At 65.9% G+C, this 55,991-nt stretch carries 56 protein-coding genes (1 of these 56 running past the window's edge); 24 read left to right on the top strand and 32 right to left on the bottom strand.

The annotated features are described in order from the left end of the window. From ACWEQQ_RS41325 to ACWEQQ_RS41310, 4 genes are all read right to left on the bottom strand, one after another. On the bottom strand, positions 1–1,070 hold the 5' portion of the coding sequence (locus tag ACWEQQ_RS41325; protein ID WP_452352054.1) for a WS/DGAT/MGAT family O-acyltransferase. 382 nt of this gene lie to the left of the window's left edge; 1,070 of the gene's 1,452 nt are visible here — the first part of the coding sequence; its start codon is at positions 1,068–1,070; its stop codon lies beyond the left edge, outside the window. A gap of 261 nt (positions 1,071–1,331) precedes the next feature. Further along, entirely contained in the window at positions 1,332–2,216 is an 885-nt protein-coding gene (locus ACWEQQ_RS41320; RefSeq protein WP_452352053.1) for an SDR family oxidoreductase, read from the bottom strand. 96 nt (positions 2,217–2,312) lie between these two features. After that, complete coding sequence (locus ACWEQQ_RS41315) at positions 2,313–2,549, bottom strand: hypothetical protein (protein ID WP_452352052.1); 237 nt, start codon at positions 2,547–2,549, stop codon at positions 2,313–2,315. A gap of 62 nt (positions 2,550–2,611) precedes the next feature. Beyond that, a complete protein-coding gene (locus tag ACWEQQ_RS41310; RefSeq protein WP_452352051.1) occupies positions 2,612–3,850 on the bottom strand; it encodes an NAD(P)/FAD-dependent oxidoreductase in 1,239 nt (412 codons plus the stop codon). A 164-nt stretch (positions 3,851–4,014) separates the two neighbouring features. On the opposite strand from ACWEQQ_RS41310, the gene ACWEQQ_RS41305 reads away from it, so the two are divergent. From ACWEQQ_RS41305 to ACWEQQ_RS41285, 5 genes are all read left to right on the top strand, one after another. Next, positions 4,015–7,368 carry a protein kinase domain-containing protein gene (locus ACWEQQ_RS41305; protein ID WP_452352050.1) on the top strand — a complete coding sequence of 1,118 codons (3,354 nt, stop codon included), beginning with the start codon at positions 4,015–4,017 and terminating at the stop codon, positions 7,366–7,368. Positions 7,369–7,512: 144 nt separating this feature from the next. After that, positions 7,513–8,169, top strand: a complete 657-nt coding sequence (locus ACWEQQ_RS41300; protein ID WP_452352049.1) for a TetR/AcrR family transcriptional regulator — start codon at positions 7,513–7,515, stop codon at positions 8,167–8,169. A gap of 71 nt (positions 8,170–8,240) precedes the next feature. Next, positions 8,241–9,386, top strand: a complete 1,146-nt coding sequence (locus tag ACWEQQ_RS41295) for a phosphotransferase (protein ID WP_452345139.1) — start codon at positions 8,241–8,243, stop codon at positions 9,384–9,386. 190 nt (positions 9,387–9,576) lie between these two features. Then, positions 9,577–10,308, top strand: coding sequence for a hypothetical protein (locus ACWEQQ_RS41290; RefSeq protein WP_452345140.1), 732 nt, complete (start codon positions 9,577–9,579; stop codon positions 10,306–10,308). 238 nt (positions 10,309–10,546) lie between these two features. Continuing rightward, positions 10,547–10,903: a nuclear transport factor 2 family protein gene (locus tag ACWEQQ_RS41285; RefSeq protein WP_452352048.1), complete on the top strand. Its 357-nt coding sequence runs from the start codon at positions 10,547–10,549 to the stop codon at positions 10,901–10,903. A gap of 5 nt (positions 10,904–10,908) precedes the next feature. Here the strand turns inward: ACWEQQ_RS41285 and ACWEQQ_RS41280 are convergent, their stop codons facing one another. Continuing rightward, a complete protein-coding gene (locus ACWEQQ_RS41280) occupies positions 10,909–11,058 on the bottom strand; it encodes a hypothetical protein (RefSeq protein WP_452352047.1) in 150 nt (49 codons plus the stop codon). 340 nt (positions 11,059–11,398) lie between these two features. On the opposite strand from ACWEQQ_RS41280, the gene ACWEQQ_RS41275 reads away from it, so the two are divergent. Then, complete coding sequence (locus tag ACWEQQ_RS41275; RefSeq protein ID WP_452352046.1) at positions 11,399–11,839, top strand: Zn-ribbon domain-containing OB-fold protein; 441 nt, start codon at positions 11,399–11,401, stop codon at positions 11,837–11,839. Positions 11,840–11,958: 119 nt separating this feature from the next. Here the strand turns inward: ACWEQQ_RS41275 and ACWEQQ_RS41270 are convergent, their stop codons facing one another. After that, on the bottom strand, positions 11,959–12,255 hold the full coding sequence (locus tag ACWEQQ_RS41270; RefSeq protein ID WP_452352045.1) for a hypothetical protein: 297 nt from the start codon (positions 12,253–12,255) through the stop codon (positions 11,959–11,961). A 24-nt stretch (positions 12,256–12,279) separates the two neighbouring features. Between ACWEQQ_RS41270 and ACWEQQ_RS41265 the strand changes: the two genes are divergently transcribed. The 4 genes from ACWEQQ_RS41265 to ACWEQQ_RS41250 all read left to right on the top strand — a co-directional run bounded on the left by ACWEQQ_RS41265 (position 12,280) and on the right by ACWEQQ_RS41250 (position 16,762). Next, a complete protein-coding gene (locus ACWEQQ_RS41265; protein ID WP_452352044.1) occupies positions 12,280–12,594 on the top strand; it encodes a TetR-like C-terminal domain-containing protein in 315 nt (104 codons plus the stop codon). Positions 12,595–12,734: 140 nt separating this feature from the next. Next, on the top strand, positions 12,735–12,887 hold the full coding sequence (locus tag ACWEQQ_RS41260) for a hypothetical protein (RefSeq protein WP_452352043.1): 153 nt from the start codon (positions 12,735–12,737) through the stop codon (positions 12,885–12,887). A gap of 31 nt (positions 12,888–12,918) precedes the next feature. Next, complete coding sequence (locus tag ACWEQQ_RS41255; RefSeq protein ID WP_452352042.1) at positions 12,919–13,722, top strand: alpha/beta fold hydrolase; 804 nt, start codon at positions 12,919–12,921, stop codon at positions 13,720–13,722. A gap of 829 nt (positions 13,723–14,551) precedes the next feature. After that, entirely contained in the window at positions 14,552–16,762 is a 2,211-nt protein-coding gene (locus ACWEQQ_RS41250) for a serine/threonine-protein kinase (RefSeq protein WP_452352041.1), read from the top strand. 528 nt (positions 16,763–17,290) lie between these two features. Here ACWEQQ_RS41250 and ACWEQQ_RS41245 read toward each other — a convergent pair. After that, entirely contained in the window at positions 17,291–17,566 is a 276-nt protein-coding gene (locus ACWEQQ_RS41245) for a hypothetical protein (protein WP_452352040.1), read from the bottom strand. Positions 17,567–17,762: 196 nt separating this feature from the next. Between ACWEQQ_RS41245 and ACWEQQ_RS41240 the strand changes: the two genes are divergently transcribed. From ACWEQQ_RS41240 to ACWEQQ_RS41230, 3 genes are all read left to right on the top strand, one after another. After that, the gene (locus ACWEQQ_RS41240) at positions 17,763–18,836 is read left to right on the top strand and encodes an alkene reductase (RefSeq protein ID WP_452352039.1); all 1,074 of its coding nucleotides are present in this window, start codon (positions 17,763–17,765) and stop codon (positions 18,834–18,836) included. A 108-nt stretch (positions 18,837–18,944) separates the two neighbouring features. Beyond that, entirely contained in the window at positions 18,945–19,379 is a 435-nt protein-coding gene (locus ACWEQQ_RS41235) for a TIGR03667 family PPOX class F420-dependent oxidoreductase (protein WP_452352038.1), read from the top strand. A gap of 85 nt (positions 19,380–19,464) precedes the next feature. Next, positions 19,465–19,737, top strand: coding sequence for a hypothetical protein (locus ACWEQQ_RS41230; protein WP_452352037.1), 273 nt, complete (start codon positions 19,465–19,467; stop codon positions 19,735–19,737). Positions 19,738–20,006: 269 nt separating this feature from the next. Here ACWEQQ_RS41230 and ACWEQQ_RS41225 read toward each other — a convergent pair whose 3' ends face one another. The 18 genes from ACWEQQ_RS41225 to ACWEQQ_RS41140 form a co-directional block, all read right to left on the bottom strand. Then, complete coding sequence (locus ACWEQQ_RS41225) at positions 20,007–21,311, bottom strand: phytoene desaturase family protein (RefSeq protein ID WP_452352036.1); 1,305 nt, start codon at positions 21,309–21,311, stop codon at positions 20,007–20,009. Between the two features lie 14 nt (positions 21,312–21,325). Continuing rightward, positions 21,326–22,189: an SDR family oxidoreductase gene (locus tag ACWEQQ_RS41220; protein ID WP_452352035.1), complete on the bottom strand. Its 864-nt coding sequence runs from the start codon at positions 22,187–22,189 to the stop codon at positions 21,326–21,328. A gap of 34 nt (positions 22,190–22,223) precedes the next feature. Continuing rightward, complete coding sequence (locus tag ACWEQQ_RS41215; protein ID WP_452352034.1) at positions 22,224–23,384, bottom strand: acyl-CoA dehydrogenase family protein; 1,161 nt, start codon at positions 23,382–23,384, stop codon at positions 22,224–22,226. Positions 23,385–23,393: 9 nt separating this feature from the next. After that, on the bottom strand, positions 23,394–24,170 hold the full coding sequence (locus ACWEQQ_RS41210; RefSeq protein ID WP_452352033.1) for an enoyl-CoA hydratase/isomerase family protein: 777 nt from the start codon (positions 24,168–24,170) through the stop codon (positions 23,394–23,396). Positions 24,171–24,260: 90 nt separating this feature from the next. Then, a complete protein-coding gene (locus ACWEQQ_RS41205) occupies positions 24,261–25,454 on the bottom strand; it encodes an acetyl-CoA acetyltransferase (protein WP_452352032.1) in 1,194 nt (397 codons plus the stop codon). Then, entirely contained in the window at positions 25,451–26,836 is a 1,386-nt protein-coding gene (locus ACWEQQ_RS41200) for an OB-fold domain-containing protein (RefSeq protein ID WP_452352031.1), read from the bottom strand. Before ACWEQQ_RS41200 ends, ACWEQQ_RS41205 begins: the two co-directional genes overlap by 4 nt. Beyond that, the gene (locus ACWEQQ_RS41195) at positions 26,836–28,032 is read right to left on the bottom strand and encodes an acetyl-CoA C-acetyltransferase (protein ID WP_452352030.1); all 1,197 of its coding nucleotides are present in this window, start codon (positions 28,030–28,032) and stop codon (positions 26,836–26,838) included. The genes ACWEQQ_RS41200 and ACWEQQ_RS41195 overlap by 1 nt, the downstream gene beginning before the upstream one ends. Before the next feature lie 69 nt (positions 28,033–28,101). Next, positions 28,102–29,358 (bottom strand): acetyl-CoA hydrolase/transferase family protein, encoded by a 1,257-nt coding sequence (locus ACWEQQ_RS41190; protein ID WP_452352029.1) that lies wholly within the window; start codon positions 29,356–29,358, stop codon positions 28,102–28,104. A 1-nt stretch (position 29,359) separates the two neighbouring features. Further along, complete coding sequence (locus ACWEQQ_RS41185) at positions 29,360–29,602, bottom strand: hypothetical protein (protein ID WP_452352028.1); 243 nt, start codon at positions 29,600–29,602, stop codon at positions 29,360–29,362. An 11-nt stretch (positions 29,603–29,613) separates the two neighbouring features. Next, positions 29,614–30,099 carry an aromatic-ring-hydroxylating dioxygenase subunit beta gene (locus ACWEQQ_RS41180; protein ID WP_452352027.1) on the bottom strand — a complete coding sequence of 162 codons (486 nt, stop codon included), beginning with the start codon at positions 30,097–30,099 and terminating at the stop codon, positions 29,614–29,616. Further along, positions 30,099–31,331, bottom strand: a complete 1,233-nt coding sequence (locus ACWEQQ_RS41175) for an aromatic ring-hydroxylating oxygenase subunit alpha (RefSeq protein WP_452352080.1) — start codon at positions 31,329–31,331, stop codon at positions 30,099–30,101. Before ACWEQQ_RS41175 ends, ACWEQQ_RS41180 begins: the two co-directional genes overlap by 1 nt. Before the next feature lie 104 nt (positions 31,332–31,435). Next, positions 31,436–33,142, bottom strand: coding sequence for a class I adenylate-forming enzyme family protein (locus tag ACWEQQ_RS41170; RefSeq protein ID WP_452352026.1), 1,707 nt, complete (start codon positions 33,140–33,142; stop codon positions 31,436–31,438). A 6-nt stretch (positions 33,143–33,148) separates the two neighbouring features. After that, on the bottom strand, positions 33,149–34,774 hold the full coding sequence (locus tag ACWEQQ_RS41165) for a class I adenylate-forming enzyme family protein (protein WP_452345463.1): 1,626 nt from the start codon (positions 34,772–34,774) through the stop codon (positions 33,149–33,151). Between the two features lie 15 nt (positions 34,775–34,789). After that, the gene (locus ACWEQQ_RS41160) at positions 34,790–35,578 is read right to left on the bottom strand and encodes an enoyl-CoA hydratase/isomerase family protein (RefSeq protein ID WP_452345480.1); all 789 of its coding nucleotides are present in this window, start codon (positions 35,576–35,578) and stop codon (positions 34,790–34,792) included. Continuing rightward, positions 35,575–36,366, bottom strand: coding sequence for an enoyl-CoA hydratase/isomerase family protein (locus tag ACWEQQ_RS41155; RefSeq protein WP_452352025.1), 792 nt, complete (start codon positions 36,364–36,366; stop codon positions 35,575–35,577). Before ACWEQQ_RS41155 ends, ACWEQQ_RS41160 begins: the two co-directional genes overlap by 4 nt. Beyond that, positions 36,363–37,133 carry an enoyl-CoA hydratase/isomerase family protein gene (locus ACWEQQ_RS41150; RefSeq protein ID WP_452352024.1) on the bottom strand — a complete coding sequence of 257 codons (771 nt, stop codon included), beginning with the start codon at positions 37,131–37,133 and terminating at the stop codon, positions 36,363–36,365. The genes ACWEQQ_RS41155 and ACWEQQ_RS41150 overlap by 4 nt, the downstream gene beginning before the upstream one ends. Beyond that, positions 37,130–37,870 (bottom strand): 3-oxoacyl-ACP reductase FabG, encoded by a 741-nt coding sequence (fabG, locus tag ACWEQQ_RS41145; protein ID WP_452352023.1) that lies wholly within the window; start codon positions 37,868–37,870, stop codon positions 37,130–37,132. The genes ACWEQQ_RS41150 and fabG overlap by 4 nt, the downstream gene beginning before the upstream one ends. Further along, on the bottom strand, positions 37,867–38,319 hold the full coding sequence (locus tag ACWEQQ_RS41140; protein WP_452345459.1) for a MaoC family dehydratase: 453 nt from the start codon (positions 38,317–38,319) through the stop codon (positions 37,867–37,869). The genes fabG and ACWEQQ_RS41140 overlap by 4 nt, the downstream gene beginning before the upstream one ends. Positions 38,320–38,441: 122 nt before the next feature. Between ACWEQQ_RS41140 and ACWEQQ_RS41135 the strand changes: the two genes are divergently transcribed. From ACWEQQ_RS41135 to ACWEQQ_RS41125, 3 genes are read left to right on the top strand one after another with little or no spacing between them, the layout of a single operon-like run. Continuing rightward, positions 38,442–39,083 carry a TetR/AcrR family transcriptional regulator gene (locus ACWEQQ_RS41135; RefSeq protein ID WP_452352022.1) on the top strand — a complete coding sequence of 214 codons (642 nt, stop codon included), beginning with the start codon at positions 38,442–38,444 and terminating at the stop codon, positions 39,081–39,083. 52 nt (positions 39,084–39,135) lie between these two features. Then, the gene (locus ACWEQQ_RS41130; protein ID WP_452345457.1) at positions 39,136–39,933 is read left to right on the top strand and encodes an SDR family NAD(P)-dependent oxidoreductase; all 798 of its coding nucleotides are present in this window, start codon (positions 39,136–39,138) and stop codon (positions 39,931–39,933) included. Positions 39,934–39,979: 46 nt separating this feature from the next. Further along, positions 39,980–41,158, top strand: a complete 1,179-nt coding sequence (locus ACWEQQ_RS41125) for an acyl-CoA dehydrogenase family protein (protein ID WP_452352021.1) — start codon at positions 39,980–39,982, stop codon at positions 41,156–41,158. Positions 41,159–41,200: 42 nt separating this feature from the next. Here the strand turns inward: ACWEQQ_RS41125 and ACWEQQ_RS41120 are convergent, their stop codons facing one another. From ACWEQQ_RS41120 to ACWEQQ_RS41110, 3 genes are all read right to left on the bottom strand, one after another. Next, on the bottom strand, positions 41,201–42,484 hold the full coding sequence (locus tag ACWEQQ_RS41120) for a diguanylate cyclase domain-containing protein (protein ID WP_452352020.1): 1,284 nt from the start codon (positions 42,482–42,484) through the stop codon (positions 41,201–41,203). Between the two features lie 260 nt (positions 42,485–42,744). Next, on the bottom strand, positions 42,745–43,293 hold the full coding sequence (locus tag ACWEQQ_RS41115; RefSeq protein ID WP_452352019.1) for a DUF302 domain-containing protein: 549 nt from the start codon (positions 43,291–43,293) through the stop codon (positions 42,745–42,747). Positions 43,294–43,320: 27 nt separating this feature from the next. Next, positions 43,321–44,058: a hypothetical protein gene (locus tag ACWEQQ_RS41110; protein ID WP_452352018.1), complete on the bottom strand. Its 738-nt coding sequence runs from the start codon at positions 44,056–44,058 to the stop codon at positions 43,321–43,323. Positions 44,059–44,187: 129 nt separating this feature from the next. Here ACWEQQ_RS41110 and ACWEQQ_RS41105 point away from each other — a divergent pair, with 129 nt between their 5' ends. The 4 genes from ACWEQQ_RS41105 to ACWEQQ_RS41090 all read left to right on the top strand — a co-directional run bounded on the left by ACWEQQ_RS41105 (position 44,188) and on the right by ACWEQQ_RS41090 (position 47,855). After that, the gene (locus ACWEQQ_RS41105) at positions 44,188–44,814 is read left to right on the top strand and encodes a TetR/AcrR family transcriptional regulator (protein ID WP_452352017.1); all 627 of its coding nucleotides are present in this window, start codon (positions 44,188–44,190) and stop codon (positions 44,812–44,814) included. 256 nt (positions 44,815–45,070) lie between these two features. Then, on the top strand, positions 45,071–45,562 hold the full coding sequence (locus ACWEQQ_RS41100; RefSeq protein WP_452352016.1) for a nuclear transport factor 2 family protein: 492 nt from the start codon (positions 45,071–45,073) through the stop codon (positions 45,560–45,562). 494 nt (positions 45,563–46,056) lie between these two features. Continuing rightward, the gene (locus tag ACWEQQ_RS41095) at positions 46,057–46,479 is read left to right on the top strand and encodes a ribonuclease domain-containing protein (protein ID WP_452352015.1); all 423 of its coding nucleotides are present in this window, start codon (positions 46,057–46,059) and stop codon (positions 46,477–46,479) included. A 188-nt stretch (positions 46,480–46,667) separates the two neighbouring features. Then, positions 46,668–47,855 carry an AI-2E family transporter gene (locus ACWEQQ_RS41090; protein ID WP_452352014.1) on the top strand — a complete coding sequence of 396 codons (1,188 nt, stop codon included), beginning with the start codon at positions 46,668–46,670 and terminating at the stop codon, positions 47,853–47,855. Positions 47,856–47,867: 12 nt separating this feature from the next. Here ACWEQQ_RS41090 and ACWEQQ_RS41085 read toward each other — a convergent pair whose 3' ends face one another. From ACWEQQ_RS41085 to ACWEQQ_RS41075, 3 genes are all read right to left on the bottom strand, one after another. Beyond that, positions 47,868–48,791: a universal stress protein gene (locus ACWEQQ_RS41085; RefSeq protein WP_452352013.1), complete on the bottom strand. Its 924-nt coding sequence runs from the start codon at positions 48,789–48,791 to the stop codon at positions 47,868–47,870. A 126-nt stretch (positions 48,792–48,917) separates the two neighbouring features. Beyond that, positions 48,918–50,222 carry a family 1 glycosylhydrolase gene (locus ACWEQQ_RS41080; protein ID WP_452352012.1) on the bottom strand — a complete coding sequence of 435 codons (1,305 nt, stop codon included), beginning with the start codon at positions 50,220–50,222 and terminating at the stop codon, positions 48,918–48,920. Between the two features lie 121 nt (positions 50,223–50,343). Further along, entirely contained in the window at positions 50,344–50,712 is a 369-nt protein-coding gene (locus tag ACWEQQ_RS41075) for a YrdB family protein (protein WP_452345446.1), read from the bottom strand. A 614-nt stretch (positions 50,713–51,326) separates the two neighbouring features. Here ACWEQQ_RS41075 and ACWEQQ_RS41070 point away from each other — a divergent pair. Then, a complete protein-coding gene (locus ACWEQQ_RS41070) occupies positions 51,327–51,554 on the top strand; it encodes a three-helix bundle dimerization domain-containing protein (RefSeq protein WP_452345445.1) in 228 nt (75 codons plus the stop codon). A gap of 63 nt (positions 51,555–51,617) precedes the next feature. On the opposite strand, the gene ACWEQQ_RS41065 is transcribed toward ACWEQQ_RS41070, so the two are convergent. Further along, positions 51,618–52,763 carry a methyltransferase gene (locus ACWEQQ_RS41065; RefSeq protein WP_452352011.1) on the bottom strand — a complete coding sequence of 382 codons (1,146 nt, stop codon included), beginning with the start codon at positions 52,761–52,763 and terminating at the stop codon, positions 51,618–51,620. Between the two features lie 284 nt (positions 52,764–53,047). Between ACWEQQ_RS41065 and ACWEQQ_RS41060 the strand changes: the two genes are divergently transcribed. The 3 genes from ACWEQQ_RS41060 to ACWEQQ_RS41050 all read left to right on the top strand — a co-directional run bounded on the left by ACWEQQ_RS41060 (position 53,048) and on the right by ACWEQQ_RS41050 (position 55,876). Continuing rightward, entirely contained in the window at positions 53,048–53,902 is an 855-nt protein-coding gene (locus ACWEQQ_RS41060; RefSeq protein WP_452352010.1) for a COG4705 family protein, read from the top strand. A gap of 100 nt (positions 53,903–54,002) precedes the next feature. After that, the gene (locus ACWEQQ_RS41055) at positions 54,003–54,593 is read left to right on the top strand and encodes a TetR/AcrR family transcriptional regulator (protein ID WP_452352009.1); all 591 of its coding nucleotides are present in this window, start codon (positions 54,003–54,005) and stop codon (positions 54,591–54,593) included. 83 nt (positions 54,594–54,676) lie between these two features. Beyond that, positions 54,677–55,876, top strand: coding sequence for a cytochrome P450 (locus tag ACWEQQ_RS41050; RefSeq protein ID WP_452342760.1), 1,200 nt, complete (start codon positions 54,677–54,679; stop codon positions 55,874–55,876). Positions 55,877–55,991: the final 115 nt, after the last annotated feature.

The following is a 55,991-nucleotide window of genomic DNA, read 5'->3' as shown; positions in this document are numbered from 1 at the left end:
GGCAGCGTCTGATGGAAACCCTTGGCGGCGATGGTGGATCGATGCACCGCCTGCAGGCGGACGACCGGATCGCTGATGTCGGTGCGCAACCGAGCGAAAATGAAGGCCAGTGCGTTCCCCGTTGTCGCCGCATTCAGCTCGCGCACGTTCACCGGAATCTGGCCGACGATCGGACCGTCTGGCACCGCATCCAATTCCCACAGGTATCGTTGCAACGCGCCGCCGAACGCCGTCAAGAAGACATCGTTCACGGTGACATTCGCGGTCTTCGCGACACGCTTGAAGCGCGCCAGATCGTAATGCTGCGTGGCGAATCTGCGCTGATCGCAGATTCGATGATTGAACAGTGCCGTTGCCGCTTGAAACGGTCGAGTCAGATCGCCGGTGCGATCCGCGCGGACGGCGAGCGCCATATCAACCAATGCCCGCCCCGCCACCGCAACGGAACCAATTGCGCGACAGAATCTTTCGAAAGCACCGAACCTGCCCCACGCCGAGACCGTGCTCGCAGCGGTTTGAGTGGCGATGGGCCGCCGTGAGGGACCATTACCTCGGATACCCGCACTCCACGGCGGCAACAAGTCATGAGCGTCAGGGTCGGTCGAGAAGATCCGGCCTATGAGCCGGGCGGTCGCGACACCGTCCAACTGCCCATGGTGGAACTTGAGGTAGATCGCGAAGCGGCCGTGTTCGAGCCCTTCGATGACATGGCATTCCCACAGCGGCCGACGGCGGTCCAACGGAAGCGAATGCAGATGGGAGACGAGTACTCCCAGTTCCCGTTGACCGCCCGGAGCGGGCAATGCGATGTGCCGCAGGTGGTAGTCCAGGTCGATATCCTGGTCAGGAACCGCTTCCCAGCACGGGATCGGCCTCCTGCGCAGCACGGTATTGAATGGTGGGGCGAAGGTCTCACTCGCGCGCCACTGCGCGACCAGGTCTCGCACATAGGTGGCCGGCGTCCCCGCCGGCGGCGAAAGGATGATCAGCGGACCGAAATGCGCAGGCGCATCACCCCTTTCCACGAAGAACCATGCGGCATCAAAAAGGTTCAGGAAGGTTTTCGTCATCTACCTGTTCTCACTCGACTGGAACGGATGGATGGCGTTCGTCATTGAATGCCCTTGCTGTGAAACCGTGGAACCGACCCCCGATCCCCAGCAGAATCTAATGTACTTTAAAATCTTGACTGCAATGCGGCGGTCGGGCGACATGTGGCGCTCTACACAGCAGACCTGCCGATCAGGAAGCACCCGCGTGCGGGTACGCACGAAAAAGGGGCGGCCCCAACGGGACCGCCCCTTTTCAACGCGGATCAATCGCAGCCGCGCTCAGCTCCGCGAACGGCGCGCCGGGGAAGATTTCGGAGACTCCGGAGCACCGCTGATCCGCGCGTCATAGCCACTTCGCGCGGACTTGTCAAAGGCCAGGAACGTGGTGTCCGCATCGAGCAGGTGGTTCATGAAGTCCCTGAGCTTGCGGCCGAAGACCGGCTGCAGGCGAGCGATCGGTCCGAGGATCCCCGGCAGGTAGACATCCGCCTTTCGCGCCGCGATCGCTCCGACGATGCCTTCGGCAACCTCCTCGGGCTCGAGGTTGCGAACGAACTTCGTCCCCCGGGTACCCGCGATCAGCTCCGTGTTGGTGAAAGACGGCAGCACACAGGTGAACGACACGCCGGACTTCGCGAATTCGACCCGCGCGGTCTCGGTCATCGAGATCACCGCCGCCTTGCTGGCGCCGTAACTCAGACCTCCCGGAATCGGAGCGGTGCCCGCCATAGACGACACATTGACGATATGGCCCGAGCCGCGAGAGATCATGCCCGGCAGCGCTGCCCGCATCCCGATCATGGGGCCAGCCACGTTGATGTCCAGCACTCGCTTGGACAGCGATGTCGACTCTTCGAGGAAGGGGCCGATCGGCATGATGCCGGCGTTGTTGATCAAGACATCGAGCGAGCCGAAGCGTTCCTCGGCTTTAGCGAGAAAGGCGACGAACGACTGCTCGTCGGTGATGTCGACCCGTATGGCTTCGACGTCCGACCCGATCTCGGCGGCGGCCTTCGCGACAGCGTCACCGTCGATGTCACCGATGACCACCTTGGCGCCACGACGGTGCAGCGCCTTCGCAGTCGCCAAGCCGATGCCGCGCGCCGCGCCCGTGATGGCGACGACGCGACCTTCGATTCGACGAGTCAGTTGCGATTCGTTCATTCCCTACCTACCTCATTGGAGGTCGTGATCGACCAGCTGTGACAGTCATTATATTGGAATATAAATTAAATTCTAGCCCCGATTGATCGGAACCGATCAGGCATACCGCCACAGGTCGCGGCAGGGCAACGGCCGCAGCCCTCGACGCACCCTTCGGTCCACCAGCACGCGATAGCCGCGCGCGATCACCGCCGCGGCAAAGTGGCTGGCCTCCGCGGCCGTGGCCGCATACTCGAGCCGCATCTCCCCCGATGCACAGTCGAATCGGACCTCGACCCGGAAGAGCTGCCGGCCCACGAGTGTCACCGTCGACACCCGGTTTCCGCTGCGCATCCCGCCGACCTCCAGCCCTGCCTGATATGCCCGCGCTCAGGCCGCGCGGCACCTGTCAAAGGTCATGAGCTGGGAACTGGAGCGGCGACACGGGCCGCGGCGAAGGCGAGGGCCTCCTCCCAGCTCGCCTTCTTCATGAGCAGGCCACGGTATTTCATAATGACGTTCTGACCGTTCAGGGTGAGCGCTCCTGCGAGCCTGTCACCTTCGCGGTACAGCGCGACCCAGCGCTCATCGGCGTCGGGGTCACCCGCCACGACCTTGATCTCGTCGGCGGTCGGCACGCCAACGAACTGGATCCGGCTGTCGTACCAGTCGGACCAGAAGTACGGCACGGTCTGATAGGGCTTGGCGGATTCGGGGGCCAAAGCATTGCGCGCTGCGAGGGCACCCTGCTCGGCGGCGCTCGTCCAGTGTTCGAGCCGCATCAGGCGATCGAAGAGCGGGTTGTGCCACCGCGCGATGTCGCCCGCGGCATACACCCCGTCGACACCGGTCCACAGCGTCTCGTCGCAGACCACGCCGTTGTCCAGGCGCAATCCGGAACCCTCCAGCCAGCCTGTCGCCGGAATAGCGCCGATGCCCACGACGACGAGATCCGCTTCGATCGCCGTGCCGTCACTGAGCCGCACGCGCTCGACGCGGCCCTCGCCTTCCAGACCCGTCACACCGATACCGCAGCGCAGCGGGGTGCCGTTCCGCTCGTGCAGGGCCGCACACGCCTCGCCCATGCGTTCGCCCACCGCCCGGACCAGCGGGGTCGGCAGCGCTTCGAGAATTGTGACGTCCAGACCGCGCTTGCGCGCACCGGCAGCCACCTCCGAACCGATGAATCCCGCACCGACGACGACCGTGCGCGCACCGGCATCAAGGGCCTGCCGGATCGCGATCGCGTCATCGAGGGTCCGCAGCGCATGGACGCCGCTCAAGCCCTCCGCGCCGGGCAGCATCCGCGCATCGGCACCGGTCGCGATCACGAGCGCATCGTAGGAGATGGCGCGATAGCCGATCAGGACCCGCTTACCTTCGGTATCCAAACCCGTTGCCGGCGTACCGAGTACGAGCTCGACGCCGAGTTCGCCGCGCAGGACAGCTTCGTCGCGGAAGATGGTCGACGCGGGCCCCTCACCATCGGGCAGTTGCTCCAAGTACGCCTTCGACAGCGGCGGACGGTCGTAAGGCAGATGCGCTTCGGCCCCGATGAGAGTGATGCCACCCTCGAAACCCGCTTTGCGGGCGGCTTCCACCGCCCGCAGCCCGGCGAGGGACGCTCCGACTACGACGAGGTTTTCCTGGGACACTCGGTCACCTTCCCGCTCGATACAACTTTAATCGAGATTAAATTAGATTATGAGTACCCGTCAACAGGTGGGTCACCGCCCGAGGCCCCGGGTCGGCGGCTGCCACCCGATTGCCCACGGTCGTATCCTTGATCCACGAACGAAGACCGTGTCAAGGACGATTCATGAGCACCGTCGACGATCCGGCGAGCACCCAGCGGCGCCCGGCACTCGGAATCGAAGCGGAACTGGACGCCGAAGGGTTCGAAGGCGCCGAGTTGATCGGTCGTGGCGGATTCGGCTCCGTGTATCGCTGTCTGGAGCGGGCACTGGACCGGCAGGTTGCCATCAAGGTGCTCCGAGTCGGCCCGCGCCCGGGCGATATCGACCGATTCCTGCGCGAACAGCGCACTCTCGGCAAGCTGTCCGGGCATCCCAATATCGTCACGGTCCTGCATGCCGACGTCACCGCGACCGGTCGGCCGTTTCTCGTGATGCCGTACCACTCACGCGGATCACTGGCCGAGATTCTCCGAACTCGCGGACCGCTCCCCCTCGCGGACGGACTCCGACTGGGCGTCAAGCTCTCGGGCGCACTGGAGACGGCACACCGCAATGGGATACTGCACCGCGACGTCAAGCCCGGAAACGTCCTCGTCACCGACTACGGGGAACCTCAGCTGTGCGACTTCGGCATCGCCCACGTCACCGGCGGATTCGAAACCGGCACCGGCGAAGTGACCGGCTCCCCGGCCTTCACCGCCCCGGAAGTGTTGTCGGGGCGAACATCGACGGCGCAATCCGACATCTACAGTCTGGGTGCCACCCTGTTCACCGCCCTCACCTGCCACGCGGCCTTCGAACGACTCGAGGGCGAAGACCTGGTGACGCAGTTCGTGCGGATCGGACGGGAAGGTCCGCCGAGGGCACCCGAGATTCCGGACGAGGCGGCCGCGCTCATCTCCACGGCGATGGCCCCGCGTCCCGAGGACAGGCCGAGCTCGGCGCGTGAGTTCGGTGAGTCCCTGCGAGAGCTTCAGCGCCGCTACGGATTACCGGTCGACGACATGGGCCTGCCCGAGAGCGGCAATGGCTCGGCGCTGCCGTCGATCGCCACCGCCACCCTGGATTCGGTGTCGCGCCGGTATCACCGCAGCATCTCGTTCCCGACGCCCGCGACCCGGTTCCGCCCACCACACCCCCCTGACATCCTGGTGCGCCGGCCACGCCTGGTCGAACTCGCCGAGCTGCACGCCCGTAAGCGGCTGACCCTCATCCACGCTGCGGCCGGCTTCGGAAAGAGTAGTGTCGCAACACAATTGGCGGAACAACTGCATCATGACGGAGTTCGGGTCGCGTGGTTGGCGGCCGACGTGGACGACGACAATCCCGTCATCTTCTGCGCACATCTGCTCGAGGCGCTGGGCCGGGCCGACCCAGGACTGGGGGCCGAACTGCGGCTTGTCCTCGAAGAAGCCGGTACGGGCGCGGAGCGGTTCGTGCTCGGCGCCCTGATCAATGAGATCCACGAGCGGAAGCGGCAGCTGGCCATCGTCGTCGAGGACTGGCATCTGGTGACCAGCGACACGACCCGCTCGGCATTGCGGTTCCTGCTCGACAAGGGCTGCCACCACCTGCAATGGATCATGACGAGCCGCACCAGGTCCGGACTTCCGCTCGGCACCCTGCGCGTGCGTGGTGAGCTGGTCGAAATCGACTCCGCCGCACTGCGTTTCAGGGACGAGGAGGCACACGCGCTCCTGCTGCACTACGACGACGTGGAGATCGGTTCCGAGGACGCGGCGCGCATCTCGGCCGCCACCGAAGGCTGGGTCGCCGGCCTACAGCTCGCCGGGCTGTCCCTGCGTCACGGCACCACTCCCGACACGCTGCTCACCGAACTCTCCGGCCGCCATCACGCCATCGGCGAGTTCCTCACCGAGAACGTTCTCGACGCGCTCGATCCGCGACTCGTGGAGTTCATGACGGCCACCTCGATCACCCGGCGCATATGCGCCGGTCTCGCGAATGCGCTGACCGGCGGCGACCGGGGCCAGGCGCTGCTCGAAGACGTCGAGGAACGCGACCTGTTCCTGCGGCGGCTGGACGAGGACGGCCGGTGGTTCAAGTACTACCGCCTGTACGCCGACTTTCTGCAGCGACGGCTGGAACGTGATCAGCCCCAGCGTATTCCGGTCCTGCACCGAGCGGCCGCCGGCTGGTTCGCCGAACATGAGATGGTCAGCGACGCCGTGACCCACGCCCTCGGCGCCGGAGATGATCAGTGGGCCGCCGAACTGGTCGAGAACGCCGGAATCGCACTGCTCGAGCAGGGGCAGATGGCACGTTTGCTCGCACTCGCCGACGAGGTCCCCACCGAAGCTGCCGCCACGCGCCCGCGCCTACAGCTCGTGATCGCCCTCGCCAACCTCACCCTGCGCAAAGCGGCGGCCGCGCGCGCTGCCCTGGATCGCCTCTACGCCATCGTGGATGCCCCGGGGTACGACCCGGCCGTGGCCACGAACCTGCGGGCGCACGGCGGGTTGATCGAAGCGATCGCGTCGGTGCTCGCCGATCACACCGAGGGGGTCGCCGAACTGATCGCTCCCGTCCTGACACATCCAGAAGCCTTCGAGCCATGGTATCCGGCCGGAGCCGCGGTCGCCGCGTCGTTCCTTGCGCTCACCCGCTCGGACTACGCGGCGGCCCGAGCCTGCCGAGAGCGCGCCTCCGGATACCTCGAGAACGCGAGCGGACCGTTCACCGAAACCTACGCATACTGTCTGAGCGGCATCGCGGCGCATGAACAGCTGGACCTCGACGCCGCCGACTACTACCTGCGCAAGGCATGCCAGGTCGCGATGCGCGGACGTTCGACCCCGGGCATGGCAGCGCGGCTGGCCGGAGCGCTGCTCGGCAACCTGCTGTACGAGCGCGATGAACTCGACGAGGCCGAAAGGCTCCTCGATGAGGCCTTCGAACCCGAGCCGACGGCAGGGGCGGTCGACTTCATGATCGCCATCCACGTCACCGGAGCGAAAGTCAAAGCGGCGCGGCACAACCGGGCCGCGGCCGAAGCGCGACTCGATACCGGGTCGCGGCTGGCCGACGAACAATCGTTCCCGCGGCTGGCGGCCGCCATCGCGAGTGAGCGAATCCGCTTGGGGCTGCAGGACACCGCCGCTACGACTGTCTCGGCACCGGTGGACGGGGAAAAGTCCGGAACAGCCGAGCTCACCCGTGACATCGTCCGCGCCAATACAATCCGGCGGGCCCTCATCGCGCCCGATACCGAAGCGCCGCCTGTCACCGAGGCCAGATCCCTGGTCGAATCGCTGGCCGAACGCGGCCGGCAGCACGCGCTGATCACCGCGGAAGTCCTGCTCGCCAAATGCCTATGGGCGGCCGGGCAGCACGACTCGGCCCAACAATTGCTGTCCCGCACCGCAACTCGTTGCACCGAGCTCGGAATCACGCGGTTGATTCGAGACGAGGACGTGTCGCCGATACTCTCGGCAATCCAGTCCGCGCCGCATTGATCCCCTGACGAACTCGCACGATGGGCGGTGGTCAGCCCGCCAAGCCGATAGTGGCGACAAAGTCGGGCCCATGGGCACTCGACCAGGTCTGCACCTCGCGTTCGAGGCCCGCAGAGCATGAGCGGCCTGCCCTAGACTCTCCTGGTGACGAAGGTATCGAATCGAAATTCGGAAGATGCGTCTGCAGCCGCGGTAGCCAGCGGCAAGGGACGTCGGCGCCGCACCGACGTGCTGAACGCTTTGACCGAATTGCTGCAGTCACATCGCCTGGCCGATATCGAGGTGCAGGACATCGCGCGCCAGACGGGTATCAGCCGTTCCAACTTCTACTTCTATTTCCCGACGAAGGGCGCGGCGGTGGCTGCGCTCATCGCGGATATCCAGCACAACCTGCGAGCGGTCGCGGTGGACTGGTACAGCCGCGACGACCTGCCCGACGACGAGCGGATTCACCGTGGCATGCACGCCACGGTCGAGTACTGGCGCGCTCACGCGCGACTGATCGCGGCGATGTTCGAGGCGGTGCGGGAGGACCTCGAGGTTCGCCGGGTCTGGCAGGAGACGATCGACGAGCTCACCGCCGGTGCGAGCGAACGGATCGCCCGCGACGACAACATGTATCAGGGCTTCCAGCCCGCAGCTCTCGCCGCCGTGCTGGTCGACATGACAGCACGGGCGATGGAACGCGACGTCGCCTCCATCGTCGAGTCCGGCCGGCCCCTTCCCGAGATCGAAGCAGCCCTGGTTCACGTATGGCTGTCCAGCACCACGCATCCTCGAGAAAATTCGACGCGCGTCTAATTTTTTCTATACAAGAGTAAAAACTGACGCTACGCTTCGTGTGACCCCCAACACGAACGCGAGGTTTCCCGATGCGCGCCACACTCTCTGCGACCAAAGACATACTCCTCGGCCTCTCCCCATGGGTACCCAGCCAGTCCGGCTACGGACTCGATTCGCTGACGCCCCTGGAGCTGACAGCCGCGCTGGCAAACGGCACACCCGGGGCGAAGATCGAATCCCTGCGGGTCGAGATCGACTCGCGCGGTACAACCGACCGGGCCCGATTGCACCTGACCTGGAACGAAGCCGGCCGCCACGCCGGGTTGCCTGCATCCGCATTCGCGAAGGGCACCTCGACCAAGCTGGTCTCGCGGATCATCGTCTCCGGATTCGGCTGCCACACTTACGAATCGCGCTTCTTCACCCAGATTCAGCCGAGCCTGTCGGACCTGACCATCGCGCCGTTCGTCAGCCGCGCCGGAGTCGGCGGGCGCTACGTGATCGCCTTCGAGGACCTCGCCCTGCGCGGCGATGTCACCTTCTACAACGCCGACGACGAGGCGACCAAGGAGCATGCCGAAGGCGTCATCGACCTGCTCGCCACCCTGCACGGCCGCTTCTGGCGATCCCCGCGGTTCCAGACCGACCTCGCCTGGCTCGAAACCTATTCCCGCAGGCCGGGTTACCCGTTCATGCAGCGTTTCTTCAGTTGGAGCGAGAACCGGTTCATGAAGCAGGACCGCGTTGTGCCCGATCCCGTCCGGCGCCTCACCAAGAACTACGTGCAGAACCAGCCGGCGCTCGTGAAGGTCTGGGAATCGATGCCGCAGACCCTCTGCCACGGCGATTGCCACCTCGGCAACACCTTCGCCAACCCCGATGGCACCGCCGGCATCTACGACTGGCAGGTCTTCCACAAGATGAACGGCCTGCGCGACTTCGCGTACTTCATGATGCACTCCATCCCGACCGAACTGCGCCGCGCGGAGGAGCACAACCTGCTCCGGCGCTATCTCCAGGGCCTGGCCGAGGCGGGCGCGGGCAGTGAGGCACCGAGTTTCGACGAGGCCTTCGACACCTACCGTCTCCTCACCGTCGACGGCTGGATCGCCATCGTCTTCACCCTGGCGGCCGGCGGCATGCAGCCTGACGACCGCATGGAGGTCACCGCGAAGCGCGCCATCAACACCCTCCTGGACCTCGATGTCGAGCGGGCCCTCGCGGCCGCCCTGTAACAGCTCACTTCACTGTCGGACTACCCGGGTTCAGGCGGGTAGACCACTCGCAGCCACCGTCCGGAGTACGGGTTGACGCCTTCCAATAACTTAATCTAACTTTGATTTAAGTCACATTGGTAGGGATGCAGACGAGAAGAATCCATCTGTGAGCTGCCCCAAGGCCAACCCCTCGCCTTCAGGAGGCCCCATGCTCACCGATACGAAGAAACGCATCCTCAACGCGTGTTCGATGACCGGACTGGTGACCCTGCTGGTCAGCCTGCTCGGTTGGCTGATCGCCGGCGTGCTCCCACTGCCACTCGGGCCGTCGCACAGCACCCAACGCGTAGTCGACTTCTACTCCGACGGTGGCACTGTGCGAATGACCGGTTTCGTGATCGCCCAGCTCGGAATCGCATTCACGATTCCGCTGGTCACCGTGATCACGATCCATCTGCTCCGGGTGGAGGGCCGAATTCCCATTCTGGCGTTCGTGCAGATGGTCGCGGGCACGGTGGCGGCGATGCTGCTCATTCTCCCGATGATGCTGTTCGCGATCATCGCGTTCCGCCCCGATGCCCTCGAACCGTCGACGATCCGCTTCCTGAACGATATGGCCTGGCTGCTGTTTCTCACACCGATCGTGCCGTTCATGATTCAGAACATCTCCATCGGTGTCTGCGTACTCACCAACCAGCAGACGGTCTTCCCCCGGTGGGTCGGCTACGCCAACTTCTGGATCGCGCTCTCGTTCGTCCCGGATGTTCTGGCCTACTTCTTCTTCTCGGGCCCACTCGCTTGGAACGGTGTCCTGATCTTCTGGCTGGCTCTGACGACATACGCCATCTTCCTTGTGATGATGTCGGTGATGACGATGCGCGCCAACCGCCAACTGGCTGCTCCTTCGGCGGCCCCAGTTCCCGATACGGCACAGGTATGACATTCCCCCAGACTCCCCGGACCGGCCATTGGTCCAGGCTTCCCGATCCCTGGCTGCGCGCGTTCGCAATCCGCTGCGCGCTACTGACGTCGTTGCTGTCGGTCGGCACCCGATCGGACCCGGTGCCGGAATTCGATCTGGCGCAATAGGAGTCCTTGGTCGTTCACAGTGCAACGTGTCGACTGGGACCGCGTCGGCTGATTCCGCGGCTGCCGCAACCGACACGAGGAGGACTTCCATGACGACACCTCACCCGACCGACACGGGATTCGCTGCATCGTACTCACACGCATGGACCGCGGATCCCGAAAGCCTGCTGCAGTTCTTCGCTCTGGACGGGACTTACACCGACGTCGCGATGGACGCGACGTATGAGGGGCGTGAGGGCATCGGCAAGTTCCACCGATACATGCTCGAGTTCGCACCCGACTCGGCAATAGTGTTCGGTGACACCTATGCTGCCGAGGGCCATCTCTACTCCGAATGGGTTTGGAGCGGAACGTTTTCCGGTCCCCTGCGTCTCCGCTCTGGCAAGCTGATCGATGCCGCCGGACCCCGTTTCAGCGTCCCCGGCATCGCCGCATGCACCTATTAACCCCGCTAGGTCACCGGGGGCGGCTGGATGAACACGACCGAGTCCGGAACCGCACCGACGCGCGGCGGTGTCCGCTGCTCGGGCTCCTGAGCATCGGTTTCGGAATCGGCGCCGGAGCCCGGCTCGTTCTCGTCGATGGCTGGATCGTCACCCATCAGAACCACCTTCGTTGATCAGGTCCCTTCCACCGCAACAAGTATCGCAATTCGGCTCAGACAGCGGAGGGTGCTTCGAACAACCTGTTATCGGCGATGACGTGTCGTCGGGTGTGACTCAATGCAAGCGCGGTCGACGCCAGATCTCCAGGGGTAGGTCAAATTGTGTTGGTGCGATGCTGGACCGGTGGGCGGCTTGGCGGCTCTACCGAGGTACGAGTGATACAGGTCCCGTTCGCCGGAAAATAGGTATGCACCGGGGTCATTCGACCGTCGCTGAAACAACCCCAACTGACGATGCTGAAACGAAGTCCATCAGCACCGTTCGGCGGAGGATCCCATGTCAGCACCCGATCCGCAGCAGGCAGACAGCATCGGAAACGACCGCGCCCAGCATGTGGAAGACACATTGATGATCCGGCGTTGTGCCGAGTGCGACAGAGTTTTTGCGCCGCTGGCTACGTGCTGCTCGTTGTGCGCGTCCGAGGACCTGGAGTGGGTGCCCTCGTCGGGTGCCGGTGCGATTCTGTCGTGGCGGGTGGTGGATCGTGCTGGTGCGCGAGGTGAGTTGACTTCGTTGACGATTGCCATTGTCGAACTCGACGAGGGTCCATGGGTCTACACGTCCATCGAGGGGAACGTTCCGCTGCTCCCGAGTGGGCCGGTACGCGTGCATTTTCAGCCGGGTCCCTGGCACGACAGCTTTCCGGTCTTCGCGGTGTGTGCCGATCCGCGGCACTTGGGGTGCCGGCGTGTGCCCCCGATCCCTGCCCGGGGCTGATCGGAGCACCAGATCGCTGGTCGTATTACTCGATGCCCCGGTCGAGCGGACGAGCGATTGGTCGCCCAGCGTCGGTGCGCAGTCGGAAGGACCACCTGATCCGCGACCGCTGTGAGAGGTCAGAAGACCGCGACCACACAGGCGCCGATGAATACGACCTGCACCAGGGTGCGTACCGGCAACGGCATGGTGTGGATGCCCTCGCCGGTACGTGCGGCACGGATATTGGCAGGGAACATCACGACCAGGAGCACCGCCAGGGAGATCGCGGCCGCCGGTGCGAAAAACGGAATCAAAAGACCAGTGGCGCTGGCGATTTCGAGTACGCCGCTCCCGCCCACCATTTCGGCAACCGCCAGGGCTTGTTCACCGAACTGGCCATCGAGGGCTACGGCTTGCTCGAGCAGGAACTGCACTCCGCCGCAAGCGATTTCGGGGAGATGGCCGTCGCCTACATCCGCTTCGCCCGCCGCTACCCCGGTCATTTCGATATCATGTTCCGCCGCGACCTTCTCGATACGGACGACGAGCGTCTGATCGCGGCCAATGAAGGGTCCGGTCGCGAATTGCGCACCGGCGTCGACGAATTGGATGGTCCGGTGGCCGACCAGAAGGCGGCGCAGCTGGCCGCATGGTCCCTGGTTCACGGCTTCGCCGCTCTATGGCGCGCTGGCACGCTCATCGATTCGGAACTCGGCGGTGAGGATCCCGAGGAACTGGCCCGCCGCATGGTCGCCGCTGTGGAACTCAAGTAGAGCCAGGCACCTCTGAAACCTGTGGCAGCTTATATGAGCTGAGTCACAATTCGCTGCCTGGCTCGGTCCCGATGTCGAAACCTCCGCAGCCCGTTCGAGGAGTACTCGAGTGGCATCCCGGAACACATCGAGGAGATGACATGCCCAACGTTCGTACCGATATGACAGTCTCACTGGATCGCTACATCTGTGGGCTCGCCGCGCAGCAACCGCCTTACTTGGACAACCGATTCCACGTCCTCGATGCACCCGCCGTCACCCGCCTCGGCTTCCGGTTCCCTACCGCCGCCTGACCGCGACCAACTATCGAAGGGCACGAGTTCCATGACCAGTCCCGTCCTGACCGCTGTCGATTCCCCCGACGGCAGCACGATCGCCGTCGAAACCATCGGCTCCGGCGCCCCGGTGATCCTCATCGGCGGCGCATTCAACGACCGCTCGACCGTTGCCGCGCTCGCCTCGACCCTGTCCCCGCACGTCACCGCGGTCAGCTACGACCGCCGCGGCCGTGGCGGCAGCACCGATGTCCGTGGCGACTTTGCCGTCCAATCCGAAATCGACGATCTGGCCGCCGTGATCGAGCATGTGGGCGGCGCTGCGCACGTGTTCGGTCATTCGTCCGGTGCCGCCCTTGCTTTGGAGGGCGTGCTACGCGGGCTGCCGATCGACAAGGTCGCCGTGTACGAGATGCCCGCGGTGGTCGACGGCAACCGCGCGGAACCGCCGGCCGACGTCTTCGATCGGCTCGTCGCCCGCCTTGCTTGCGGCGACTACGACGGCGCCGCCGAACTGTTCCTGACCGAGCAGGTCGAGGTGCCGGCGCCGGTAGTTGCCGATATGCGTAACGCACCGGTGTGGGAATTCCTGCGCGCCCAGGCCAACAGCCTGCCCTACGACGTCGCCGTATCCGGTCCCCAACTGCGTCTGCAAGCCGACCGCTACGCCACAATCACCATCCCGGCGCTGGTCGTCAACGGCGATCAGACCTGGCCCTGGATCCAGACCGCGAACCAGGCCTTGGCCGCCGCCATTCCGGGCGCACGCCGGGTAGTCCTGCCCAATGCCGATCACGAAATCCTCGCCCAGCCCGAACTGCTCGAGCCGTTGCTGCTCGACTTCTTCGGCTGAGCAGGCGCGGTGCTCATGTACCTGCGTGACGATTCAGGTCGAGGCGAGGAAGTTCCAGAGCTGTTGTGCCACAACGGCGTCGCCACGCCGAACGCCTCGAGAGCGGCTCGGGACAGTTGCCGATCGTTTGTCGAACGCGCCCGCCATGTTCGATCGTTGGGTGCAGACCCCGGGAATTGGCTCGGGCGTAGCCTGCCGTTGACCTTGAATGCCTACTATGGCGCAGGTCGGCCCCCTTTGCGGTGGCGTAGACCCCTCGGCATTGCCCCTGGGCCTACAAGCATTCCTCGCGCGCGGTCGACCTCGGCGTACACCGCCGTCGCGAGTTGCGAATCCAGCCCGCCCCGGTGAGACCGGCGTCGGGCAGAGATTCGGAGGTGCGCCATGACAGCAACCCCACGCGAACCACGCGGTGACGGGCCCGCTCGCCGGCCGGGAAAGTGGTACACAACGGCACCCAGCATCACCACCGGTTCCGATGAAGATGTGCCGGTGGTGCGCTGGCCGGAGCCGAGTCGGCTCGAATCGTGGTGGCACGCCGTCATGCACCCCGCCGCCGAGCCACCCACACCCACATGACCACCACCGGCTCGATCGGCACACAACGGTAGTTCCCAGCACGGACAGTGAAGTTCTAGCCGCTCCAACGCTCCCTCCTGAGTACGCCTGCCGTGGCCGCTCCCTACTTGTGCCGCTCATACGTTCGTTTCGGAGCGATACCCTTGAACAGGGGGTCTGGTGGAAAGGAGATGATGTGGGGCAACCCCGGTACGAGGTCGCATTGCGCGTAGCCGCCGTGTGATCGCCAGGGGCTGATCTCGAGCTACCGATGCGCGAGCCGATCGATCTAGTCGATTCAGCTGAACGAACCCGCACAGCGCTTGCCACTGTCGTGGCACTGTTTTCAGAGGCTTGGGCGTCCGGGTTCCCACCCGACCTGTCGGCATACCTACCCCGTGAACCGGCTGATCGGCGGACGATATTGATCGAACTGATCAAGATCGACCTCGAATACCGCTGGCTTCGTCATCACTTTCCCAAAACACTGACCGAATATCGTGCGGAATTCGCGGAGCTGCAGAATGGTCCGCTGCCAGCCGAACTGGTCTACGAGGAATTCCACGCCATGCGCCGCGGTTCGCCCGCTGCCTGTGCGGCTGACATTCTTGCTGAGGCCACTTCCATGGCCGGCCCCGAACCGGCACCGCTCACGAGTGACTACCGCAGCACGATGATTGCTCGTCCCCGTGCCCAAGCAGCTCTCGACGCCATCGATGTCGGCGACCATGTCGACGATTTCGACCTCCTGATGAGGATCGGATCCGGTGCCTTCGCCCAGGTGTATCTCGCTCGGCAGCAATCGATGCAGCGACTGGTCGCGGTCAAGATTTCCCACAATCACGGCATCGAGCCGCAGACCCTCGCCCAACTGGACCACGACTACATCGTGCGCATCTACGACCAGCGACTCATCGCCGATGGCGAGCTGAAGTTGCTCTACATGCAGTACCTACCCGGAGGAACACTGTTCGATGTGCTGCGCTTCCAGCGCGCGAGGCCCGCGGAACACCGTAGTGGGCAACTGCTGCTCGATGCCATCGACGAGGTACTCGCGGAAAAGGGCGAGGTTCGGCCCACCGAATCTGCAGTTCGGACCCGGACCGCCGCACTGACGTGGCCGGAGACCGTCGCCTGGCTGGGCCGCCGACTTGCGGACGCGCTTCAGCATGCGGCCGAACGGGGGGTGTTGCATCGAGACATCAAACCCGCGAACGTGCTGCTGAGCGCCGAGGGAATCCCCAAGTTGGCCGACTTCAACGTCAGCTCCAGCAACCGCATCAAGGGCACGAGCCCGCTGGCGTATTTCGGCGGTTCACTGGCATACATGTCGCCCGAACAGCTCGAGGCCTGCCATCCGGACTTGCCGACGACCGCCGCCGACCTCGACACCCGAAGCGACATCTTCGCGCTGGGTGTCATGCTGTGGGAGCTGCTCACGGGCCGCCGCCCATTCGCGGACGAACCGTCCGCCGGCGAGTCGGAGACGTCGCTGGCCCGCATGCTCGAGCTGCGGCGCAGGCCCGTCGATCCGAAGTTCCTGTCGGAGCTTCCGCCGGATTGCCCGATGGCGCTGCGCCGAGTGCTGTTGAAGTGTCTGTCGCCCAACCGCGAAGGCCGCTACTCGTGCGGTACAGAATTGGCTCAGCAGCTCGACTTGTGCCTCGAGGACAGGGCCCGTGACCTGGTCTACCCGCCGCCGAGCAGTTGGCGGGCACGACTTTCACGACGGCCCACCCTCATCCTGTGGTCATCTTCGCTGGTCGGCGTCGACCTGGCTCATATCTACGGGGGCGTGCACATGCATGACCTGCTCGCCGACTGCCTGACCGATGCCACCATCTTGCAGCTCGTCAGGGGCGTCATCATTTTCTATCTCTGTGCGTTTCCCTTGTCCGTCCTCGTCTACGTATACATGTCGCGTGATTTGCTCGCGGTTCCGCGCGGCTTGCGCCATGGCAGACGCTACGACGAGGTAATGCTCGCGCGGGTGCGGTCGCGAACACTATTTTGGGGCGACTTGTGTGCGATGAACACTCTTCTGTTCGCGATTCTCGGGACCGCGACGGGGATGATCCTGCTCGTCTGGCTTACCGACCTCCCGGCGCGGATGCTGGTCCATGCGGTGACGACCGTTCTGGTGATGGGTACCGTCTCGGTTGCCTACACGTTCTTCCTTTCGACGTTCTACGTCGTCCGGTGTGTCTATCCCATCTATTTGCGCCACGGCCGCACCACGGCGGATGACTCCGCCGATCTTCGCGCGCTGCGTCGCAGAACCACGGCCTATCTCGCGGTAACGGCCTCGGTGCCGCTGGTTGGGGTGCTGGCCGGATTCACCACCCTCGAACCCGAAGAGCTTCCGCTCGTGCGCGATTCGGTTCTGGGGTTGTGCGCGGCCTCCGGGCTCGCCTTCGTCGCCGTCTACTGGTTGTTCCGCAAGCTGCACGCAGACCTGCGCGCGCTCGAGCGGGTGGTCTAGCAAATCAGCCGCGGCCTGCCCGCTGCTACCTGCGCCGCCTCACAAGCACTCCCTCAACAGAAACGTCGCGCTATCCGGGACTCACCCCACAGGTCAAGTCGGTGACTGCGGCGCGGGCTCGTGCCCATCCGGTGACGCCGATGCCGATGCCGATCAGCACTGCGGACCACCACAAGCTGCCCAGGAGTAGGTAGGGCCAGCCCAGGTGCCGGTAGCTGTGGCGGCAGCGAAAGCCGCATTCGCGGTGGCGATTTCGGCGCGGGTCGTGTCCGGGAGCACCAGCCAGAGGCGGGACCAGGCGAACGTGACAGGTCGATCGAGCGGCCGATCCAGGTAGGTTCGGCCTGAACGGGGTGGCCTGGCCGGGCACGCCCGTGCCGAACAGCGGCAGCATCCGGAAGTTCGGATGGCGTTCCACCGAGAACCGGAACACCACTTGCACCGCGCATGACCGGATGCTGGTGCGCCGGGTCGGTGATTCCGGCCCTGAGTCGTTGTGCAGGAAGGGATTTGGTCCTGCCGAGATGATCAGCAGGTCGGTAAGGGCGGCGCAGGCTCGAATACGACCGGCAGTTCGACCAGGGCACGTTGCATAGGCCCCGGCCGCCAACGGAGTTCCTTGTCGGCGACCGCAAGCCGGAGTTCGGGGAGGGCCTCCAACAGCTGGCCTACGGCGCATTGCGCAATCAGATATGCGAGCGGCTGCGCGGGGCACGCGTGCGGGCCGGCGCTCCACGCCAGGTGGGCGCGGTTGCCGCTGCGTCGATCGCCGGTGATCTCGGGATCGTTGTTGCAGGCGGCCACGCTGACGACCACGGGGTGGTGAGCGGGTAGCCGAACTCCGTCGAGCAGAGTCGGCCGCACGGGATAGCGGACGCAGTTGTTGGGCAGGGCAGGAACGCCGGGTCGTAGACGAGGTCGGCGAGACCATCATGCTTGATCCAATCAAGTAATTGCGCGAACAGTCCGGCGCGCGAATCGATCCAGCAAGGAGTACAAGGTGAGCACTCTGTTCGAGCAGGTCTCGATCGGCCGGTTGCAGCTGCCGAGCCGTCTGGTGATGGCGCCGATGACCCGCAGCCGGGCCACCCTGGATGGGTTGGTCACCGAGCTCACCGCCGAGTACTACTCGCAGCGGGCGAGTGCCGGTCTGATCATCAGTGAGAGCATCCAGCCCAGCGTCATCGGCCAGGGCTACTTCCTGACCCCGGGCCTGCACAACCAGGCGCAGACCGCGGCCTGGCGCGTGGTCACCGACGCCGTGCACAAGGCCGGCGGCCGGATCGTCGCGCAGCTCACCCACTGCGGGCGCATCGGCCACCCCATGCTGTACCCGGACAACGCGCTGCCGCTGGCCCCGTCCGCGGTGGTCTCCGGCGAGCAGCTGTTCACCCCCAACGGGATGATCGACCACCCGGAGCCGCGAGCGATGACCGCCGAGGACATCGCCACCACCATCGCCGACTTCGCCACCGCCGCGCGCAACGCCATCGCGGCCGGCTTCGACGGTGTCGAGGTACACGGCGCGAACGGCTATCTGCTGCACCAGTTCCTGGCCGACAACACCAACCTGCGCACCGACAACTACGGCGGCTCGATCGCCAACCGCATCCGCTTCGTCACCGAGGTGGTGGCCGCGGTGGCCGAGGCCATCGGCGCCGACCGCACCGGCATCCGGCTCTCGCCCGGCAACCCGTTCAACCACATCGAGGAAGCCGACCCGGCCCCGCTGTACGTCGAGCTGCTGACCAAACTCGCCGACCTGGACATCGCCTACGTGCACATCATGGAGGGCGGCGACCGCGAACTGACCACCAAGCTGCGCGCGGCCTGGTCCAACGGCTTCATCCTCAACCCGCACCCCACCCCCGAGGCGTTCCCCGCGACCGTCGAAGCCGGCGTCGAGGCGCTGGAATCCGGTGTGGCGGACGCGATCGCGCTGGCCACCCTGTGGCTGGCCAACCCGGACCTGGATGCCCGGATCAAGGCGGGCGGACCCTACAACACCGCCGACCAGGCGACCTTCTACGGTGGCGACCACGTCGGCTACACCGACTACCCGACCCTGGGCTGAGTCACCCCGTACCGAAATCGCCACGGCCGCCCCGCACATGCTGCGCCTGGGTGACGCGCACGACCCGGTTCCGGGCCCGACTCGACCGACACCCCACAAGGAGATCGAATGTCAAGTTCCTCCCCCCTCATCGACTCGAACACCGACTTCGGAGTGAAGGTCACCGAGCATCTGGTGCAGGACACCATCATCTGGCTGACCACCGTAAGTCCCAGCGGCACACCGCAACCCAATCCCGTATGGTTCCAGTGGGACGACGGAGCGTTTCTGTTGTTCACGCAGCCCGGTACCCCCAAGTTGCGCAATATCGCTGCCAATTCCCGTGTTTCGCTGAATCTCAACTCCACCGCTACCGGCGGTGACGTCATCGTGTTCACCGGCACGGCCCGGGTCGACGCGGACGGTGCCTCCGCCGCTGAGCTCGATGCCTTCGTCGAGAAGTACACCGAGGGGTTGGTGGACATCGGGATGACCAGGGAGCAGTTCTTCGCCGACTACTCGGTTCCGGTGCGCGTAGTCCCCGACCGCCTGCGCGGATTCTGAGCAGAGGTCGCCGAACGAGCTCGGACGCATCGAATGTCGTTGCGATGCTGAGGCTTCGGTTGTCCGAAGCCACAGGATCGCGGGCATGATCGATATCGACGGACACCGCCAGTACAGCGCCAGCCGGCAGGCCCTGCGCTTCGCGGCGCACGCGGTGCTGGCCGGCGTCTGCGATCTGGTCGTCGCCACCGGCGTCGAACCGTCTTGGACCAGACCTCGGTCCCCATCGGTTGAGGTCGAAGCGAGGGGCGGCAACTGGTTTCGGCCGATCCTCGGTCGCGGCACCGCACACGTCGGCGCCACCAGGGTGAACCCCCCAGACACCGCCGCGCCGCAGAGCACGATATCGAGCGGGTAAGAGAGCCAATGAGTTTCGGCGGATTCGAGTTGGTTGCTCAATACTGCGAACATCCAGCCATGCACGCCGGCCGTTCGACCGGGGTCGGTTTCCGGGATCTGGCGATGAAAGTCAGAAATGCCGGATAGGCCGCAGGCGCTCGGATCACCCCGCCTACGGCCTATCCGGTTGTGGCGCAATCAGTTGCTGGTTGGATACAACCGACTGCGGCCGCTCGGTACGCGCTGCCGGCCGGGTTGCGGCACGGGCGAGCGCGTCGAGTCGAGTGGTTACGCCGTCACCGGGAACTGGTCGCGGATCTTGTCGACGACGATCTTGGCGGTTTCCGCGCACGCGGTGGTGCCGCCGTTTCCGTATTCCTTCACCGCGTCGCCCACGTTCCACAGGTTCGCGATCGGCGTGGTATTGGGCAGGTCGAAGCCGGCGACCGCGCGCTGCGGCGGCCAGCCGTCGCGGGTGACGTTGATCGACAGGATGCGCGCGTCGTCGAAGCCGGGGACCTGATCGCGCAGATCATCCAGCAGCAGTTGGGTTTCGGCGGCTTCGTCGAAATCGCCGACAGCGGGCTTGGGGACGGCGGTGCCCTGGTAGAGGTGCCAGCCTTCCGGTGCCATTTCCGGGCAGACATCGGTGAAGTTGGCGACGTAGCAGAGTCGGCGGGTCTGGGCGAAGCTGGTCATGCCAGGGGCCTTCACCAGCGGGCGCTGACTGGCGAAGTTCACCGAGATCATGGCGCAGGGCCGGTTGGCCTTGTCGACCTGCGCGACGTAGTCGGCGGGCAGGTTGTCCCGGCCCACCAGGTCCAGGGTGGCGAACGGACCGACGTCGCTGACGGTGAAACGCGCTGTCACGTCGATGTTCTCACCGCCACGCGCGATGGTCGCGCCGGTGATGCGGCCGTCGGTCAGGGTCAGCGCGGTCACCTCGCTGTCGAGCCAGACCGCACCGCCGTTGTTCTCCACCACCTCGGCGAGGGACTTCCACACCCCGATGGTGCCGTCGGGGCAGTACCCGAACTTCTTGAAGGCGCTCTTACGAGTGAAGTAGGTGAGGAACACGCGGGCCGGCAGTTCCTCGGAACCGACGGCGAACACCGATCCGCACATGTTGCGGAAGATGCCATGCACCGACTCGTTCTTCGTGTACTTGGCGACCCACTCGGCGGTCGACAGCTCGTCCTCGAGCATGCCGCTGTCGTTGCGCGCCGCGCCGAGACCCTGCACCAGCTTCGCGCCCTGGCGGGTGAGCTTGGACAGCAGGAAGCCCCAGCCACCACCGGTGACGTCCACGTCCTTGCCACCGATCCGGTACAGGATGGGCGGTTCCGGCTTGCGGACGTCGAACTTCGCGCCGACCTCGTCGAAGGTCTCCTCGGTGATGCCACCGAGTTCGATGACGATGGCACCGTTGTTGACCTTGAAGCCGTCGATGTCATCGGTGGAGGCGCGGCCGCCGACCTTGTCCAGTCGTTCGACGACCAGCGTCTTGTAGCCCAGGTGCGACAGGCGCGCCGCAGCGAACAGTCCGCCCGAACCTGCGCCGATAACCAGTGCGTCCCAATTGTTTTCGGTCATGTTCAATCCTCGATTCAGCCGAGCGGGTTCGCGCCGGGCTCGGCGTCCGACATGTCGGTGATCCGGCTCCACTGCGCCGCGACCTCGTCGATGCTCGGCGGGGCGGCGAAGACGGCTCCCTTGTTCTGGAACTGCTGCACGCGGTAGACCTGGCCACCACCGGCGACGACAACCGTTGCGGTGTCCTCACATTCGTCGCTCATCAGGTAGCCCACGACACCGGCCACATGGGCGGGCGGCAGCTTGTCGAGCATCTCCTTGGGCGCGATGTCCTCGGTCATGCGGGTGGCGGCGAGCGGAGCGATCGCGTTCGCGAGGATGTTGTTCCGGCCGCCCTCGATCGCGAGGGTGTTGATCAGGCCGACCAGACCGAGCTTCGCGGCACCGTAGTTCGCCTGGCCGAAGTTGCCGAACAGACCGCTGGTGGACGCCGCGACCACGATCCGGCCGTGGCTCTGCTCACGGAAGTACGGCCAAGCGGCCCGGGTGACGTAGTAACCGCCCCAGAGGTGCACCCGCTGCACCGATTCCCAGTTGTCGGCGGTCATCTTCGCGAACGAGCCGTCGCGCAGGATGCCCGCGTTGTGGATGACGCCGTGGACGGTCCCGAAGTTGTCGACGGCGGTCTTGATCAGGCTCGCCGCGCCTTCCTCGGTGGCGATGTTGTCGTAGTTGGCCACCGCGGTGCCCCCGGCATCGCGGATCTCCTGGACGACGGCATCGGCCATCGAGGTTCCGGAACCGGAACCGTCACGGGCACCGCCGAGGTCGTTCACCACGACCAGGGCGCCCTCCTTGGCAAGCAGCAGCGCGTATTCGCGGCCGAGACCGCCACCGGCGCCGGTGACGACGATGACGCGATCGGTTACTCCGGGCATTAGTGTTGTCTCCCTCGACTTTCCAGAGTTGATGTCAATACGACGCAGGCAGCTTCAGGCTGGTCTGCGCGACGAAGTTGAGAACCATCTCGCGGCTCACCGGCGCGGTCTTGAGCAGGCGCGCGGAGAACCAGAGCTCGGCCAAGCCGTATTCCAGCGATAGACCGTTGCCGCCATGGGTCTGGATGGCCTGATCGAGCGCCTTCAGCGACGCGTCGGCAGCGGCGAACTTGGCGATATTGGCTGCCTCCGCGGCGGGCAGCCCGGCGTCGAAGAGCTCCGCGGCACGGTAGGCCGCCATGCGGGCGAGTTCGACCGCGATGTGCGCCTCCGCGAGGGGGTGCGAAATCCCTTGGTGCGCACCGATCGGCACCGACCACACCTTGCGGTTCTGGGCGTAGGACACGGCCTTGGTGATCGCGTAGCGACCTATGCCGGTGCTGATACCCGAAGCGAGGATGCGCTCCGGGTTCAGCCCTGCGAACACCTGCCGCAGCCCGTTCCCCGCTTCGCCGATCAACGCCTCCGGACCGACCCGGACCTCATCGAAGAACACGGTGAACTGGTGGTCCGGCGAGACGACCGCGGTCGGCAGCGGCTGCAGCGTCACTCCAGGAGCGTCGGTGGGAACCACGAACATCGACAGCGGCGATCGCGAAGTGCCCACGAACTCCGGATCACGAGTGATGAGCAGGATCGCTTCGCACTCGTCGATCGCGGAGATGAAGTACTTGCCCCCGGAGATCACCCAGTCGTCGCCGTCGCGGCGCGCGGTCGTACTGACATTGTGGCTGTTGGAACCGGCGTCGGGCTCGGTCAGGCCGAAGGCCATCTTGCGGCTGCCGTCGGCGAGGCCGGGCAGCCATTCGGTCTTCATCCGCTCCGAGCCGTGCGCCGCCAGGATCGAGCCACAGATCGCGGGCGACACGACCGCGAGCAGCAGCGGAAAGCCGTGCGCGGCGAGCTCTTCGATCACGATGAGCATCTCGGACAGGCCGGCGCCACCGCCGCCGTACTCCTCGGGCAGATGCACCCCGAGCAGACCCGCCTGGCCGAGGTCACGCCACAGTTCGTCGACCTTGGCACCGGAGCGGGAGCGCTCCAGGAAGTATTCCTGACCGTACTTGGTGGCGAGTTTGCCGACGCTCTCGCGCAGCAGCGCCCGTTCGTCGGTATCGATAATGAAGGCGGACAACGGTTTATCTCACTTTCCGGTGAAGGTCGGCTGCTGTTTGGCGAGGAAACTCCCGATCGCATCGGCCGCGTCGGCTGTGCGGGCGACGCGGCGCAGCGCCTCCGTCTCTTCGGACAGCGCGTGATCGAGAGTGGCGGTCCAGGAGTTGTGCAGCAGCCTGCGCATCTCGCCGTAGCCACGAGTGGCGCCGGCCGCCAATCGGCGCACGGTTGCCTCGGCTTCGGACGCGAGCTTGTCGGCGGGCACGACACGGTTGATCAGGCCCCAGCCGGCGGCGGTGTGGGCGTCGATGACGCGGTCTTCGAACAGCATTTCCGTGGCCCGCCGGATACCGATGAATTTCGGCAGATACCAGGTGTTCCCGGAATCAGCGGTGATGCCGATGCGCCCGAAGCCGGTCGCGAATTTGGTTCCGGTCGCGGCGATGGTGATATCGGCCGGGTAAAGGAAGCCCAGCGCGCCGCCCGCGCACGCACCGTGCACGGCCGTCACGATCGGCACCCGCACACGGGCGAGCAGCCGAATCGCCTCGTGCATGGGTATCGCCATCCGGGTGAGGGTGTCCGGCAGGTCTTCCGCACCGTCCGCGAACGCCGAGATATCGCCTCCGACGCTGAACACCGGTCCGTTCCCGGTAATCAGCACCGCCCGCAGACCATCCTCATTGGAGATCCACGTGGCCAGCTCGAGCAGCGCCTCCCCCATCGCCTTGTCGAGGGCATTACGCGCTTCGGGCCGATCCAGCCTGATGTAGGCGATGTTGTCGACGACCTGGTAGGCGATCAACGCCTCACCTCCTTTTCGAATTTAATGTAAATTAGGAAACTGCGATCGGTCAAGTCCCGAGCGGCAGGGGCGATCACTGCCGCGACCGCTTCAGCCCAATTCGGACCCGACGACGGCGACGAACGAAACGCAGGCGCCCGGACGGCCGCCCAGGTTGTGCGTGAGGGCCACCTGCGGATCCTGAATCTGACGCTCCCCGGCCTCGCCACGGAATTGCAGCCAGCATTCGTAGAGCATGCGCAGGCCGCTCGCGCCGACCGGGTGACCGAACGACTTCAGCCCGCCGTCCGGATTCACCGGAAGACGACCACCCAGATCGAAATCGCCTGCGACGCTGTCCTTCCACGCCCGGCCGCGATCCGTGAAGCCGAGATCCTCCATCAGAACGAGCTCGGTGGGCGTGAAGCAGTCGTGGACCTCGGCGAAGGAGATCTGGGTCCGAGGCTCGGTGATTCCGGCCTGCGCGTAGGCGTCCTCGGCACTGGCGACCACTTCCGGGAAGGTTGTGAAGTCGTAGTCCGGATCGACCGCACCGCGGCCCGGCCCGGCCGTGAGCGAAAGCCCCTTCACGTAGAGAGGGGTGTCGGTGTATTTCAGCGCGTCCTCGGCACGGACGATCACCGCACACGCCGCACCGTCGGAGACCCCGGAGCAGTCGAAGACACCCAGCCGTCCCGCGACCAGCGGAGCTCCTTCGATCTTCTGCTTCGCCACCTCGGATCTGAACTGCGCCTTGGGATTCAGTGCGCCATTGTGGTGGTTCTTCCGGGCGACATGGGTCATGGCCTCCCGCATGTCCGCTGGGTCCACGCCGTATTTGGCGCAGTACGCGGGGTCGAGGAGGGAGAACGCCGCCGGCGCACCGAAGGACAGTTCGGAAGCCGTTCCGTCGCTGGGCGCGTCGCCACGCAGCAGGCCCGAGAAGCCGGAATCCTTGAGCTTCTCCACACCGATCGCGACGACCTGATCGTAGGCACCCGACGCAACGGCGTAGCAGGCGTTGCGGAACGCCTCCGAGCCGCTGGCACAGTAGTTCTCGACGCGTGTCACCGGCGTGTAGTCCAGGCCCAGCGGTTTGCTGACGGTCAATCCGCTCTGGCCGGTGCCCAGCGTGCCGAGCCAGTAGGCGTCGATGCTCGAACGATCGAGTTTGGGATTGCCGGTGAAGCACTCGGCCATCGCCTCGAGCAGCAGATCGTCCGCCGAGCTCTCCCAGCGTTCACCGAAGCGCGTGCAGCCCATGCCGACGATCGCTACCTTGTCGCGAATACCGTTGCTGCTCATAGCTGTTGCGCCTTCCAGAAGTAGTTGTGGACGCCACCGGCGCTGTTCAGGCGCCGGAAGGTGGTGCGCACCCGTGAGCCCACAGCCAATCGGTCCACGTCGGCGTCGGCGACCTCGAGGGTGTACCGGCCGCCGCCGTCGAAGTCCACCACCGCGCCCACCACCGGCGGGGCCGGCGAGAAGGACTGCCGATCAACGGTGAAACTGGTGACGGTGCCTTCGCTGTGTGCTACCGAGACGGGAGTCATCGCGTCGATAGCGCCGCAGCGCTTACAGACCCGGGCCGGCGGTAGATGAACCAGGCCGCATCCCGCGCAGACTGTGCCGGTGAAGGAGAACTTCCACTCCGCAGCCCGAGCCGATGGCGGCGCGGCTGCTCGATCCGGTTCGGGGCGGCGCGGCGGCTCACGGTCGAGCAGACCCCGCCAGTTCAAGTAGGTGGTGTAGGGCACCGTGCTTCCTGCCGCGAGCTGGTCGGCGACCGGAACTGGCTGCCGCGCTTCGGCTATGCGGTCGGTGACCCGCAGGACGAGAGCATCGCACCCGTCCGCGGCCGACAGGATCAGGATCGTCTCCCCCGGCTCGGCCTGATCGAGAACGGATGCCAGCGCCAGCCCGACATCGGCGGCGCCCGCGTGCCCGATGGGCGAAGTCCGGGTGGAGAGTTTGCCGGCCACCGAGGTCGCGGACCGCTTGGCGAAGGTGGTGTTGGGCGAAACCAGGACGACATGGTCAGCTTCGCTGAGTGCCGCCCGGTCCAGCGCCGCTGCCGCGGCACGCTCGAGCAGCGGCTGGTAGCGGGATATACCGAACCGCTCCTCCCACTGTTCTCCGGTCGCCGATCGCGGGTCACGCCAGCGATCGAGGAACTCGGCGGTGACGGACGACTGAGCGATGACTTCGGCGATCGGTTCGTCGCCGAACAGAAAGGCAGCGGCACCGTCGCCGCCGCCACGTTCGTCAGCCGATCCGGGACGTCCGACCCTCATATCCGCCAGCACCGCGAGGCCACTGCACCCAGATGCCGCGCGCAGAGCGGCGATGCCATTGCGTGCGGCCCCGGCCAGGTCAGCCGCGAAGAGCGCGGCGGGCAGTCCGAGTGCGGCGTGGATCGCGGTCGCGTTGGTCTTGTCGGCGTACGCCGGCGTGGTGGTCGCGAAATACAGTCCCGCCGACATCGACGCCGGGACCGCATCCCATTCGAGGTCCGCCAGCGCGGTCATCGCCGCGGCGACACCCATGGTGGTGCTGTCCTCGTCGAAGGCCGCCGCCACACGAACACCTTTGCCCGCGTTGGTGTTCAGCGTCGCGCCGATGTCCGCCAGCGACACGCGATGCGAGGGAAGGTAAGTGCCGTAGCGGGTAATTCCATACTGTGTCATCAGGGTGCCTCGAAGAGTGCCGCCATGCCCTGGCCGCCACCGATGCACATCGATTCCAGGGCGTATCGTCCACCGCGCCTGCGTAATTCGTGCAGCATGGTGGTGAGTATCCGAACGCCGGTCGCGCCGATGGGATGGCCGAGGGAGATGCCGGAGCCATTGACATTGAGCCGTTCGTGATCGTCGAAGCCCCAGCCCTTCAGCACCGCCAGGACCTGGACGGCGAAGGCTTCGTTGAGCTCGACGAGATCGATGTTGTCGAATGTGTGGCCGGTGCGCTGGAAGAGTTTCTCGACGGCGGGCACCGGACCGATACCCATCTCGGAGGGTTCGCAGCCCGCGGCGGACCAGCCGACCAGGTAACCGAGCGGCTCGAGCCCGAGCTCGGCGAGTTTGTCCTCGGCGACGACCAGGCAGGCCGCGGCCGCGTCGTTCTGCTGGCTCGAGTTGCCTGCGGTCACGGTGCCGTCGCGCATGATGGTGCGCAGTTTCGCCAGGGATTCCGGTGTGGAGTCGGCGCGGATGCCTTCGTCGCGGACGAATTCGATCTGGCCACCTTTTCGCTGCGGCACCGGTACCGGCACCACCTCGTCGGCGAACTTGCCCGATTCCCATGCCGCGGTTGCCTTCTGGTGGCTTCGTGCCGCGAATTCATCGGCGGAGTCGCGCGTGATCGAGTACCGCTGGGCGAGGTTCTCAGCGGTCTCGATCATGCCGCTGATGTGGCCGAAGCGCTCGACCGGTTGGGAGCGTTCCCGTCCGCGATCGAGTCGGTCGTAGAAGGCGATGTTGCCCGACCGCGATCCCCAGCGCATGTCCTGGGTGTAGTACTCGATGTTGCTCATGCTCTCGACGCCGCCGGCGAGAACCACGTCGGCGGCGCCGGTCTGCACCATCATCGCGGCGGTCACAACGGCCTGTAATCCACCACCGCAACGGCGGTCGGTCTGGAATCCGGGCACCTCGATGGGCAGGCCGGCAGCGAGCGCGGCCCAGCGGCCGATGCAGGGTGCTTCGGAGTTCGCGTACGACTGAGCGAATGCGACGTCGTCGATGCGCGCCGGGTCGATGCCGGAGCGCTCCACGACCGCCTTGATGATGTGGGCGGCCAGGTCCTCGGCGGGGACCGGTCGCAGTGTGCCGCCGAAGGTTCCGACGGGGGTACGCAGTGGGCTGACGATCGCCGCTCTCTTCATGATTTCACCTCTGTGCTCACTTTCACTGTGCCGCTGTGGTTTCGGGCCGCGACGGCGACTACGAGGGGTTCACCACCGGCTCGCCACCGCGCGCAGGATCTCGCGCTGGTCGGGGTGCGCGATCGCGAGCATTCGTTCGCGCCGCTCGGAGAGCGGCAGGCCGCGCAGATCGGCGATGCCGAATTCGGTGACCACGATGCCCGCGTCGCTGCGCGCGATGCTGACCGGTCCGGACAGCCGGTCCACGATCCGGCTGCGCGAGCCCGCTGTCGACGGGAGTGCGATGATCGGCAGGCCGCCGTCCGACCGAGCGGCAGCCCGCAGGAACTCCCCACCACCGCCGACCGCTCCGACATAGCGTCCGCCCGCGACTTCAGCGTTGACCTGCCCGGTCAGATCGACCTCGATGGCAGAGTTGATCGCGACGAAACGGTGCTGTGCAGCAAGGCGTTCCGGATCGTGGGTATACCCGATCGGTCGTAACGACACGGCCGGGTTGGCGTGCACATGTTCGAACAATCGCCGCGTACCGATCATCACCGCGGCCACGGAGACACCGGGGTCGGTGGTCTTGCGGGTATTGGTCACCACGCCCTTGTCGATCAGTTCGACAGCGGCATCGGTGAGGATGCCGGAGTGGATCCCCAGGTCGTTGCGGACGCCGAGCGCGCCCAGCACTGCCTCGGGCACCGATCCGATTCCGAATTGCAGTGTGGCGCCGTCGGGAACAATGCTCGCAACATGTGCGCCGATGGCCGTCATCTCCGGCGTCGGTGGCGCGGCGGGGCTTTCGGTCACGGGGCGGGAGGTGCGGACCACGATGTCGATGTCTCGATCGGTCAGGTGCCGGGCACCGGGCGTGGCGGGCACCTGATCATTGACCTCTGCGATGACGATTCGCGCGCTGTCGATGGCGGCGGTGAGGTAGTCGTCGGCCAGTCCGAGGCTGTACCGCCCGCGCGCGTCGGGCGGTGCGCACTGCACCAGGACGACGTCGGCGCGCGAGACGAACTCGGGCAGAGTCGAATAATGCCCGGGGTATATCTCGAGCACCCCGGCGGCGGCCAGCGCCCTGTTGCCACCGGTGCCGCAATAGCTGACGAACCGAATGTGGTCGGCATGTTCGGGTTTCACCGTCGCCGCCGCGGGGATGCCGATGAAGCAGGAGATACCGCCCAGAACCGCCCGCTGATCGAGCAGACGCTCGGTCAGCGTCACCGGCTCCGCGCAGGACTGTCCCCAGACGACGAAGTCGCCGGGCCGGATCACAGCGCGGTAGTCCAGTTCCGGTACGCGAACCGCTCGCGGCGGCATGGCATCCGCCATCTCAGTCCTCCCGCCAGCGGTCGGCGGATGGGTCGAGCAGCCGGTGCATGTGGCCCTCGGTGAGCCACACGATGGTTTCCAGTTCGAGGGCGTCCAGGAACCGGACGCGGCCGGACTTCAAGTCCTCCAACCGCAAACGTGGCCCGTTCGCGGTGTCGTCGATGGCGACCCGCACCTGAGCGAATTCACTGTGGACGACACCGAGTTCACGGCTGGTGCCGGCATCCGATCCTGTCCTGTCCATCTGCTGTCCCCTCAGATCAGAAAGCCCATGCTGGGCACGGCTTCCGCGCTGTTGACGAGCATGACGGTCTTGCGGACCAGCTTCAGCTCGCCGTCAACGCGGCGCACCACGTAGGTGTAGCGGCCTGCCCAGGTGTGAAGGCCGCGCGGCTTCGACTCGTAGAGCACGAAATTCGCGCCCAGGCTGAGGTCGTCGCCCTCGACGCCGAGCAGCTCGATGTTCGAGATCGTGCGGCGCAGATTCGACGGCGGCGACTGGGCGTACCGCTTGCCGGTGCGCAGCTGCTGCAGCCGGGTGGAGATGCGGCGGCGGTTGTCGTACATGATCGACACGTGCCGCTCCGGGTCGTAGCCGCCACCGTCGACGGGCACCCAGTACAGCGCGTCGTCGGTCCACAACGCCTCCCACGAGTCGTAGTCGTGCTCGTCGGCGAGGCGGGCCTCGCGGTAGATGAACTGCTCGAGTTCGCGCAGATCGGTTTCGGTCAGAGCAGTCATCACGCCTCCATCAGATTCTTGTAGTGCTCCCAGAACGCCCGCATCGCGGTCTCGTCCGTGGCTCCCCCGATGCGGAAACCGTTGTCGTCCGTGGTTTCCCGCACCATGCCGCGCCGCAGGTCGAGCCACTCGGGCAGCAGTTGCCCCACGCCGACCTGATTGCGCTCGTACATCTCGGTGTCGTCGGCCAGCAGCATGCCGGCCGGGCCGACCGACCCGATGGACTGCGAGAGCATCCGCTTGTTCAGCTCGTCCGTGCCGTCCAGTTGCACCGAGGTGGAGAACTGGATGCACTCGGTGGCCGAGATCGGCTGGATGTTGAAGACCTGAATCTCCGCGATGAACAGGTTCGGGAAGATCATCACGTGGGGCGCGCCCTCGATCATGATCTCCTCGGCGGCTTCGCCGTGGACCTCCCGCATCTTCGCCACGTACTCCGGCACGCGGTCGGCTGTAGTGCCGAACCAGCGCATGGGCTCGGCGAACTTTCGGAATTCCGGTCGAAGATCGTTCTCGCTGTGTCCGTTACCGAGAGCGCGAGTGACGGCCGTGGAGGAATCGCTGTAGAGCGGGCCGATGGTGGAGCCGGTCACCGAGAAGATCGAGCCGTGCACGAACTGCGGGTGGTAGCCGTCGGTTTCGTTCTCCGCCAGCAGCTTCCAGTTGGCGTGGGTGCGGTGCTTGAGCCAGCCGTTGTCCAGGCGCACCTTGCCGGTGGGCGAAAGCCGGGCCAGCCGGTCGATCTCGCCGGCGGCGGCGCCGAGATGCTCCGGCAGCGGAGGCACGTCGGCGTTGAAGCTGCCGAACACGAAGCCGCGGTAGCTCTCCACCCGCGGCACCACACCGAGGCCGAGGTTCAGCTTGCCCTTGCCGCCGTACCCCTTGTTGTAGGGGTAGCCGAGCATGTCACCGGTGTTGCTGTAGGTCCAGCCGTGGTAGGGGCAGCGGAACGAGCTGGAATTGCCGCGCTGTTCGTCGCACACCAGGTTGCCGCGGTGCGCGCACCGGTTGGTGACCAGGTGCACCTCGCCGACGCGGTCGCGGGTCATGATGATGTCCTGCGGCCCGATGTTCTTGCGCACATAGTCGTTCGGTTCGGGCACTTCGGATTCGTGGCCGACGAAAACCCAGCCGCCGTACCAGATCCGCTCGAGCTCGTCGGCGAACACGGCCGGGTCGGTGTAGAGCGACCCGTGCACCCGCTGCGGCTGGATGAGCCTCGAATAGTCCACTCGCGGAGCCTGATTCGCGACCGGTCCGGTCTCGCAGGCCGTGTCCGGGTCGCAGATCGAATGGTCGCCCGGCTCGCGCACGGCGTCCGGAGGGGTCGTGACCGTCATTTCTGTTGCTCCAATCGTGCTTTGGCGTAATTCACCAGGCGGAATTTCTGCACCTTTCCCGTGGGAGTGGTGGGCAGTTCGTCTGCCGTGAGGAATACGACGTGTTTGGGAACTTTGAACCGGGCGAGATTCGCCTTACAGATATCGATGACCTGCTCGGCGGAAATCTCCGCATCGGGGGCTCGGACGATGCACGCGCATCCCGCGTCACCCCACCGCTCGTCAGGGACACCGATCAGGTAGGCCTGGCTGATCTCCGGGCGGGCGGTGAGCAGTTCCTCGATCTCTTTGGGCATCACCAGTTCGCCGCCGCTCTTGTAGAGCTCCTTGCTGCGGCCGGTGATCTCCAGATAGCCGTCGGGCCGTACCCGTCCGAGATCGCCGGAGAAGACCCACCCGTCCCGGAGACCCTTGGCGGTTTCCTCCGGCTTTCCCCAGAATCCGAGCATGCTAGTCGGGCCGCGGGAAACCAGCTCGCCTTCCTCACCGTCCGGCAGCGGCGCGGCGGTGACCGGGTCGACGGTGCGGTAGACCACGAGCGCCCCGTCGTCGATTCCGGCCGCCCCAGCGGATTTCGGCCGACCGGCGGTGGTCGCGGTGAGCTCCAAGGAGTCCTCGGGCCGGGTCAGGGTCATCGCCCCGCCGCATTCGGTCATGCCGTAGCCGGTGACGATCTCCGACGCACCCAGCTCTGCGCGGACCCGCTCCCACAGCCAGACCGGCGCGGGCGCGGCTCCGGACAGCACCGCTGACAGCGACGACAGGTCGAAGCGATGCCGATCCGGATGTTCCAGCAGCGCAACGGTCATGGTGGGGACACACAGGATGTCGTCCGCGCGATGCCGCTCGATTCCCGCGAGGTACTTCCCGGCGTCGAAGGCGGGCAACATGATCACCGCGCCGCCGACCATCGTGGCTGCGATCAAGCCCTCGACATAGCCGAACATGTGGTAGCACGGCAGGGAGAACAGGATCCGGCGGCCGTCGGCGAAGGCGCGGGTGAGCGCGGACGCGAATCCGGTCCGCAGGACGGCGTCGTGGGTGATGAGCACGCCCTTGGGTGAACCGGTCGTTCCGGAGGTGTAGAGGATGTCGCCCACCTCGGCCGGGTCCACCTGGATCCCGGCCGTAGCCCCCGGGTACCGGGCCCCGGCCAGAGCGAGCTCATCCACGGTGAGCACTCCGGCACGCTCCCGGCCATCCGTCGACAACTGAATCACGGTGTGCAGCTGAGGAAGTCGCAACTTGTCCCGGCCGACCTGTTCCCACTCCGGAGCAATCTCATCGAGCATCGCCAGGTAGTCGAGGCCGGCGAAACCGGTCATGGTGATGAGAACCCGGCACTCGGACTGATCGAGCACGTAGGCGAGTTCGTCCGCGCGGTACAGGAAGTTCAGCGGCACAGCGACCGCGCCGGCGAGGGCCACAGCGAACTTCACCGGCACGAATTCCGGGTAGTTCGCCATGAGCACGCCGACGTGGTCTCCGGGACGCACCCCCAGCGCGACCAGGCCGTCGGCGAGCCGAGTCGCCAGCGCGGCGGCCTCTCGGTAGGTCAACGTGCGTTCGTCGGTGATGACCAGCGGCCGATCGCCGAATTCGTCGGCGCACGCGAGCAGCCACTCCCCCAGCGACCGTGGCCGCCACATCGGGAACCGTTCGCCGAGCTGATTTCTCCGAATGTAGAAGTCGTTGTCACTCATAATTCTTCACTCGACCTCGTCGACATCGCCGTCGAGGATCGCCTCGCGCAGCCGGAATTTCTGGACCTTGCCCGACGGGGTGACGGGGAGGGTATCGGCGACGAACCAGCGGCGCGGTGTCTTGAACGGTGCCAGCGTCGTGCTGAGCCGGTTCTTCACCGAGGCCACGAGATCGTCCGGGCGTTCCCCACGCACCACCAGTACAGCGGCCACGGTCTCACCCCACTTCTCGTGCGGGAGGCCGACCACCGCCGCCTGCTGAACCGAATCATGTTCGATCAGACGCGATTCCACCTCTGCCGGAGCGATGTTCTCGCCACCGCTGATGATCATGTCCTTGAGCCGACCGGTCACGGTGACGTAGCCCCGGCTGTCCATCGAGCCGAGATCACCCGTGTGCACCCAGCCCTCGGCGTCCACAGCCGCCTCGGTCGCCGTCGGATCGCGGTAGTACTCGATCATCTGCTGGTACCCGCGGGCGCAGATCTCGCCGATAACGCCCAAGGGAGCGACTCCGGAGCCATTCGAGCCGGCAATCTTCACCTCGACCTGCGGAATCGGGCGGCCCACGGTACCGAGTTGATCGGCGAGCGTGTCGCTTCTGCGGGTGAGAGTGATCACCGGGGCCAGTTCGGTCTGACCGAACAGGTTGTGCACCACCGCACCGAAGACGCGTGCCGCTCCTTCGATCAGCACCTGCGGCACGTTGGCCGCGCCACCGACGATGCTGACGAACCTCGGTGCCGCGGACTCGTTTCCACGCACGGTCTCGAGCAGCGCGCCGAGGATGGTGGGCACGAAGAACAGCACATCGGCGTCCTCGGCCGACGCCCATTCCAGAACCTTCTCGGGAACGAACGTTTCCACCAGCAGGATCGTGCCCGCCATGGCAATCGGTCCGAGTGTCCCGATCACACAGGCGGCCGTGTGGAACATCGGCAATGGATTGACGAAGACCGATCCCTCGGGGATGTCGGCAGCCGCCATGGTCATCCTCGCGACGTTCACCAGCGATCGATGCCGTAGCAGCACGCCTTTCGGATTCCCGGTGGTGCCCGAGGTGTACTGCAGCATCGCGGGCAGGTCGGGATCGATGTCCGGCAGATCACCTTCCGGTGTGCTCGCCTGCCAGCGTGCCGTTTCCGACAGGCTGATCCGCTGCCGCACGCCGGGGACCCGAGCGACCGCCGCGGCCGCCACCGCCGCCATGTCGTAGCCGCGGTGCTGGTCGGCATGAATGAGCACGGCCGTCCCTGAGTGCTCGAGGGCGTAGACCAATTCGCCCTCGCGGAAGGCGGGATTCAGCGCCACGAGCACGCGACCGGCCAGGGCGGCCCCGAATTCGATGATGGGCCACTCGATGACGTTCGGTGACCACAGGGCCACGGAGTCGCCGGGTTCGGTGAGCTCGGTCAGCGCGACCGCGACACGCCGTGCCGCGTCGTAGAGTTCGCCGTAGGTGAGGCGGCACGGCTCCGATCCGCCATGCGGAGTGCCGACCAAAGCCGTTGTTCCGGAATGGTTTCGTGCTCGCTCGGCGAGGAGCGAGCCGGCAGTGTGATCCATGAGCGGCAGGCTGTCGTCCGCCGCCCAATAGGATTCACCGAGATTGCGACCAGCCACGGCTGTCATAGGCATGTGCTTCCGCTATTTCCCGCGAAATACGGGAGTTCTTTTCTCATGGAACGCCGAGACGCCCTCGGCGAAATCTTCGGAGTCGAACAGCTCCACCTGATTGTCGACTTCGTTGTCCAGCACCGTCATCGGATCACGCGGCCAGCGCGCGAACATCTGCTTCAGTGCGGCGACGGCCAGCGGCGGCGCGATGGCCATGCGCTCGGCGTCCGCGAGCGCGGACTCCAATGCCGCGCCCGGAGCGACGACCGCATCGGCCAAGTGGATCCCGGCGGCCTCGGTTCCGGTCAGCCGGGCGGGCAGCAGCATGAGTTCGCGGGCCTTGGCCATACCGACGCGCGCCGGGAGCGAAGCGAAAATGCCCATATCCCCGGCCAGACCGACTCCGGTGAACGCGGTGCTGAACACCGCGTCCGCCGCTGCGACGACGCGATCGCAAGCCAGGGCCAGGGACACACCCGCCCCGAACGCCGCGCCCTCGACCGCAGCAATGACGGGCTTGCCCCCCTGCCAGATGGCACGAACCACGCGCTGAGCAGCCTCGGCGCGCGGGCGGGCTTCCGCCTCGTCCATGCGGCGCATGGTCGAAATATCGCCCCCCGCACAGAATCCCGCGCCCGCGCCGGTCAGCACGATCACTCGCACGCTCGCGTCGGCCATGGCCTCCTCGAGTCGTTCGGCCAGCGCGTATCGCAGAGACAGATCGATGGCATTACGACGCTGCGGCCGATTCAGGGTGATGATCCGGATCGGACCACGGTCTTCGGTCAGGACCGGTGATTCATTGGCGGACACAGTTATTCACCTCGGAACTTCGGCTCACGGCGCTCGAGGACTGCGGCCAGACCCTCGCGGGAGTCGGCAGTGCCCGACAGTTCGGAGACCGTGCGCGCTTCTTCGGGCAGCCGGTCGGCCAGCGTCGCGCCCACTCCGCCCCACAGCAGGCGCTTGGTTGCGCCGATCGCCATCGGAGCGGTCGTGGTGAATTGGCGCGCGTAGGTCAGAGATTCGGCCTCGAGGTCGGCGGCGGGCACCACCGTGGTCAGCAGGCCGATCTCGAGCGCCTCCGCGGCGTCGAGGACCGGATTGGTCAACAGAATGTGCATGGCCTTGCGCAGACCGACAAGCTGGGTGAGGGTCACCGAGACGCCCGCGTCCGGCGCCATGCCCACGCGGACCGCACCGGACATGAACTTCGCAGTGTCAGCGGCGATCACGAAGTCCGCGGCGCATACCAGTCCGAAACCGCCGCCACCGGCTGCGAACCCATGGACAGCAGCGATCACGGGCACGTTCAACTGAGTGAGAGCCGATACCGCGATCTGCAACCATGCTGTGGCTTCGCGCAAATAGTCGGGCAGTTGCTCGCCCTTGGATGCGAAGACCTTCACATTCCCGCCGGCACAGAAGTTCTTGCCCGCGCCCGAGAGCAGCACCGCCCGGACTCGCCGATCACCATGCACGGTCAGGATTGCGGAGTGCAATGCCTTCAGGAATGGCACATCCATACCGTTGGAGGTGTCCGGGCTGTTCAACAGCATGCGGGCGATGCCGTCCTCGTCGATGTCGACACGAACCAGATCGGTCATCGGTTGCTCCCTGTGGTGAACGAATCGATCCCGTCCGCCGCGGAACGGCTGGTCAGATGGTCCAGGACCGTCTCGAACTCCAGGCTCAGCCCCTCGGCCAGCGGCAGGCCCAGTCCCTGATTGACGAGCCGTTTGCTCTTGGCCAGGGCCGCGGAGTTCTTCGTGGACAGCTGTTCGGCGAAAACGATGACGCCAGAGTCGAAGTCGGCGGCGGAGTACTTCCGGTAGGCCAAGCCCCAGGCGAGTGCGTCGTCTGCGGTGAGCCGGTCCCCGGTGAGGATGTGCGCCAGTGCACGCTGCCGTCCGACCAGGCGCGGCAGCCGCTGCGTGCTGCCGCCGCCCGGCACCTGCCCGTACCTCGAGTGGATGTCGGCAAGCACGGCGTTCTCGTGCACGAGCACGATGTCGGCGGCCTGCACGAGCTCGAAACCACCGGCGGTGGCATAGCCTTCGACCGCGCAGATCACCGGGATCGGCAGCTCGGCGATGGCGTCGCAGGCGGCTCGGAAGTTGGCGAACAAGGGTGCCATGGCATCTCGGCCTTCTGCACGCAAGCGTTCCAGTTCATGGAAATCGCCTCCCGCGCAGAAGTTTCCACCGCTACCGCGAATCACGACCACCTTCGCTCGCGCTGCGGTTTCGATGAGCGCCAGGTGCAACCGTGCACCCAGCTCGACCGTGATGGCATTCATCCGCTCGGGCCGATTCAGGGTGATGGTGCCGACGTCGCCGATCACCTCGGTCAGTACGCACTCCGACGGCGTCACATCAACCTCCCTCCGCCGACCTCGAGCACCGCACCGGTCATATAGCTGGACAGGTCGGAGGCGAGAAACAGTGCGGCACCGGCCACTTCCCGCGGTTCGCCCGCGCGCTTCATCGGAATGGCCGCCTCGCGTTCGGCGAAGACCTCCGGCGGCATGGCCTCGGTCATGGCGGTGCGGATGAGGCCGGGCTGGATGACATTGACACGAATGTTCTTGTGCGCCAGTTCCTTCGCGCCCGCCTTGGTCATGCCGACGATGCCCGCCTTCGCGGCGCTGTAGTTGGTCTGGCCCGGGTTTCCGGACTTACCCGACAACGAGGACATATTGATGATCGACCCGTGTCCCGCGTCGCGCATGACCGCGGAGGCGGCCCGCAGTCCGAGCCACGTCCCGCGCAGATGCACAGCGATCACGGTGTCGAAGTCGGCCACGGTCATCTTGCGCAGCGACGCGTCCCGGGTGACACCGGCGTTGTTGACGAATACGTCGAGCCCACCGGCCCAGCGCACAGTCTCGTCCACCAGCGTCTGCACCGAACCCTCGTCGGTCACGTTGCAGCCGAGGCCGATCGCGCGTTCACCCAGCGATTCGGCGGCGGCCCGGGCACCGTTTTCGTTCAGATCGGCCAGCACGACCGAGGCGCCGTGCGCGTAGAACAGCTCCGCGATGGCCAGTCCGATACCCCCCGCGGCACCGGTTACCACAGCGGCCTTTCCATCGAGAAGGGCGCCGGTCATGCGATGAACCGCGCGATCGACTCGGCGACACAGGCAGGCTTGGCCGAGCCCTCCACCTCGACGGTGGTGATCATCTTCGCCTGGATACCGCCCGGCACCTCGTCGACGGAGTCGAGAGTGGTGGTGGCCCGCACTCGCGAGTTCACCGGCACCGGCGAAATGAAGCGCACCTTGTCGAAGCCGTAATTGACTGCCATGGAGAGCTTTTCGATCGTGTAGAGCTGGTGGTTGAGCACCGGCAACAGCGACAGGGTCAGCAGTCCGTGCGCGATTGTGCCCTTGAACGGCCCCTCGGCAGCCCGCTCCGGATCGACATGAATCCACTGGTGGTCACCGGTCGCATCGGCGAAGGTGTCGATTCGCTTCTGGTCGACCTCGAGCCATTCGGTGGTTCCCAGGGGTGTCCCAGCAGCGGCCGCGAACTCCTCGATGGTGGCGAAAACTCGCACGTCAGCACTCCTCACTAGACTTTGAATTTAATATAGATTTGAATGATCGATAGGTCAATCCTGCACCACCTCGGCCCCGGCCGTGACCGAACCGGCCGCAGGCGAAGATCGGAGGCACCGACATGGCACAACCGGTCACCGACGAGAGCGCGGAAACGAAGTCCACTCGAACGCGCAAGCGCATACTCGACGCGGCGGCATACATACTCAGCCGCAAGGGCTACGCGGGCGCCCGGCTGTCCGAGGTCGCCGAACGCGCCGAGCTGCAAGCGCCCGCGATCTACTACTACTTCCCCTCGCGCGACGACCTCGTCGAAGAGGTCATGTGGTCGGGCATCGCCGACATGCGCGAACATGTTTCGGCGATCCTGGGCGCGCTGCCGTCGAAGACGCCGGCCATCGAGCGGATCATGGTCGCGGTCGAGGCCCACCTGCGCCACGAACTCGAGATCTCCGACTACACCACCGCCTCCATCCGGAACGCCGCACAGGTACCGGACAGCATCCGCGCCCGACAGCAGGCCGAGGAGACCGCCTACGGCAGGGTCTGGAAGAAGCTGTTCCAAGACGCCGCAGCCGCCGGCGAATTGCCCGGCCAGCTGGATCTGCGCACCGCACGCATGCTGATTCTCGGAGCCCTGAACTGGGCCGCGGAGTGGTGGACACCCGAGGCAGGGCCGCTGGACACCGTGGTCCAGACCGCGCAGATCATCGTCCGCTGCGGACTCGGCGCTGGAAGCGCCCGCTCCGCCCTGGATGTTTAATTGAACGTAAATTAGACTCTGATTTCGGTCATAGACGAAGGAGTTGGACCGCATGGATCTGCAGCTGCGCAACGCCCGTGTTCTCGTCACCGGCGGCGGCTCCAATATCGGGCGTGGCATCGTGCACGGCTTCGCCCGCGAGGGTGCACGCATCGTCATCAGTGACATCGATGCCGAACAAGCGGAGAAGGTCCGGGGCGAAGCACTCGAACTCGGCGCTGCCGCGGTCGAAGTCGCGGCCGGGGACCTCACCGCCGAGGGTGTCGCGCACGATGCGGTGGATCGGGCCGTCCAGGGTTGGAACGGGCTCGATGTGCTCGTGAACAACGCCGGGTGGAGCGTGCCCGGGTTCATCGCCGAGGACACCGATCGCGCCAAGTGGCAGCGCACCGTGGAGGTCAATCTCTACACAGCGATCGCGGCCACCCAGGCCGCCATTCCGGCGATGCAGGGAGCCGGCGGCGGCTCGATCGTGTTCATCTCCAGTGATGCCGCGTTCGGACAGATCCGGCAGGGCGTCTACGGGGCCACGAAGGCGGCGCTGATCGCGTTGGCACGCACCACCGCCCGCGAGCACGGCCGCCACGGCATCCGCTCGAATGTCGTCTGCCCTGGACTGGTCATCCCCGAAGGGCCCGACGCGGTCGGAAAAGACAGCCTCTGGGCCGCGGGTGAGGACTCGGTGTTCAACGAGAAGCAGATCGAGTTCCTCCGCAAGGACATTCCGCTGCGCCGCCTGACAAAGGCCGAGGACATCGCCAATGCCGTGTTGTGGGTGTCTTCCGATGCCGCCGCCCGTCAGGTCACCGGGCAGGTGTTCTCGGTCAGCGGCGGCTACACCATGCCCTGACTCCGGCCACACCCCACGCGATCACACCATCACGAGCGGAACTTACATGGATACAACAGCTTTCGACCTCTCCCCTACCCAAGCCGACATCCAGGCCCGCGCCCGCGCCTTCGGCGAGAAATGGGCGCCGCTGGCCACACAGATCGACCGCGAGGACTGCGCGCCGATCGCCGACATGGTGCGCGACACGGTCGACATGGGATTGGCCGGGATCACGATTCCCGTCGAGTACGGCGGTAAAGGCCTGTCCGCCATCGAGTTCGCACTCGCGATCGAATCCGCGTGCCGCGCGATGAAGTCCTGGATGGCAGGAGACATCCTGTTCGCCACCACCTGCACCGGACCGTCGGTGATCATGATGTCGGACAACGAGACCGCCCACGCGAAGTATCTGCCGCGTATCGCCGCGGGCGAACTGACCGCCTCGATCGCGCTGTCGGAGCCCGCACACGGCTCCGCGGTCACCGACATCGAGACGGCCGCGGTAATCGATGGCGACGAGATCGTCATCAACGGCAGCAAACGATTCATCACCGGCGCACCGGATTACGACCTGTACATCACCTTCGTTCGGTGGAATGACACACCCGGCATGAAGGGCATCGGCGCCGTGATCGTCGAAAAGGGCACGCCCGGCTTCACCCTCGGCAACGGACCGGAGTACATGGGTTCGCGCGGTTCCAAACACGGCGACCTCACCTTCACCGACTGCCGCATCCCCAAAGAGAACCTCCTCATGGGCGAGGGTTCCTTCCCCACCCTCATGCAGGCCTTCAATATGGAACGCCTCTACATCTCCGCGCTGTGCCTGGGCCTCGCCCAAGGCGCGTTCGACGAGGCCGTGGCCTACTCGAACGAGCGAACCCAGTTCGGCCGCCCGGTCAACGAGTTCCAGGCCATCTACCATCTGATCGCCGAGATGTGGACCCAGATCGAGTCGGTCCGCTACCTCACCTACAAGGCCGCAATGACCGCCGAGAAGGGTAAATTCCCGAAGCCCTTGGACGTCTCGGTCGCCAAACTTCACGCCGCGGACGTGGGCCGCGACGTCTGCTGGAAGGCCATGCAGATTCTGGGTGGCAACGGCTTGGTCACCGGTTTCCCACCGGAACGATGCTTCCGCGATGTCATCGTCTCCTCCATCGCCGGCGGCACCATGCAGGTCCTGAAGAACACGATCGCCGCCCAGCTCCTGGGCAAGAAGCTCGACCAGCGCCGGTCATAGCCGACAGCGACCGAGCTCCACAAGATCTCACCGTCCAGGGAGTCACAGCAGCGGCCGTGTCGGACCCGGTCCGGGATGGACGGTATGTAGCACCACCTGGCCCAAAGCGTGGGTCTTGGCCTGGTACAGGCTCGCGTCGGCGGCGTCGAGCAGCGTTTCGGCGTCGGTGGCCATGGCCGGAGTGACCACTGCCCCGATACTGGCCGACACCGCCAGCCGGTGGCCACCGACCTCGACGGGCTCCGACAGTGCGGATAGCAGTCTGTCCGCGACCGCCGCGACGCGCCGGCCGCCGGCCGGAGGCGGAACCAGCACCACGAACTCGTCGCCACCGAGTCGCGCCACCGTGCAACGCTCGTCGCCGACACCGTCCCAGAGCCGGGCCGCGACGGCGACCAGCACCTGATCACCCACGCCATGGCCGTACCGGTCGTTCACGTACTTGAACCGGTCCAGATCGATGAAGCACAGCCCGGCCTGATCGTCGGGCACCGAGCTGTCGATCATGGCATCGATGCGCTCGAGCAGGTGCCGTCGGTTCGACAGCCCGGTCAGCGGATCGTGGCGGGCCTGGCGATGCAGTTCCTCCTGCAGCCGGTGCCGCTCAGTCACGTCCTCACCGACGGTGAGCAGATAGTCCCGGTCGCCCGGAGCCCCCTGGATATAGGTGACCTTGAACGCGGCCCAGCCCATGCTCCCGTCGGCGCGAAAGAATCGGTGCTCCAACTCGAGCGCGCCCCCGCGCGCCGGGACCAGTTTCTCGAAGACCGCCGCGAGGATGTCGTCGCGATCGTCCGGGTGACTGTGGTCGAAGACCGAGATGTCGTGCACGATCTCCGACGGAATTCCAATCAGGTCGGTGAACCTTTTGTTCGCGACCAGCAGAGTGCCGTCGACCTCGCCGATGGCCGCGGCCACCGAGACGTGTTCGAACATGATCCGGTAGACATCGGGGCTCAAGGGCTCGCGCGCCGGACCGCCCGCGTCCGGCGCCGCGGCGTGCCTGATATCGAGCGACCGCGCTCGATGTCCCGAGCCCAGCGCCGCCAGCACCGCGGCGAGCCGTTGTCCCGCTTCACTCTCGGCGCCGTGATCCACCACCGTGTACAGCACCCGCGCGGAGATCAGCGGCACATCCGGATCCGTGAGACCGAGATCCGCCAGCGCCGCACCCACCCGAGCCCCCACCCCCGGTTCGAACTCCTCCGCAGCCACCCCGGTGATCACTTCCGCGGCATACTGTCCCAGCAGCTCTCGGTCGGCCGACCACCCGCGGTCGGTCAACGCCCGCCACCACAGCCCTGCCACCTGCCCGGCATCGTTCATCAGCGCCCTTTGATCGTTGCCCCGCCTCCGCGCACACCACGGGCCCGTCAGGCGGTAATCCTTCAGCAAATCTACCGATCACAGCACCCACGCGGAGTACCTGAACGACGCCACGTTGGAATCGCCGCAGATCGGCGCTGGTGGCACAGACCGCACAATAGACTCCGACGCAGACGCTGGCCCCTGAGTGCTAGACGGGGTTCGTCCGATCATCAAGGGATTCGTCTCCGGCATAGCTAGTTTCCAGGCGGCCGGGCGAACTACACGGTCTGCCGGGATAGTTCGTCCGGCACCTCTACGCCGAGGAGCGTCAGCAGCGCGGCGATCTTCTCGTCGAGGAGTCGGCCGACCGCGGTGATGTTCTCGTCGCCGAAGGTGTCGAAGCGGGTCGACGGCTGGTCGAAGCTGACGAACGTCCGATCGTTGTCGGTGTAGATGGCGACGCGGATCGGTGCGTAGAGCATCACGCCCGGATCGTGGCGGAACATGCGTTCCGCGATCAGGTTGTTGCCCACCATGAAGGTGACCAACTGTGCGGTGCTCCCCCGCAGCGCCATCATGGCAGTCGGGTCGAAGGTCCAGAAGTTGGCGAAGGAGTTCGGTGTTCGCGCTTCGGTGTACTTCTTCACCCGTTCCAGATCACCGGTTGCGATCAATTGGCTCAGCTCGTCGAGTTCGATGTCGGGGACCAGCTGCTCGAAACGCGTACGCAGCTCCTCGAACGTGGCGTCGACTGCGATGGTGATCCGGTTCACCTCGTGCCGAACACGTTGGACGCGAGCGCTTTTGTCGATGGGGGTGGTGCTCATTGTGCTTCCTTTTCTGCCGTGGAGTAGTCAGGCCGGGACGGCCGCGACGGGCACGGTGGCCCGCAGCTTGGCCAGCGAGATGACGTGGAAGACGAACAGGATGGGGACTCCGGTCGTCGGGATGAGCACCAACGGCAGCATCGACAGTGGCTGTGTCGATGGCGTCAGGTGCAGCAGCTGGGTACGCCCCGGTCCGCCCAGGAATCCGACGGCGAAGGCGTACAGGAAGTCGATCAATCCGAATACGTTGAGCCAGAGGATACTTCGGGTTCGACCTGCAGCATGTGGACTGCGGATCAACCATGACGCCGCCAGACCTATTGCTATGTCACCGATTCCGGCCGGGAACGCGAATGCAGGCGGCAACTCACCTAACGCCATTGCGGTCAAGAAGACGATGCCGATGAAGCGCGCTTCGTGCGGCCGGACCAACGTTGCGGCAATACCTGGATGAGAAAGCATCCGCTGGATCAGCGGTAGTCGGGAACTCGCCAGCAGGACGACGATCGGCGCGAGGATCGCCACGCCCAGCCACGGTTTGACCGTGTCCTCGTGCAGCCGTAGGACGTTGTTGGCCGCCAGCACGACGACCGTGGCCGTCCAAGCCATCCAGCTGGCATAGAAGACGATCGAAATTCGTTGCGCCACAACCCTGTCGATGCCGACCTCGATGGCCGACGACCGCAAGGTGCGGGCGGTGACAAGAACTATCGCGACCAGCCCGATGATCTCGAGCGCCCAGAGATAGATAGGGGCAGAGGACATTACATGCTCCGCTCGGTGTTTCAAGAGTGCCGTTCAGTCGAACCAGCAGGATGTAACCACTGGTTACATCCGAGTGTGCGAGAAAATGTGACCGTTGTCAACATCCTGCATCCGTGAAATCCTTACCCCATGGGTCAGGCCACCACCAGTCGCGATCGTGCGAAGCCGTACCACCACGGCGCCCTGCGCGCGACCTTGATCGAGGCCGGTATCGCCCTGGCCCGCGAGGGCGGCCCAGACCGAGTGATCCTCCGCGAAGCCGCGCGAGCCGCCGACGTGACACACTCAGCCGCCTACCGCCACTTCACCGACCGAGAAGCACTCCTCGCCGAGGTAGCACATCACGCTCGCCAGGCCCTCGCCGCCGAGATGCGCCACCAAGTAGCCCGCACCAACGATCCCCGCCTCCGCCTCCGCGCAGTCGGCACCGCCTACGTCCACTTCGCCCTCGCCGAACCAGGCCTGTTCCGCACAGCCTTCATCGCCTATCCCCCGGCACCCGAGCTTCCCCCAGCAGCCCTCCCCACCGAAGAATGCGGCCCCTTCGAAATCCTCGGCCAGGTCCTCGACGAAGCCCAAACCGCAGGCCTGCTCAACCCAATCCGCCGCCCCGGCGCCGAAATAGCCGCATGGTCAGCAGTACACGGCCTCGCCGGCCTACTCCTCGACGGCCCACTCCCCGCCACACCCGAGCACATCGAAGACTCACTCGAGCGAGTACTGGACGCAATCGAGCGCGGCCTCTTGACCCTGTAAGTCACGCCCGGTGAACGAAGCCTCCCGTCCACACAAAAGAATCAGACCATGGGCGACGGAAGCCAGGTTTGATACAGAGAGCATGGCCCGAATCACCGGGCGGCAACGCGCCTGCGACCGCGTCGATCCGGCTCTGAACATCGGCGTCGCGAGTCTCAACTGTTCACGATGGACGGCCGCTTGACGGATTTAAGCGATAGTGATTAATTCGTGGGTGTGTGCCGGATCGGCACGCACCGACGAAAAGAGATGCACCATGGGCAAATTCAGCCGGGCCGAGCTGGAAGAAGCGCTGCACCACTACAGCCGGGTCGTCGACCGCTGTTCCGAGACCGGGGACTGGGGGCCGTTCGCGGATCTGTTCGTCGAGGATGTCGAGTACATCGAGCACGCCTACGGCACCTTCCATCATCGGGAGGATGTGCGTGCGTGGATCATCGAGGTCATGAAGCCGTTCCCGCACATGCGCTTTCCGCACGAGTGGGTCGCCTATGACGAGGACAATGACGCCATTGTGGTCGGTATCAAGAACCTTCTCGACCATCCCACCGAGGAGGGTGTCGAGTTCTGGTTCCCCAATACGACCCGCCTGGTCTACGCGGGTGACGGCCTGTTCGCCAGCGAAGAGGACATCTACAACCCGGCGCGCGACGCCGCCCGCGTCATCGGTGAATGGATCCGAGCCGGGGGCGTGATGTTGTCCGCTCCGCAGGTCGAGATGAAGTACATCGTCAAACCCTCCATGTAGTCGCCCACCGCATCGACCTGCACCGGTTAGCGGTGGTATCTCACCGCGGCGACATGGTGACCATGCGGCTCGCGGGGCACGGCTGGGGCGAAAGTCTTCGAGCGCGTGCGACGTTCGCACCAGCACACACCGGCGACGGCGAGATAGGGTACCGCGTAGACGATCACGATCGCGGCATCGAGAATGATTGAGGGGCATCGGTTCTCGCGATTCCGAGCTGATCTACACCGGCCGGGGACCGGTGGGGCTTGCTGCCACGTCCACCATGACCGGTGGGCTGGCGGCGGCGTGTTGACAGTGGCCGTGGCCATGGGCACGCCCCTGAAGAAGCGACTCACCGCGGCAGGGGTCGAGCTGAGCGTGACGGAGATGTGAGATCGATGGCGGGCCATGGGGCGGCGGGGGCCGCGAGCCTGTTCCATCCGGTCCGCATTCACCCGTACGACAGCTCGACGTGAGGGCCGATTCAGACCCATATGACACCGTGGGCACTCATGACGGTGGAGACGATCGCGTTGAGAACGTTGTGGGGTAAGGCAATTGCTATCGCTTCGGTTGCACTCGCCACGGTGGCATTGCTGTTGTCAGGCGGGCACACGGAGCGAGTGGCCCAGCACTCGACGGTGGCCGGCGTCGAGGTACACCTGGTGGACTCCACGATTCCCCAGCGAGCCTGGACAACATTGAGTCTGATCGACCAAGGCACCTGGCCCCCGACCGACTGTCCCGGAACCAAGGGCGGTACCACATGGCAGAACAGAGGCGGCCAGTTGCCCGATGGTGTCGACTATCTGGAGTGGGATGTCAACTGCAAACAACCAGGCCGATCCCGCGATGCGGAGCGGATCGTGACCGGCAACGACGGTTCGGCGTGGTACACAGGCGATCACTACGCCAGTTTCACGAGAATGCGCTGATCGCACTGCGCCACGTGGAGTAGCGGCTCGAAGATGTGGCAGGTTCGAGGGTATGACCGCGGCAGAGGCGGGATTCCGCTCGATCGAGCGACCGTCGGCGCTGGGCTGCCGCAGCTTCCGCGCGGCCGGAACACGCGGGCACACGCGCACTGCGGCGCTGATCGCCCGGACGCCAGTACGTTTGCGGAGTGCCCCAGGACGAATCCGACTCCGGAGAGCGGGAGCGGAGCCCCGACGACGCTGCCGCGGAGGTCAGGCCGGACCGGCTGGTCGCGTCGGTGATCCCGGCCTGGTTGCCGCGGGCCTATCTGCTGGCGGCGGCCACGGTGGCCGGGATCGTCATCACCTTCTGGGGGCTGATGCGCCTGCGCGGTCTGCTGACGGTGCTGGTGGTGTCGTTGTTCCTGGCCTTCGCCATCGAACCCGCGGTGAACTGGCTGGCCGCGCGCCGCTGGAAACGCGGTGCGGCGACGCTGGCGGTGTTCGTGGTGGTGACCGTGGTGCTGGTCGGATTCGTCTGGACCATGGGCGAATTGGTGGTCGGTCAGGTGACGACACTGATCGAGAACCTGCCGCGGGATATGCACAGTGCGGTCACCTGGATCAACAGCACGTTCCACACCGACCTCTCGGTCACCGATATCACCGATCGCACCTCGGACATCAGCTCGAAACTGCGGTCCTGGGCGCTGGACCTGGCCGACGACGTCTGGGGCATCGGCACCACGGCACTCGGCGTGCTGTTCCAGGGCCTGGGCGTGCTGCTGTTCACCTACTATTTCGCCGCGGACGGACCGCGCTTCCGCAATGCGGTGTGCTCGCTCCTGCCGCCGCAGCGGCAGCGACATGTGTTGCGCGCCTGGGATATCGCGGTCGAGAAGACGGGCGGCTACATCTACTCGCGGGCGCTGCTCGCGTTCTGCTCGGCGCTGGCGCACTATGCGGCGATGCGGGTGCTGGGCATTCCGTCGGCGTTCGCACTCGCGCTGTGGGTGGGCGTGGTGTCCCAGTTCATTCCGACCGTGGGCACCTACCTCGCGGGTGCACTGCCGGTGCTGGTGGCGCTGGCCCACAATCCACGGTCGGCGCTGTGGATTCTCGGATTCATCGTCGTCTACCAGCAATTCGAGAACTACGTCCTACAGCCGCGCATCACCGCGACCACCCTCGACATGCATCCCGCGGTCGCCTTCGGCGCGGTTCTCGCCGGCGCGGCGCTGTTCGGAGCGACGGGCGCACTGCTCGCCATCCCGGTGACAGCCACCGCGCAAGCCTTCCTGGCCGCGTACGTCCGTCGCTACGACGTGGAGATCCCACCGGCACCCGAACCCGCACGCCGAACTCGTTCCCGACACCGAGCCCCGAACGCCGAATAGCCCACCTGCCGCTTACGACTCCGGGTGGACCACCATGACCGGACAGTTCGCGCGCTGCACGAGCGCATTGCTGGTGGAGCCGAGCAGCATGCCGGCGAACCCGCCCCGGCCGCGGCTGCCGACAACCAGCAGCTGGGCCCCCTCGGACCAGGTCAGCAGGTGCTCGACCGGATCGGCGAGGTGGATGTCACGGGTGATCTCGACGTCGGGGTACTTCTCCTGCCACCCGGCAAGCCGTTCGACCAGCAGCGCCCGCTCCGCCTCGGTCGCTTGCGCGGCCTCGATGGAGGTGTCGATGAATCCCGAGTACCGGGCCAGGTACAGGTCGCTCCACGCGTGCACAGCCACGAGCCGCGCGTTGCGCACGGACGCCTCGTAGAACGCGGCGCCGACCGCCGCGTCGCTGACCGGGCTGCCGTCGACGCCGACCACGACCGGCGCCGTGCGGCGGTCCACCCATTCGGGGTCGTCGTCGCGCACCACGACCACCGATCCGGCCGCCTGGCTCGCCACCGAGATCAGGATGGAACCGATCCGGTTCAGGCCCCGGCGTTCGGCCGGACCGCCGACCACCGTCATATGGGCGGTGGCAGAGAGGTCGATCAACATCCTCGCCGGATGCTGCGGGGACACCTCGGTGCGCACCATCACGGCCGGCGCGGCCTTTTCGGCGACCTCCCGGGCCTGTGCCACCAGATCGGCGCCGAAAGCCTGAATCGATTGCTCGACTTCGGAATTCACACTCGAAAAGGTGCTCATCACCCCCACGATCACATTCACGTTCGTGCCGTGCGCGATCAACAGTTCGCGGCCGTGCGCCGCCGCGGTCTCCGCCGCCCAGCGCACGGCCGACAGCGCGGCCGGAGAATCATCGACGCCGACCACGATCGGTGCGGTGGATATCGAGTGCGGATCGCGCGACTTCGGGGAACTCATGACTTGCCCACCTCCTGGGATGCCGTGAACCGAGCAGAACCAGTGGGTCTCGCGAACCTGAACATAGCACCGCCCACCACCCCGACCTGGAATCGCCACTACAAGTGGCAGGCAGCGGGGTGTGGGTCAGCGGCCCGGGACGGTTACCGGGTTGAAGCAGCTGGAGGGGAGGTCCTGGATGGAGCAGAGGGCCGGTGGGCGGGTGGGGAGGTAGTTGGCGGGGACGCCACCGGAGGTGGCGATGTCGCGGTAGGCGGGGACGGCGGCGGTGGGGTGGCGGGTCAGGGTGGGGTCGGTGGTGACGTCGACGGTGTAGAGGCCGAAACGTGGTGAGTAGCTGCCCCATTCGTAGTTGTCGGTGATGCTCCAGTAGTTGTAGCCGATGACGTTGATGCCGTCGGCCTTGGCGCGCTGGACCCAGTAGACGGTGTCGCGCAGGTCGTCCTCGCGGGTCATGCCGTCGGTGGTGGGTGAGCCGTTGTCGGAGGGCATGCCGTTCTCGACGATGTAGAGGGGGCGGCCCGGGAACTTCTGCGCGTATCGGCGCAGGACGTAGTAGATGCCGTCGGGTTCGAGGACGAGGCTCGAGGGCTGGTTGGTCAGCAGGGCCGCCAGATTCGGCGGATTGGTCAGGGATCCGCCGTAGTAGTAATCGATTCCGATGTAGTCGAGCTTGTCCGCGATCCGGTCGACGAACGACGCGTCGGCTTGTGCCGTGCCGATGGCCGAGAAGGCGATATTGCTCGTGACCATCGCGCCGGGCTGCCGGAGGTGGATGTGGTCGTAGATCGCGCGGTGCGCGGCGACCATCCGATCGATCATGGGTGCGACGTCGAGCGCGCCGAGATCGCCGATCTGCTGCTCTTTTCCGACATAGGCGAGCGGCTCGTTGAAGGTGACCCACAGCGGATCGAAGTGCGCGTAGCGGTCCACGACCGCGCGGGCGTTGGTGAGCCAGTCATCGACCATGCCCGGGTTGCGCCAGCCGCCGCGATCGACCTCCCAGCCCGGGAACACCCAGTGGTCCAGCGTGATCATCGGCCGGATTCCGGCCGCGCGAATCCGCGCGATCATGCTGTCGTAGAAGGAGAAATCCCATTCGCCCGGATTCGGTTGCACCCGGGCCCATTCCACGCTGATCCGGTAGACGCCGACACCGAGGTCGGCCGCGTGCTGGATATCCTCATCGTAGCGATGAAAGAAGTCGACCGAATTGCGGTAGTCCTCGGCGCGTCCGGATCCCGCGTAACGGCTCCAATTGCTGTCCGGCGCGAAGCCTTCACTCTGAAACCCGGAACTGGACACTCCCCAGAGGAAATTGCCGCCCACCGGCGGTAGCCCCGGATCGGCGGCAACCCTGCCGGGCGTGGCGACCATGCACCAGGCGGTGAGAACGATACCTGCCAGTGTGAACAGTGCACGTTGTCCCATCGCATCGAGATTACCTCCCGGAGAACCGGTCTCGGGGCACTCTGACCAGATCGAACCCCGTTCTCGGTCCCGCATCCGGAAAGTCACACAGCCCTCGGACCGCTCACGACGAGAGCTCGACTCAATGCGCAATCAGCCAGCCGACTCGGTCATACGCGAGGACCTGGTACAACACCAAGACAACCGCCGACACGAGCGCCGCCATCGACAGCCCCGCACCCCACAGCGCGACCGCCCCGCCACCCAGCACGAGCACTTCGATCACCAGCCGCACAACGCCGGGCACGGCAACCGTCGCTTCCCCGTTCCGGCTCGGATCCCCCGGCACGGCAAACGTCCCCCACACCGCCGCCACCACGATCGGCAGTACCAACACCAGCACAAACCGCCACGGCGCATCGAACCCTCGCCACCCCAGAATTCCGAACGACACCACAGCGGTCAGCTCGAGCAGAAATCGCACACCGAGCATGAACGGGTTCAACGACATCCGACAATCCTCATCATTCACATCCCCATCTCGCCCGAGGACACCCACCGACCCTACGAGCAGCCACCGCCCCGCCCGGTGGTCAATTCGCGCCGAAAAGGTGACCGAACGTGACAATGAGCTCGCGGCCAGCCGTCCTCCCGGCAGAATCTGTTGTAGCGGACAGGATTTGGTCGTCTTTGCCCGGTTGTTCGGCACGCTGAGCGGTGCGGTGCCGCCCGTGATGACCGCGGTGTCGCGGCGCCGAGCCTGCCGGTCCCTGCGTGGCTCAACGAATGGACTGCGCGGGAGCATCTGGCCGAGGTTCGGGAACGAGCCCGGCCGCTTCCCACCCGATAGCTCTGGCAGTGCCGGTACCGATTCGAATGGCGTTGTTGCAAATGAAATTTCATTTGCATTTCTCATCCGCAAGCGGCCAGGACCTGGTGTGCCTAGTGCGCGACAAAATGTGCCAGAAAGCGGTTCCGGGGCGAAAAGCTCGTTCTTTGCCGCAACACTCGAGGGGCACGGTCCGGGGTGAGCGCACCCCGGACCGTTGTCCACTTCGCTGGTCATCCGTTGGGACGGGACGGGTGTCGGCGCACGAACGCTGGTGATGGAGGCGAACTCACGGTATGACGGAATCCGATGAAGAGCAGCAGATGAGCGACCTTGCCGCGCGGCTGTCCAATCGATTTCCTGATTTGGCGGCTCGGGTCGTCGGGGAGGTGGTTCGGGGTATTCATCGGGATTTCGAGGGGCACCGGGTTCGGGAGTTCATTCCGCTGCTGGTGGAGCGGATCGCCGAGCGGCAGTTGAGCCGTCGGGTGTGCTACAGCTCGGCCGTGCGGGTCGACGGGTAGCAGGGTTGTCCAGCGGTGGTGCCGGCTCCGGTAGGGGGGAGCCGGCACCACCGCTCGGACCGATCAGTCGTTTGGCACCAGTCGCCACAATGAGGTGACCTCACCCCGCCGGGCCTCGTACAGAGGATCGCTGCTGTCCGACGCTCGCGGATGTCGCGGAGGTGTGTCGTACCGGGCCGCCACGCGCAGCCCGGAGGCGGCGATACGGGCACGGAACTCGTCCCGGCTGCGCAATTCGAGGCGTTCGGCGAGGTCGGAGAGGATCAGCCAGCCCTCACCGTGCGGGGCGAGGTGGTGGTGCAATCCGTCCAGGAAGCGATGCAGCACAGTCGATCCGGGGTCGTAGATGCCGAGCTCCAGCGCTGAGGTCGGGTGCGCCGGCAGCCAGGGCGGGTTGCAGACGATCAGGTCCGCACGACCCTCGGGCCACAGATCGGAATGCCCGACCCGAACCAGGGCGGTGAGGCCGAGGCGGTCCAGGTTCGCCTCGGCACAGGCCACCGCGCGAGGATTGATATCGGTGGCGGTCACCCGCGCACCGCGCCGGGCCAGGACCGCGGCGAGCACCCCGGTCCCCGTGCCGAGATCGAATACCGAGGGCCGCTGCGCATTCGCCGGAAACGGCGCGCCGGCGACGAGATCGACGTACTCGCCGCGAACCGGGGAGAACACGCCGTAGTCAGGATGGATGCGCGCCCCCAGCGCGGGAATCTCGACGCCGTTCCGATGCCACTGATAGGCGCTGAGCACCCCGAGCAGCTCGGTCAGCGACACGCACATCCGCTGGATAGCGGGGCAATTCGGGCGGACCGCCGCGTATGCGTGTTCGCACGCCGACCGAACATCGGGCGCACGCCGTAGCTCGAGAGAGTAACCGGGTTCGAGCACGATCAGCAGCCTGCCGAGTATCTCGGCGCGCTCGGCCTGCGCGGCACGCTGCTGCTGGAACACCGCTGCCGGACTGCTTTCGCGCCCACCCGGCCGCGCGGCTCGCCGCAGACGACGGTCGAGGGCTAGCAGCAACTGGCGAGCATTGTGAAAATCCCCGCGCCACACCAGGCCCGTGCCCGCCCGCGCGAGCCGGTGGGCGGTCTGCGCGGTCATGCGGTCGTCGGCGACGACGATGCGTTCCGGGGCCGGAGCCCCGTTCTCGGAATGCCAGTGGGCGGTGTGGACCGATCGATTCTCGGTCCAGCTGAGGGTGGACATGACGAACTCCTGCGGAAACGAAGGTGCCTGGGACCGGCGACGCTTCGAGGCAGGAGTCCGGAGAGCGACTTTCCGTCAGAACGAGGGCGATTCGGACCGTTCCCGCATCGAAGCGCAGGAGCGGTTGTCGCCCAGCACCATTCCCATGCCCACGGTCGGTCCCTCCGTCAGATGTCCGTCGCCATGATCGCACACGCCCGGATCGGACGTGTCTCAGCGCCTTCTCAGCGACTGCCGGGCAGACTTCCCGGTGTCCGGTAACCGACTGTTCGAAAGGGATCCGCATGCCCGCGGCGCAACCGCATACGAACTACAAGCTCCCCCAGGTCACCGCCCTGTTCTGGGTGCTGAAGATCGCGGCGACCACGCTCGGCGAGACCGGTGGGGATCTGCTGGCCCAGACCCTGAACCTCGGATATGCGGCGGCGTCGATGCTGTTTCTGGGTATCTTCGCCGTCAGCCTGGTCTCCCAGCTGCGGGCCCGCCGGTTCCATCCCGCGCTGTACTGGACCGTGATCGCCGCGACCAGCACGGCCGGCACCACCATCTCCGATTTCCTCAATCGCGGCCCGGGCTCGGGCACCTCCACCGACGGCGGCCTGGGCTACGGCGCGGGCGCGGCCGTCCTGATCACTGGACTGGCCGTCGTTTTCGTCATCTGGAAGCTCAGCGGCCAGACCTACGACGTCACCGGAATCACCAGCACGCGTGGCGAACTGCTGTACTGGGCGGCCATTCTGCTGTCCAACACACTGGGTACCTCCCTGGGCGACTACCTCTCCGACAGCTCCGGGCTCGGCTACGGCGGGGGCGCGCTGCTCATCGCCGCGGTCATGGCCGCCCTGCTTGCCGCCCATTACCTGACCCGGATCTCGGGGGTCCTGCTGTTCTGGCTTGCGTTCATCCTCACCCGGCCGCTCGGTGCGACGGTGGGCGATCTGCTGTCCAAATCGCACGACAAGGGCGGGCTCGGTTTCGGCACCTGGGGCACCACCGCCGTCCTGCTGATCATTCTCGTTGCGGGAATCACCTACAGCTACAAGAGAATACGCACCGTCACCGGGCTCCAACCGGATCGAGTGGGCGTCGCCGCCGTCGATGCGGAGCGCACCGCCGGTGGTCTCCGACGCGAAGGGTGAGACGCGGTAGCCCGGCACTGCCGTCGCCGCCGAGTCTATGGTCGCGGCAGGAGCCGACGGCGTACGAGCCGCGCGTCGGCGCGGCGACATCGGAGGGCGAATGGATACCGGGAGCGACGCGAGCGGACGGCACAAGGATGCCAATGCCACCCGTTCGGCCCTGCTGACCGCGGCGCGGGAGGTGTTCGCCGAGAAGGGTTTCGAGGGCACGACCGTGCGCGAGATCGCGGCCCGGGCCGGAGCGAATCAGGCGCTGCTGTTCCGATACTTCGGAAACAAGGACGAGCTGTTCCGGGCGGTCGTCGCGGATCGCGGCCATCGGGTGCTGTCGGAAGGCCCCGCGGACGAGCTGCTCGGCCGGCTGCTGGCCGGGATGCTGAATACCGCAGCGGATCAACAGCTTTGGCTGCAGGCCGCGCTGCGATCGAGCGGACATGCCAGCGGCGTGTCGGTGATCCGGCGAGAGCTGGACGAACGATACGTGCGGGCGCTGTCCGAACTCGGCGACGGCCCGGACGCCGAACTGCGGGCCGATCTGGTGGTGGCCTGGCTGCTGGGCATCGGTCTGCTGCGATCGGTCTATCACTGGGAGCCGCTGGCGAGCGCCGACCCGGCCATTGTCGCCGATCACGTCCTGCGTTCGGCACGTGTCCTGCTGGACCGGGTGAGTACGAATTTCCCTCCGTCATAACGGAAATCGAGCGTTGACGGTTGGGTGGAGCACTCCTACGATCGACCGGTGTAAGCATTTGCTTACACCAGAAGGAGTTTCGCGTGACCACACCTACCGAAGTCCGCCACTATCCGTTCGGCGATCCGGTCCGGCTCGATCCGCATCCGACGGCGTTGAAACTGCTCCGCGAGGAACCGATTTCCCGTGTCCGGCTGCCCTACGGCGGCGAGGCCTGGCTCGTCACCCGGTACGCGGACGTGCGCTCGGTGCTCAGCGATCCCCGGTTCGGCCGCGCCGCCACGGTCGGCCGCGAGGATGTGCCGCGGGTGCGCGAGACACCGGCCATGCCGAACATTCCGACCAGCATGGACCCGCCGGAGCTGACCCGGCTCCGCAAGCTGACCATGACCGCGTTCACCACCCGTCGCGTGCAGGAGCTGCGCCCGCGCACCGAGGAGATCGTCGAGGACATGCTGACGGCCATGGCCGCGGCCGGCTCACCCGCCGATCTGGTGGAGGCGCTGGCGCTCCCGGTGCCGGTCACCGTCATCTGTGAAATGCTCGGCGTGCCACCGCAGGACCAGCATCGTTTCCGCGACTTCTCCGACGCGATCATGTCCACGACCGCCGTCCCCGACGAGGAACGGGTGGCCGCGTTGGCCGCCGTCGCCGAATACCTGACCGAGCAGATCGCCGAGCGCCGCGCCCACCCCGCCGATGATCTGCTCGGCGCACTCGTGGCGGCCCGCGACAACGATGACCGGCTCAGCGAGGACGAACTGATCACGCTCGGCCTCACCCTGCTGGTCGCCGGTCACGAGACCACGGCCAATCAGATCGCCAATTTCGTCTATGTCCTGCTCACCGCGGGCGAATGGGACCGGCTGCGTGCGGATCCCGATCTCGTCCCGGCCGCCATCGAGGAGCTGCTCCGCTACATCCAGCTCGGCAATGGCGGCGCGTTCCCGCGCATCGCCGTCGAGGATGTCGAACTGTCGGGCACGCTCATTCGCGCGGGCGAGGCCGTCTTCGTGGATCTGGCGATCGCGAACCGCGACGAGACGGTCTTCCCGGATCCGGACACCATGGACCTGACCCGACATCACAACTCGCACTTGGCCTTCGGCCACGGCTTCCATCATTGCGTGGGCGCGCAACTGGCCCGCCTCGAACTGCACGTGACGCTGACCGCCCTGCTGCGCCGCTTCCCGAACCTGCGCCTGGCGGTGCCGGCCGACGAAGTGGAATGGAAGTCGGGCATGCTGCTGCGCGGCCCGAAAGCGCTGCCGGTCGTCTGGTAGTGCCCGGCCGTGGGCGGCCCTGTCGGTGAGCCGCCCACGGCGAAACCTACGCGTTCGCCGGAAGATCCGTCCCGGCACCACGTTTGCGCACCGCGACCAGGTCGTGGCGCGCCGG

The sequence above is a fragment of the Nocardia sp. NPDC004123 genome (assembly GCF_053603795.1).
The sequence above is the reverse complement of the archived record's forward strand: the minus strand, read 5'-3'. Positions and strand labels throughout refer to the sequence as shown.

What these genes read in the sequence shown, in the direction of transcription:
- ACWEQQ_RS41320 (WP_452352053.1), bottom strand. Translation starts at nt 2,216, where the DNA reads ATGAACGAATCGCAACTGACTCGTCGAATCGAAGGTCGCGTCGTCGCC.
- ACWEQQ_RS41315 (WP_452352052.1), bottom strand. Translation starts at nt 2,549, where the DNA reads ATGCGCAGCGGAAACCGGGTGTCGACGGTGACACTCGTGGGCCGGCAG.
- ACWEQQ_RS41305 (WP_452352050.1), top strand. Translation starts at nt 4,015, where the DNA reads ATGAGCACCGTCGACGATCCGGCGAGCACCCAGCGGCGCCCGGCACTC.
- ACWEQQ_RS41295 (WP_452345139.1), top strand. Translation starts at nt 8,241, where the DNA reads ATGCGCGCCACACTCTCTGCGACCAAAGACATACTCCTCGGCCTCTCC.
- ACWEQQ_RS41290 (WP_452345140.1), top strand. Translation starts at nt 9,577, where the DNA reads ATGCTCACCGATACGAAGAAACGCATCCTCAACGCGTGTTCGATGACC.
- ACWEQQ_RS41285 (WP_452352048.1), top strand. Translation starts at nt 10,547, where the DNA reads ATGACGACACCTCACCCGACCGACACGGGATTCGCTGCATCGTACTCA.
- ACWEQQ_RS41280 (WP_452352047.1), bottom strand. Translation starts at nt 11,058, where the DNA reads ATGGGTGACGATCCAGCCATCGACGAGAACGAGCCGGGCTCCGGCGCC.
- ACWEQQ_RS41275 (WP_452352046.1), top strand. Translation starts at nt 11,399, where the DNA reads ATGTCAGCACCCGATCCGCAGCAGGCAGACAGCATCGGAAACGACCGC.
- ACWEQQ_RS41265 (WP_452352044.1), top strand. Translation starts at nt 12,280, where the DNA reads ATGGCCGTCGCCTACATCCGCTTCGCCCGCCGCTACCCCGGTCATTTC.
- ACWEQQ_RS41260 (WP_452352043.1), top strand. Translation starts at nt 12,735, where the DNA reads ATGCCCAACGTTCGTACCGATATGACAGTCTCACTGGATCGCTACATC.
- ACWEQQ_RS41255 (WP_452352042.1), top strand. Translation starts at nt 12,919, where the DNA reads ATGACCAGTCCCGTCCTGACCGCTGTCGATTCCCCCGACGGCAGCACG.
- ACWEQQ_RS41250 (WP_452352041.1), top strand. Translation starts at nt 14,552, where the DNA reads ATGCGCGAGCCGATCGATCTAGTCGATTCAGCTGAACGAACCCGCACA.
- ACWEQQ_RS41235 (WP_452352038.1), top strand. Translation starts at nt 18,945, where the DNA reads ATGTCAAGTTCCTCCCCCCTCATCGACTCGAACACCGACTTCGGAGTG.
- ACWEQQ_RS41230 (WP_452352037.1), top strand. Translation starts at nt 19,465, where the DNA reads ATGATCGATATCGACGGACACCGCCAGTACAGCGCCAGCCGGCAGGCC.
- ACWEQQ_RS41225 (WP_452352036.1), bottom strand. Translation starts at nt 21,311, where the DNA reads ATGACCGAAAACAATTGGGACGCACTGGTTATCGGCGCAGGTTCGGGC.
- ACWEQQ_RS41220 (WP_452352035.1), bottom strand. Translation starts at nt 22,189, where the DNA reads ATGCCCGGAGTAACCGATCGCGTCATCGTCGTCACCGGCGCCGGTGGC.
- ACWEQQ_RS41205 (WP_452352032.1), bottom strand. Translation starts at nt 25,454, where the DNA reads ATGAGCAGCAACGGTATTCGCGACAAGGTAGCGATCGTCGGCATGGGC.
- ACWEQQ_RS41200 (WP_452352031.1), bottom strand. Translation starts at nt 26,836, where the DNA reads ATGACACAGTATGGAATTACCCGCTACGGCACTTACCTTCCCTCGCAT.
- ACWEQQ_RS41195 (WP_452352030.1), bottom strand. Translation starts at nt 28,032, where the DNA reads ATGAAGAGAGCGGCGATCGTCAGCCCACTGCGTACCCCCGTCGGAACC.
- ACWEQQ_RS41190 (WP_452352029.1), bottom strand. Translation starts at nt 29,358, where the DNA reads ATGGCGGATGCCATGCCGCCGCGAGCGGTTCGCGTACCGGAACTGGAC.
- ACWEQQ_RS41185 (WP_452352028.1), bottom strand. Translation starts at nt 29,602, where the DNA reads ATGGACAGGACAGGATCGGATGCCGGCACCAGCCGTGAACTCGGTGTC.
- ACWEQQ_RS41180 (WP_452352027.1), bottom strand. Translation starts at nt 30,099, where the DNA reads ATGACTGCTCTGACCGAAACCGATCTGCGCGAACTCGAGCAGTTCATC.
- ACWEQQ_RS41170 (WP_452352026.1), bottom strand. Translation starts at nt 33,142, where the DNA reads ATGAGTGACAACGACTTCTACATTCGGAGAAATCAGCTCGGCGAACGG.
- ACWEQQ_RS41165 (WP_452345463.1), bottom strand. Translation starts at nt 34,774, where the DNA reads ATGACAGCCGTGGCTGGTCGCAATCTCGGTGAATCCTATTGGGCGGCG.
- ACWEQQ_RS41155 (WP_452352025.1), bottom strand. Translation starts at nt 36,366, where the DNA reads ATGACCGATCTGGTTCGTGTCGACATCGACGAGGACGGCATCGCCCGC.
- fabG (WP_452352023.1), bottom strand. Translation starts at nt 37,870, where the DNA reads ATGACCGGCGCCCTTCTCGATGGAAAGGCCGCTGTGGTAACCGGTGCC.
- ACWEQQ_RS41135 (WP_452352022.1), top strand. Translation starts at nt 38,442, where the DNA reads ATGGCACAACCGGTCACCGACGAGAGCGCGGAAACGAAGTCCACTCGA.
- ACWEQQ_RS41130 (WP_452345457.1), top strand. Translation starts at nt 39,136, where the DNA reads ATGGATCTGCAGCTGCGCAACGCCCGTGTTCTCGTCACCGGCGGCGGC.
- ACWEQQ_RS41125 (WP_452352021.1), top strand. Translation starts at nt 39,980, where the DNA reads ATGGATACAACAGCTTTCGACCTCTCCCCTACCCAAGCCGACATCCAG.
- ACWEQQ_RS41120 (WP_452352020.1), bottom strand. Translation starts at nt 42,484, where the DNA reads ATGAACGATGCCGGGCAGGTGGCAGGGCTGTGGTGGCGGGCGTTGACC.
- ACWEQQ_RS41115 (WP_452352019.1), bottom strand. Translation starts at nt 43,293, where the DNA reads ATGAGCACCACCCCCATCGACAAAAGCGCTCGCGTCCAACGTGTTCGG.
- ACWEQQ_RS41110 (WP_452352018.1), bottom strand. Translation starts at nt 44,058, where the DNA reads ATGTCCTCTGCCCCTATCTATCTCTGGGCGCTCGAGATCATCGGGCTG.
- ACWEQQ_RS41105 (WP_452352017.1), top strand. Translation starts at nt 44,188, where the DNA reads ATGGGTCAGGCCACCACCAGTCGCGATCGTGCGAAGCCGTACCACCAC.
- ACWEQQ_RS41100 (WP_452352016.1), top strand. Translation starts at nt 45,071, where the DNA reads ATGGGCAAATTCAGCCGGGCCGAGCTGGAAGAAGCGCTGCACCACTAC.
- ACWEQQ_RS41095 (WP_452352015.1), top strand. Translation starts at nt 46,057, where the DNA reads ATGACGGTGGAGACGATCGCGTTGAGAACGTTGTGGGGTAAGGCAATT.
- ACWEQQ_RS41085 (WP_452352013.1), bottom strand. Translation starts at nt 48,791, where the DNA reads ATGAGTTCCCCGAAGTCGCGCGATCCGCACTCGATATCCACCGCACCG.
- ACWEQQ_RS41080 (WP_452352012.1), bottom strand. Translation starts at nt 50,222, where the DNA reads ATGGGACAACGTGCACTGTTCACACTGGCAGGTATCGTTCTCACCGCC.
- ACWEQQ_RS41075 (WP_452345446.1), bottom strand. Translation starts at nt 50,712, where the DNA reads ATGTCGTTGAACCCGTTCATGCTCGGTGTGCGATTTCTGCTCGAGCTG.
- ACWEQQ_RS41070 (WP_452345445.1), top strand. Translation starts at nt 51,327, where the DNA reads ATGACGGAATCCGATGAAGAGCAGCAGATGAGCGACCTTGCCGCGCGG.
- ACWEQQ_RS41065 (WP_452352011.1), bottom strand. Translation starts at nt 52,763, where the DNA reads ATGTCCACCCTCAGCTGGACCGAGAATCGATCGGTCCACACCGCCCAC.
- ACWEQQ_RS41060 (WP_452352010.1), top strand. Translation starts at nt 53,048, where the DNA reads ATGCCCGCGGCGCAACCGCATACGAACTACAAGCTCCCCCAGGTCACC.
- ACWEQQ_RS41055 (WP_452352009.1), top strand. Translation starts at nt 54,003, where the DNA reads ATGGATACCGGGAGCGACGCGAGCGGACGGCACAAGGATGCCAATGCC.